We start from the raw sequence: 56605 nt of genomic DNA, 5'->3' as shown, positions 1-56605 counted from the left end.
AAAGTCGATCCCGCGCCGGGGTGCGAGGCTGCGCAGGCGGGCCTTTTCGCCCAAACCTGCGAGATCAGCCGTGTGCGCCGACCACAGCGAACCGGTGCGCGTGGTGCTTTCAGCCATCAGGCCGCGCAGCCTCCCGAGCAGCCTCCGACAGCCTTCATCGCTCTCATGGGTTCCTCGCCTTCCATCGGCTTCAGACCGAGGCGGGCGAACATCGCGGCATCCGCATCGTCGCCGGCATTGGCAGCGGTGAGCAGCTTGTCGCCGGTGAAGATCGAATTGGCGCCCGCCATGAAGCACAGCGCCTGCGTCGCATCCGACATCGCTTCACGCCCTGCCGACAGGCGCACCATCGACAGCGGCATGGTGATGCGCGCAACCGCCACGGTGCGGACGAACTCGATGTCGTCGATCTTGGCGAGTGGAGTATCCGCCAGCATGTCGCCGAGCACGGTGCCCTTGATCGGCACCAGCGCATTCACCGGCACGCTTTCCGGGTGCTGTTCGAGCGTGGCCAGCGCATGGACGAAGCCGACGCGATCGGCGCGAGTCTCACCCATGCCGACGATGCCGCCCGAGCAGACGTTGATGCCCGCGCTGCGCACGTTGTCGAGCGTCTGCAGGCGGTCGGCAAAGGTGCGGGTGGTGATGACTTCCTCGTAGCGTTCGGGCGAGGTGTCAATGTTGTGGTTGTAGTAATCGAGCCCCGCTTCGGCGAGCTGTGCGGCCTGGCCCGGCGTCAGCATGCCCAGCGTCATGCAGGTCTCCATGCCCATCTCGCGCACGCCCTTGATCATCGCGATGATCGCCGGCATGTCGCGCTCCTTGGGATTGCGCCATGCCGCGCCCATGCAGAAGCGCTTTGAGCCGTTGTCCTTGGCCTGCGCGGCGGACTGCAGCACCTTCTGCACTTCCATCAGCTTGGTCGCCTCGACGCCGCTATCGGCCTTCACCGACTGCGAGCAATAGCCGCAGTCCTCGGGGCAGCCGCCGGTCTTGATCGAGAGCAGCGTGCACAGCTGCACTTCGCCCGCGCGATGGTGCTGGCGATGCACCTCTGCGGCGCGGAACACCAGTTCGGTGAACGGCAGATCGAACAGCGCGGCGATCTCCTCGCGCGTCCAGTCGGTACGGACGGAACCGGCAGGTGCAGTCGTTTCGCGCTGGCGGATGAGGGTATCTTGCACGGCGGGAGTCCTTCGCAGTCTTCGAATTCTGCGGCCCATAGCGCAAATCCATGCCGCATGCTCAAGTGAATTAGCAAAGCTGCAAACCGGCAATTTGCATTTCACGGTGCGGAACGGGCCTTGCCGGCTCCCGTCAGGCCACGGCGCGGTTCGCCACGTCGAAGCCGGTGACCTTTTCCCGCATGGTGCGATTGCGACCCAGCCGCTTCGCTTCGTACAGGAGCTGGTCGCAGCGCGCATAGAGCGCGACGAAGTCTATCTGGAGATTGCCAGTGGTGTCGTGCTCCACCAGGCCCATGCTCGCCGTGACGATCCGGTCAAGGCCGGGCACTTCGGTGGAAACGCGCGTGGCGATGGCACGGCGGCAACGCTCGGCACGGGCTGCGGCATCCTGGCCACGCAGGAGCAGCAGGAATTCCTCACCCCCCATCCGGATCGCCTTGGTGTCCCGATCGTCAAGCAAGGCACCGGCAGCCGACCGCAATACGATATCGCCCATCGCATGGCCGTGCGTATCGTTCACGTCCTTGAAGTGATCGAGATCGATGACTGCCATGGTCCTGAAGCCACGGTCGAAAAGCTGTTCGAAGCGCTTTTCGATCGTGCGGCGATTCCTGAGGCCGGTCAGCGGATCGCGGTCGGCGACGCCTTCGAGTTCGATGGCGCGTGCGGTGGCACGGTCACGCTCCTGCCTGACATCGACGAAGCGGTTCACGATGCCCAGGGCCGTAACCAGCACCTCGAAGGCCAGGGCGAGCTGGTAAAGTTCGATGGCCTCGGTGGGATGAAGGCCGGGAAGAAGAAAAGCCGATATGCGCCAGGACCCGATCAGCAGAATCGGCGTCCAGGCTATGATCTGCAGGCGGACCGCTGTGCTGCCACGCCGATGTGCATCCCACAGCATGGCTGCCAGCACCATGATCGCCACACCCATCAACAGGTGCATTGCAGGCGATGAAAGGCTCCTCATTGCGTCGACGGGCAGGCAGGCGATGAGACCGCCGATGGCAATCGCGGGCGCCGTGCGCTGTCCCAGCCATCGCAGGCGCGGCGCCAGCTTGTCAGCCTCGATAAAGCTTGCGGCAAACAGCAGTGCGGCGCTCGCCATGGTAGAAAAGGCGATGTTCGAAACCTGCCATTCCCACACCGCGCCAACATCGACGAAGATATGCAGAAACCCGGTGGCGAATGCAGCCTGTACCAGCATGGCCGCCACCATCACCAGATGCCAGATCACGTAGCGCTCGGGCAGGACGGAGTAGAATGCGGTGTTGATCAGCAGGGGCACGAGCAGCATCCCGCAGATCGCCGCCATCACGATGATCCGGGGCAAGGGCCAGCCGCTCCCTTCGGGATAGGCATCGAGCCGCATCTCGCTCATGATGGTCTTGCCCCAGGGCTTCACCACCCTGACGGCAACGGCCCTCGTTTCCGAGGTCACCCCGGCCACCGGGATCACCATGTACGGCCCGGCGGCCAGATGGTGGACGTCTGCCGGCCAGAAGGAGGACCAGCGGATCGCGCCGTCCTGCCCGAGCAGGCCCACGTCCACCCGTTCGAAGTTGCCGGTATGCGTGACAAGGCTTTGCGGGAGAACGCGGCCATCCTCGTTGCCGAGATCGAAGCGGATCAGAACCTCTTCCGCCAAGGACCATCCGCTGTCATCGCAGCGCCAGCGCGACGGCATTGATGCAACCGTCTGCCAGGTTTCGCCGGTCGAGGCATCGGCATGGCAGGCAGACAGGGGGCGCACGGGTTCTGCCTGTCCTTCGGCGGACCAGAGACCGACGAAGACCACCAGCATCATGCACAGCCAGCGTCTGAACCCACCCAACATGGATGAAGCGCTACCTGAGCAAACTTAGAAGCTCGTTAATCCCTGACAAGAATTGCCCCGAAATCGGGGTTAAGTTCCGATGTCGGAATATTCATGAACTTGTGCATGGGATGCGGTCAGAGGACGTTGCCATCCTTGTCGCGGTAAATCTCGCGCCGGCCGACGTGGTTGGCGGGGCCGACGAGGCCATCGGCCTCCATGCGCTCGATCCACTTCGACGCGGTGTTGTACCCCACGCCCATCTGGCGCTGGATCCAGCTGGCCGAGGCTTTCTGGCTTTCGAACACGAGCTGGCAGACTTGGCGGTACTTGCGGTCTTCGGGGTTGTCCGAGGCGCTGTCGATGTCGTCGAAGCCGAAGCCGCCGTCTTCCGGCTCTTCCGTAACCGAATCAACGTATTCGGGACTGCCCTGACCACGCCAGTGATCGGCGACCTTCTCCACTTCCTCGTCCGAAACGAACGGGCCGTGGACGCGCTTTATCGGGTCGGTGTTGGGTTTGTAGAGCATGTCGCCCTTGCCCAGCAGCTGCTCGGCGCCCTGCTCGCCAAGGATAGTGCGGCTGTCGATGCGGCTGGTCACGGCAAAGCTGATGCGCGTCGGCAGGTTGGCCTTGATCACGCCGGTGATAACGTCGACCGAGGGGCGCTGCGTGGCCATGATCAGGTGGATGCCGGCGGCGCGGCTCTTTTGCGACAGGCGCTGGATCAGGACTTCGATCTCCTTGCCGACCGTGACCATGAGATCGGCCAGCTCGTCGACGATCACCACGATCTGCGGCAGCACTTCGTAATCGAGCTGCTGTTCCTCGAACAGTTCCTCGCCGGTATCGGGATCGAAGCCGACCTGGATGCGGCGGCCCAGCGGCTTGCCCTTGGCCAGCGAGGCGCGGACCTTGTCGTTGAATCCCGAGATGTTGCGCACGCCGATCGAGGACATCTGGCGATAGCGCCGCTCCATTTCCTCGACCGCCCACTTGAGTGCGCGCACCGCCTTGGCCGGCTCGGTCACCACGGGTGAGAGCAGGTGCGGGATGTCGTCGTAGGACTTGAGTTCGAGCACCTTGGGATCGACGAGGATCAGGCGGCACTGCGCGGGCGTCAGGCGATAGAGCAGCGAGAGCAGGATGCAATTGAGGCCTACCGACTTGCCCGAACCGGTGGTACCGGCAACGAGCAGGTGGGGCATCGTCGCAAGGTCGGCCACGATCGGTTCACCGGCAATGTCCTTGCCGAGGATGATCGGCAGCAAGGCCTTGGAACTGGCGAACTTTTCGCAGGCGATCAGTTCGCGGAAAGACACCATGTCGCGGATCGCGTTGGGCAATTCGATGCCCATGACGGTGCGCCCCGGAATGGCCGAGACACGCGCCGAGATCGCGCTCATGTTGCGGGCGATATCGTCTGCCAGGCCGATGACGCGGCTGGCCTTGATGCCGGGCGCCGGCTCCAGCTCGTACATGGTCACGACCGGGCCGGTACGCACCGCGGTGATCTCGCCCTTGACGTTGAAATCGTCGAGCACATTCTCGAGCAGGCGCGCGTTGCGTTCGAGCGCCAGCTTGTCGATCTTCTGGGTGGAGCCTGCGGGGGCTTCGACCAGCAGGTCGATCGAGGGCAGCTCGTACTTGTCGAACAGGTCGCCCTGCCGTGCCTTGGGCGGAGCAGCCGCAGGCGCAGGCGTGCGAGTGGGGTCGCTGATCTCGGTCGGTTTGCGCTGCGACAGCGCTTCCTCGACGTCGATGGCTTCGGCGGCCGCACGCGCTTCCTTCTCGCGGCGCTCCTTCTTTGGCGGACGGGCAGTGGCTTCGTCCTCTACGTCTCCGAGGTCAACCTGACGCGGCGAACGACGCAGGAACGACGGCAGGCTGAGCATCCCGGCCCAGTCGAACGCAAAGATCCGGCTGGCGATGGCGAGGCCTCCTGCAAGCGAGGCAAGGCCCAGCGGAACCGAAAACCACAGCGCGGAAACCTGCGGCACCAATCCGGCGAGCCCGTTCACCGCCGCTGCGCCAAGCAGGCCCGAAAGCCCACCCGGCCCGGCAGGCAGGCGGCTCGACGTGCTGCCACCCCAAAGCGAGAGCGCCGTGCCGATCAGCGCCATAGCAACCAGCAACAGCAGCGTAGGGCGCCACCAGCTGGGCGGCGGCGCTGCGTCCCCGTCCTCGTCCTCGTCCTCGTCAAGATCGATGAGATCGCTTTCCGAATCCCACAGGCGCCGCGAAAACACCCACAGGAGCGGAAGCAGCAGGGCGCCCGGCAGACCGAAGAACAGCAGCACGCGCTCCGATGCCCATGCGCCGGCAAGGCCCATCCAGTTCTCGACCGGGCTGCCCGAAGCCGTGCTTCCGGAGGGATCGGTCTGCGTATAGCTCAACAGCGCCAGCGCCAGAAACACCATCGCCGCGGCCAGGATGCCGCCACCGAGCAGTTCCAGACTGCGGCGCAGCGAGCGGCGCAGAACGGCGCGCCAATCTGCCCCCCGCAGGCCGGCACCGCGCCAATCGGCACCACGTTGGCCTCCTCGCGCGTTCGATCCGCGTGCCTGCGCGGTGGTTGCTGCCCGGCTTGCCATGAACTTGTGCCTATCCCTGCCCTTGCCCGCCCATCATGCGCCCGAAGGGGACTCACCGTCAAGAATCCCGACAGGAATTGCGACGAGTGAAGGGTTTAGGCCAGCCCGTCGATCGCCGCCCAACCATGGACCGGCAGCCGTGCGGCGCGCTGCCGGGTCATCCCGCCCAGCGCGATCACCGGCACTGGCGAATACCTCGCCAGCATCAGGAAGCGAACCGGCCCAAGCACCTTGCCACCCGGATGCGATCGCGTGCGGTAAACCGGCGAAAGCAGAATCGCATCGGCCCTGGCGCGTGCTGCTGCTGCGATTTCCCGGAGCGAATGGGCCGTGACCAGACGCAAGCCGGGGCTCCCCGCAACCTTTCCGGCTGCGCCATAGACGCCATCGACACGCCACATCCTCGGGACGCGGGCGCCGATGACCATGACGCCGCGGCGCGATGCCAGTCGGGCCAGCGTCGTGAAGCGGGCGCGCCGCGCGGCACGGACAAGGTGATAGTGCCTGAACACCAGCGCATCTCCCCGTCCCAGCCGCGCCAGCGCGCGCTCCAGCCCGGCATCGTTGCGCGCATCGCTCAACAGCACGCGTCGCGGCACCTGTTTCGCGATGGTCTGGCGCTTTTGCATCGTGGCGCTATAGCACCGCGCCATGGAACAGGCAGTCCCTTCATCGCCGCTCGAACAGGTCCGTTCGCGCATCGCCACCGCCGCGCGCATCGCCGGGCGCAAGGCCGATGAGGTGACGCTGATCGCAATCTCCAAGACCAAGCCCGCCGAGGCGATCCTCGATCTGATCGCGCAGGGCCAGCGCGCGTTCGGCGAGAACCGCGTCCAGGAATCGCAGGACAAGTGGCCCGCCATCCGCGCGGCCCATCCCGATGTCGAGCTTCACCTTGTCGGCCAGTTGCAGTCCAACAAGGCCGAAGACGCGATTGCCCTGTTCGATTGCATCCACTCGGTCGACCGCCCCAGCCTCGTCACCGCCTTGGGCAAGGCGCAGGACAAGCTTGGCCGCAAGGTGCCCTGCTTCGTCCAGGTCAACATCGGCAACGAGGAGCAGAAGGGCGGCTGCGCAGTGGCCGAATTGCCCGCTCTGCTGACGCAGACCCGCGAAGCCGGTCTGGACGTGATCGGCCTGATGTGCGTGCCGCCTGCCGGGATCGAGGCCGCGCCGTTCTTCGCCCTGCTCGACAAGCTGGCCGACGACAATAGCCTGAACCGCCTGTCGATGGGCATGAGCGATGATTTTGAAACGGCAGTGCAGCTGGGCGCGACCCACATCCGCATCGGCTCGGCGCTGTTCGGAGCGCGCTGAACCGGGCGACACGATGGTAAACCGCAAGTAGCGGTTGCAGCCGTTGACTTACGGCCCGCGGGTTAAACGCGTTCTTACCCCACTGCCCGGCATATCCCGATAATGGGAGGTTGCCTGACCTGTGGCAGATCGCGAAACATCGGATAAACGCCAGCTGACCGACGACGGGAAAGCGCTGGAGAAAGTGCATGTTGCGACTCTCGTCGCTCATGCGCTGGTGCTGTGCACGGTCGTCTTGCCGATGGTCGTTGCCGAAAAATACCACGACCTTCTCGCCATAGCGGCGGCCTGCTGCATGGTCGCACTCTTTGCGTTGCAGATCGTCCTGAAGCGCGCCGCCGAATCGGTGCGCAATCGAAACCTCGCAAACTTCCTCGTCACCCGCGATTCGCGTGAACAGATCCAAGAGCTGTTCGCGATGACCGACATGCTGCAGGCGGCAGAAACCTATGAGGACGCGGGCGCAGTCCTGATGGCAACGGCACGCCGGTTGCTGCCCGGTTATGGCGCGGCCTTGTTCGTGTTCAACAACTCGCGCGATCGCCTGGATCTGGCGCGGGCCTGGGACATGCCCGAGGGCTACCGGGTGCCCGAAATGCTCTCCCCTTCCAACTGCTGGGCATTGAAACGCGGCAAGCCGCATATCAATTCGCCAGCGGTGGGAACCCTGTGCTGTGCGCACCACCCTTCCGAGATCGCCACAGTGGAAATGCCGATGATGGCATGCGGACAATTGCACGGCCTGCTGATCATCGCCCATCCGGATACGCAGGACGCTTACGAGGACATTCTCGAAATCCGGCGCCTTGGCCGTGCCTTGGCCGATTCCATGTCGCTGGCCCTGTCCAACATTGCCCTGCGCGAGAAACTGCGCACCCAGTCGCTGCGCGATCCGCTCACCGGGCTTTATAATCGTCGTTACATGGAAGACGCGCTGGAGCGCTTCGTGTCGCTCGGTTCGCGCACCGGGGCAAGCACCGCCGTGGTCATGCTGGATCTCGACAACTTCAAGAAGCTCAACGACGAACACGGTCACGCCAAGGGCGATGCCGTCTTGCGCGATGTCGCGGCACAGATCGTCGGATGCCTCAGGCCGACCGATGTCGTTTGCCGTTATGGCGGTGAGGAACTCGTCGCGATCCTGCCCGACTGCTCGCTGGAAGACGCGATGGACAAGGCCGAAATACTGCGCCAGCGCATCGAATCGCTGAGCGCCAGCCACGAATGCGCGATCTCGGCCTCGCTCGGCATCGCGACCATTCCGGAAACGGCAACGTCGGCAACCGACATCGTGCCGATTGCCGACGCTGCGCTCTATGCTGCCAAGAAAGCCGGCAAGAACTGCGTAATCTCTGCCGAAAAGCGCGCTGGCCGCGAAGCGCCTAGGCTGGCAACGATCAAGTCACGCCAGAACTGAGCGCTGCGGAGCAGTACACCCCGCAGCGCCCACTGCCTCAGAAGTCGGCGTTCAGTTCCACGCCCAGCACGCGGCCGCGCACCAGCGGCGAGAACGTCCCGGCCTTGGGATTGTCGGCAAACGGCCGGTCGACGCCGGTCGAAAGCGGGCCACCGAACACCGGGATCTGCGCGGCGGTGCCCAGCTGGGTATCACCACCATGCTGGACCTGATCGAGCAGGTTGCGGCCATAGACCGTGAAGGTCAGCCCACCGGTCTTGTAGCTGATCGAGGCGTCGAGGTTGTCGGACGACGTGATCCAGCCAAAGTTGTTGTCGGTATAGGCAAACCGGTCGCGGTGCTGGAAGTTGGCGCGGGCGACGATGGCATTGCCCTCGCCCACCGGAAAATCACCCAGCACGCCAAAGCCATAGGTCCACTTCGGGGTGCGCGGCAGGTCGAGCGCCTTGTCGGCGTCGTTGACCACGCCGTCGCTCGAAATGTCGAACAGCACCTTGGTGTACTTGGCGTCGATGTAGCCGAAGTTCGCGGTGAGCAGGAAGTTCTTGCCCAGGGCGAAGCGACCTTCGCCTTCGATGCCGGTGATGCGGGCGTCGGCGGTGTTGAAGATCGACTGGGCAACACCGGCCGCAGACCCTTCGTTGACCTCGCGCTGCATGTTGCCAACTTCGGTGCGGAATGCCGCCAGGTTGAGCGTCAGCTTGCGGTCAGGCGTCTGGAACTTGGTGCCCAGTTCGAAGCTGTCGACCTGCTCTTCGTCAAACGACAAGCCGCGCGTTGCAGCGACGGCTTCGAACGCGCGGGCATTGGTGATGCGGAAGTTGTAGCCGCCCGAACGGAAACCGCGGGTCCAGTTGCCATAGACCTGCGCATCGTTGTTGAAGCGGTACTGGAAGCCGAGCTTCGGGCTCCAGTTTTCCCAGGTGCGCTTGTCTGTGAAACCGTTGTTCTCAGTCGGGATCAATGAATTACGGCCCGATGTCGGGCACGTACCGGCCACGACCGAACAGTTGGTGCGCGGCCGGATGTAGGTGACGGCCACGTCCTTGGTTTCCTTGGACCAGCGGATGCCGGCGGTCAGTGTCAGCTGGTCGGTCACGTCGAAGTCACCCGACGCGAACAGGCCGAGTACGTCGTGATCCTGGCGACCCCCGCCGATCTGGGTCAACGGGCTGATGAACGAGGGGAAGAAGCGCAGCTCGTCGTAGCGCAGGTCCTGCGTGAACCAGAAACCGCCGGCCGTGAAGTCCAGCGCACCGAAGCGGTTGTTGTAGCGGATTTCGTCCGAGTACTGGCGCTGCTTGAACAGGGTGTTCGAGTGGAAGACGAACACCGGCTTGGCGTCGATGTCGCCGCCAGTCGAGGCGTCATAGTCGCGGAAGCCGAAGATGTTGGTGATCTTGCCGTCGCCGACGTCGATCTCGGTCTTGTGCGTCGCGAACCAGGTGCGGTTCTTGTAGAAGCCGGGATTGTCGATCGCAAAGTCGAACGTGTCGCGCTTGTACAGGCCATGGTTCTGGCCGGCCGGACCATCGCCCTCGCTGTTGAAGTATTCGACCTTGGCCACCATGCGGATGGCCTCCGACGGCAGGAATTCCAGCGCACCGCGCACGATCTGGGTCTGCGCCTTGCCGAAGTCGCTGCCGTCGAACAGGTTCTTGAAATAGCCCTCGTCGTTGTTGACGTAGCCACCGATCTTGAAGTTCAGCACGTCCTTGATCAGCGGGCCGGAGACCACGGCCTGCGCTGCAAAGTTGCCCGATCCGCGCCCGGAATCGATCGGCCCTTCGTAGAACACGCGGAAGTTGGCGCGCAGATCCGGCGTCGGATCGCCGGTGTTGATCAGCACCGCGCCGCCGGTCGTGTTGCGACCATAGAGGATGCCCTGCGGTCCGCGCGCCACTTCGACCGAGCCGAGATCGAAAACGTCGAACACCAGGCCGTTGTTCACGCCGATGTAGACGCCATCGACGAAGACGCCGACGGTCGGGTCGATCGAGGGGATCGAGCTGTTCACGCCAAGCCCGCGGATCGAGAAGTTGGCGGTTCCGCGCGAGGTGCCGACCTGGTCGAGCGAGACGTTCGGCGCGCTGTAGGTCAGCGTCTGGATATCGCGCACCTGCAGCGCCTGCAGGCTTTGCGCGTTGAAAGCGGTGATCGCAACCGGCACGTCCTGGACGTTTTCGACGTCCTTCTTCTTCGTGGCCGTCACGATGATGTCGGCGTTGAGCACGTCGATCGCCGACTGCTCCTGATCCTGCGCAGTCTCTTGCGCCTGGGCGACACCCGCGCCCGTGGCGACGAGAGCGATCGCGCTCAAGCCGCCGGAAAATGCACGTACGACCCTGTTCCTTGTCTTCAGCATTCTCAGCTCCCGTTATATTTTGTGGAGCCGAAAATGCCCGCTGCGCGCCAGCGTTCAACCTGTTTTCAAGTGAGCAATTAAATCTTACACGCAGCGTTGCAGATTTACATCATTGTCAGCTGTGCTGATCCAGCTCGTTGCCGGTCAGCGTGACGACGTGCAGCAGGTTCGTGGCGCCCGGAGTGCCGAAGGGAACACCCGCCAGGGCTACCAGCCGCGATCCGGCCGTGCCGAAGCCATGGCGCAGCGCCATGCGCTTGCCCTTGGCGATCATTTCTTCGAAGCTGCCGATGTCCTTGGTGCTGACGGCATGTGCGCCCCACAGCAGGCCGACTTTGCGCGCGGTCTTCTGCGACGGCGTGAGCACCAGCATGGGCACGCCGGGCCGTTCGCGCGCCACGCGGCGGGCGGTCGAGCCCGACCCGGTGAAAACGATCACCCCGGCGATGGGCAGGGTGTTGGCGATGCTCGCCGCAGCCTGTGCCAGCGCGTCGGCGGTGGTCGGATCGGGCAGGGTCTCGATGAAGTGGACGCGCGCGCCATAGCCTGGATCGGCTTCGACCTGCGCGGCGATGCGGTGCATGATCGTCACCGCCTCTTCCGGCCAGGCCCCTGCGGCGGTTTCGGCCGAGAGCATGACCGCGTCGGCGCCGTCGTAGACCGCGTTGGCGACGTCGGACACTTCGGCGCGGGTCGGCGTCGGCGCCTCGATCATCGATTCCAGCATCTGCGTGGCGACGACCACCGGCTTGCCCTGGCGGCGTGCGCTTTCCACGATGCGCTTCTGCAGCGGCGGCACTTCCTCGGGGTTCAGTTCGACGCCGAGGTCCCCGCGCGCGACCATGATGCCATCGGAAAGCTCGATGATCTCCTCCAGCCGCGATATGGCGGCGGGCTTCTCGATCTTGGCCATCAGCGAACCGTAGCCCCCCATCAGGCGGCGCGCTTCGGCGACGTCCTCGGGCCGCTGCACGAACGACAGGGCGATCCAGTCCGCGCCATGCTCCACCGCGAATGAAAGGTCACGGCGGTCCTTGTCGGTCAGTGCCGGGACCGGCACCACGGCATCCGGCACGTTGACGCCCTTGCGATCGGAGATGACCCCACCAACCTCGGCAGAGCAGAGAATCTCGTTCTGATCGGCCCGGATCACGCGCAGGCGCAGCTTGCCGTCATCGATCAGCAGGCGCTGGCCCTTCTGCAGGATGCCGAACAGTTCGGGATGCGGCAGCTGCACGCGGGTTTCGTCGCCCGGCTCGGGATTGCGGTCGAGCGTGAAGTGTCCGGAGTGGCGGATCACCGCGCGGCCTTCCTTGAACTTGCCCACGCGCAGCTTCGGCCCCTGCAGGTCGCACAGGATCGTGATCGGGCGGTTCACCTTCTTCTCGAGCGCGCGGATATTGGCGATCGTCTCGGCATGGGTGGCGTGTTCGCCATGGCTCATGTTCACACGAAACGCATCGGCCCCAGCGCGGAAGAGCTTCTCCAGCATCTCCGGCTCGCGGCTGGCGGGACCTACCGTGGCGAGGATCTTCACTTTCCGTCCGCGAGGATCGAGCTTGGCCACGGCTTTGGTACTCCTTATGAATCTTCCGCGATGCGCTATGGCCCATGCCATTTCAAAACCCAAGGATGTTTACAGTGGATACGAATGCAATCGATGCCCTGCCCGATTCCGTAGCGGCCGCCGCCTTCCGCCGCCTGGTCAAGCACCTCCAGCATCGCCACGACGCCCAGAACATCGACCTGATGGGTCTTTCGGGCTTCTGCCGCAATTGCCTTGCCGACTGGATCATCGAAGGCGGTTTCGAAGGCGACAAGGCCGCAGCGCGCGAAGTGATTCACGGCCTGCCCGCTACAGAGTGGAAAGCCCGCTATCAGACTGAAGCGACGCCGGAGCAGCTCGCCCGGATGGAAGAAAGCCTGAAGAAGAACGCCGGATCTCACTAATCCCCGGACTATCCACAGCCCCGGTTTTGCCCGAATCCGGTGGCGCGTCTATCAGCCCCGCCACCTGATTCACCCGCATACCCGGAGACTTTCCCGATGGTCGAATTCGACGACGCCAAGACCGCAGACGATCGTCTGCGCCTCCTGATCGAGCGCATCGAGCGCCTGGAAGAGGAAAAGAAGGGCATCGGCGACGACATCAAGGATGTCTACAACGAAGCCAAGGCGACCGGCTACGACGCCAAGATCATGCGCCAGATCGTCCGCCTGCGGAAAATGAAGCCCGACGACCGCCGCGAGATGGAAGCCGTGCTCGAAACCTACAAGAACGCGCTCGGCATCGACTGATCGCGTTTCCCGGGCAGGAGCGGAACCACCACCCTGCCCGGCCATTGGCATCCTGTAGTTTCAGCAGGATAGCCCAATGACCCAGACCGCCACCGTCCGCCCACCGATCCACGAGGACGGCCTTCCCGGCAGCGAGGCGAACCTCGATCCCAAGCCCGAATGGCAGCCGCGCTATCCCGGCTCAGGGCGGCTCAAGGGCAAGGTGGCAATCGTCACCGGGGCCGACAGCGGTATCGGACGGGCCGTCGCGGTCTTGTTCGCGCGCGAAGGCGCAAAAGTCGCCATCGCCTATCTCAACGAAAGCGAGGACGCTGCCCGCACCCGCCAACTGTGCGAGGCCGAAGGCAGCGAAGCGCTGACCTTTGCCGGCGACCTCGGCGATCCGGAAGTGGCCCACGCCCTCGTCGATCTCGTCATCGGCGATTGGGGCCGCCTTGACGTCCTTATCAACAATGCGGGCGAGCAGCACCCTGACAAGGACATCCGCGACATCACCGCCGATCAGCTGCAGCGCACCTTCCAGACCAACATCTTCTCGATGTTCTATCTCGTTCAGGCTGCGCGCGAGCACCTCAAGCCCGGCGCCGCCATCGTCAACTGCACTTCGATCACCAGCCACAAGGGTGAACCCGAACTGCTCGACTATTCGAGCACCAAGGGCGCCATCACCGCCTTCACCCGGGCCCTGTCCGAACAGCTCGTCGGCCACGGTATCCGCGTCAACGCCGTAGCGCCCGGTCCGATCTGGACGCCGCTCAATCCATGCGGCGGGGCCACCGAGGAAAAGCTCGAGCACTTCGGCGAAAACACGCCGATGGGGCGCCCCGGCCAGCCCAACGAAGTCGCCCCGAGCTTCCTGTTCCTCGCCTGCGAGGATTCATCCTACATGTCGGGCCAGGTCCTGCACCCCAATGGCGGGACAGTCGTTAACGGCTAACCCCAGTTCAGCGCCACGGCCAGCACGATCGCGTTCGAGGCGATGTGGTTGAGGATCGAAGCCAGCAGACCCAGCCTCACCCGCATGTGCGCGAACATCAGGCCTGACCAGAACTGCGGCAGCACCATCGGTACGGCAGCCAGCGTAACGCTCGCGTAGTTCGCCAGATGCATCGCGGCGAACAGCGCGGTGGTGCCGTAGACCAGCAGGGCGAAGTGCCGGGAGAACCACGCGGGAACCGATCTGTCGCGTCGCTTGCGCCACCAGACAACACCGGTTGCAACAATCGTGATCAGCAGGATCCCGCCACCTGCCAGCGGCTTGCCCCGGCCGAATGCGATGAACAGCGTCAGCCCGACCAGCACCACGCCCATCAGCGCCAGCGCCCGCCGCGTTCCGCTCATCCAGCCCCGAAAGAACAGCTCTTCCAGCACCGGCGCCAGCAATACCGCTCCGCCCCACAGCGCCAGCGGCCCCAGTCCCTCGAAGGCATTGGGCGGGGATAGAGCAAAGGCCTTCTGCCACAGCGCAATCAGCGGCATCACCACCAGCCCCAGCACGCCGATCTGGAACGCCGCCAGCACCACCCAGCGCGACAGCGCGCCATCGTCATTCAGGCCGGATGCCTCCATCGGCACAGGGCGGCGCAGGAAGGCGATGAGTTCGGCAAGCGTGGTGCGGATCATCGCTGCCTCATGCCTGCAATTGCGCCAATGCGCCACACCGATTGCCGGATGCGCCCGCGTCGGCTAGGGGCGGTGCAGATTCCAAAACCTCGCAAGAAGCACGGACCATGGCAGGCCATTCCAAATTCAAGAACATCATGCACCGCAAGGGCGCGCAGGACAAAAAGCGCTCGGCGATGTTTTCCAAGCTCAGCCGCGAAATCACCGTGGCCGCCAAGATGGGCATGCCCGATCCGGACATGAACCCGCGCCTGCGCGCCGCGGTCAACGCCGCCAAGGCCCAGTCCATGCCCAAAGACAACATTGCCCGCGCCATCGACAAGGCGTCGAAGGGCGAAGGCGATAACTACGAGGAAGTGCGCTACGAAGGCTATGGCCCCGGCGGCGTCGCGATCATCGTCGAAGCGCTGACCGACAACCGCAACCGCACCGCCACCAACATCCGCACCGCTTTCTCCAAGAACGGCGGCAACCTTGGCGCATCGGGCGCGGTCAGCCACGGCTTCGAACGCCTCGGCCTGATCGAATACCCCGGCAAGGTCGGTGACGAGGAAAAGGTCCTCGAAGCCGCTATCGAAGCCGGTGCCGAAGACGTCGAATCCGACATGGGCGATGGCGACGAGAACCCCGGCAGCCACCAGATCTGGGTCGCCGTCGAATCGCTGCACGAAGTTGCGCGCGAACTCGAAAAGACCCTGGGCGAAGCCGAAGGCGTCAAGCTGGCATGGAAGCCGAGCATGAAGACCTCGGTCGATGCCGACAACGCCGCCACCCTGCTCAAGCTGATCGACGTGCTCGAGGACGATGACGACGTCCAGACCGTCTGGGGCAATTACGACATCCCCGACGACGTCATGGAAACGCTGGGCTGATCGGCATGTGGCAACTGGCCGCGAAGGCGCTGCTCTCGGGCGTGCTGATCGCGGCCATTGCGGAAATCGGCAAGCGCCTGCCCACCTTGGGCGCGTTGGTCGCCTCGCTCCCGCTCGTCTCGGTGCTTGGCATGGTGTTCCTGTGGAACGCCCGGCCAGATGCGGAGAACATGGCGATCCATGCCGAGGCCACCTTCTGGTACGTCCTGCCATCGCTGCCGATGTTCCTCGTCATCCCGGCGCTGCTGCGCCATGGGGTGTCGTTCTGGATTGCGCTGGTGGCCGGCTGTCTGCTCACGGTCCTGCTCTATCTCGCCATGATGCAACTGGCCCCGCGCTTCGGACTGAAACTGTAACATGATCATATTGGGCATCGACCCCGGCCTCACCGTCACCGGCTGGGGCGTCGTCGCCAAGTCGGGCAGCCGGTTGAGCCACGTCGCCAACGGCCAGATCCGCACCGACAACAAGGCCACCATGGCCGAACGCCTCGTCGAGCTCGATTCCGCCCTCGCCGCCGTGATCGACATCTACAAGCCCGACAGCGGCGCGGTCGAGGAGGTCTTCGTCAACGTCAACCCGCAGTCCACGCTCAAGCTGGGTCAGGCGCGCGGCGTTGCCATGGTCGCCGTTGCGCGCGCGGGGATCCCGGTGGCCGAATATCCCACCAAGGTCATCAAGAAGGCGCTGGTCGGCACCGGCGGCGCGGAAAAGCAGCAAATCCAGCACATGCTCAAGATCCTCCTGCCCGGCGTGCAGCTTGCCGGCGAGGACGCTTCCGACGCGCTGGCGGTGGCGATCACGCATGCCAACATGCTGGGCAGCCACCGCTAGGGCGGAACGACTGCGCACATCCGGCGTATGGATCGGATGGACGCACTGAATGACAGGCCGAGCGACGAAGACTGGATGGCCCGCGCAAGGGACCTTGCCGTCGCGCGCAAGGGCACCGATCCCGCCAACACCCCCATCGCCGCTATCATCGTGCGCGACGGGCAGCTCCTTTCCCACGGCGTGAACCGCACCGCCGAACACTGCGACGCCACTGCCCACGCCGAAGTCATGGCGATCCGCGCGGCGGGCAAGTCCTCCGGCGAAATGCGCTTTCCCGGCGCCACGCTCTATTCCACGCTCCAGCCCTGCGGCATGTGCACCATGGCCTCAATCTGGGCGGGCATCTCGCGCATCGTCTATGGTGCGGGCCGCGACGACGTCCACGAGATGTACTTTGAAGACCGCCACCTCTCGACGCTCGATTTCGTGGCGGACGCCTACAAGGACGACCTGACGCTGACCGGCGGCGTCCTCGCGCACGATTGCGCCGAACTCTACTACCGCCCGTGGGACAATGTACCCGAGGACCAGCAAGCCAACGATTGACGTCTCCCCTCCCGCAGGCGGGAGGGGCCGGGGGTGGGCAAGCAGCGCAAGTTATCGCAACCAGCCGCCCCCACTCCACACATTCGGCGCGCTTAGCCTCTGGCCACGGCAAAAAGTTCCTGCCATAGGAACAAACCATGATCGCCAAGCTCACCGGTATTCTTGACGACACCGGGCCCGACTGGGCCGTGATCGACGTGAACGGCGTCGGCTATCTCGTCCATTGTTCCGCCAAGACGCTCACCCATCTCGGCATCCGGGGCGACAAGGTCGTCATCCACACCGAGATGCAGGTGAGCGAGACAGACCAGCGCCTGATCGGCTTCACCAGCGCCGGAGAACGCGCCTGGTTCCGCCTGCTGACCGCCGTGCAGGGCGTCGGCAGCAAGGTTGCACTCGCCATCCTCTCGGCCCTCTCGATCGAGGAACTCCAACGCGCCTGCGCCCACGGCGACAGCGCCATGGTCGCCCGCGCCAACGGCGTCGGCCCCAAACTCGCCAGCCGCATCGTCAACGAGTTGAAGGACAAGGCCGGAGGCCTCGCAGGCTACACCTCGCCCGTCGGCATGGGCAGCGGCGAAATATTCACCCCACCCCCCGGCAACGCCAGCGCCGACGCCGTCTCGGCCCTGCAAAACCTCGGCTTCAAACCCGCCATTGCCAGCAGCGCCGTGGCCGCAGCGGTCAAGGAACTGGGCGAGGATGCGGGGCTCAACGATCTGGTGAGAGTGGCGCTGAAAAGGGCGGCGGGGTGAAGCGCGTGTTGCCACTTGGCTTACTTTTGGGTGGCCTGTCACTCGTTTGGCACTTTGGGTCCGCTGAAGTTGCTATCGACAGCTGCCTCGATGCCGGCGGGTCTTGGGATTACGCTGCACAGAATTGCCAGGACAAATGACCGATAACCCCCTCCTCTCCGCCGCCTCGCAGATCGAGGATCAGGACGCTGCCCTGCGGCCCAAGACGCTGGCCGAATTTGTCGGGCAGGCCGCTGCCAAGGACAACCTGCAGGTCTTCATCGAAAGCGCCAAGATGCGGCGCGAGGCGATGGATCACGTGCTATTCTTCGGCCCGCCGGGCCTCGGCAAGACCACGCTCGCCCAGATCATCGCGCGCGAATTGGGAGTCAATTTCCGCGCCACGTCCGGCCCGGTCATTGCCAAGGCGGGCGATCTTGCTGCGCTGCTGACCAATCTCGAACACGGCGACGTCCTGTTCATCGACGAGATCCACCGCCTCAACCCCGTGGTCGAGGAAGTGCTCTATCCGGCGATGGAAGACCGCGCGCTCGATCTGATGATCGGCGAAGGCCCCTCGGCCCGCTCGGTGCGGATCGACCTGCCCCCCTTCACCCTGATCGGCGCGACCACGCGGCAAGGCCTGCTCCAGACGCCGCTGCGCGATCGCTTCGGCATCCCGGTGCGGCTGCAGTTCTACTCGGTCGAGGAACTGGAGCGCGTCGTCGCGCGCGGCGCTTCGCTGATGGGGATCGGCATCGATAAGGGCGGCGCCACCGAGATCGCCCGCCGATCGCGCGGCACCCCCCGCGTCGCCGGCCGCCTCCTGCGCCGCGTCCGCGACTTCGCGCAGGTCGCAGGGGCCGAGAAGATCACCCAATCCATCGCCGACAATGCGCTGACCCGGCTCGAGGTCGACAAGATCGGCCTCGACCTGCAGGACCGCCGCTACCTGACGATGATCGCCGACATCTACAAGGGCGGCCCGGTCGGCGTCGAAACGCTCGCCGCAGGGCTTTCCGAACCGCGGGACACGATCGAGGAAGTGATCGAACCCTACCTGATCCAGCTTGGGCTGATCGCGCGCACGGCACGTGGACGGTGCCTCAACGATCGAGGATGGCAGCACCTCGGACTCACTCCGCCGACCGGCTCGACACCGTCTCTCTTCGATCAGGCAGACTAGCGCCCGAGTCTCCCCTCCGCTGACGAGAGTTGCAGGAGAGTCAGGGGGGAGTTGCCATGGAGTTGGATTCCAACCTTCACCCTCGCCGGCGGTTCGGTCCCATTCTGGCACAGAGTTAACCGTCCGCCCGCTTCGGTCCCGTTTTCGGGCAGATTCACCGGCAAGAAGAGGGTTAACGGCATTGCCCCCAAGCGCCCCATCTGCGTTCTTCGATCGGTAAGGAAGGGTCAGCAGAGCATTAACCCGCTTCTGATAGCCCCTTCCGCCGAGAACGAGAACGGAAGCAACGATCATGTCGGTTCGGATGGCATTGGCAAAACTGGCGGCGGCTGCAGCAGGCGGGGCGATGCTCGGCGGCGGCGCGGTGCACGTTTCTGAAGCGCCTTCGAAGGGCGAGATCCACCACGTCAAGCCGGTGAAGGTCAAGACGACCAAGCCCGCCAAGCGGATCGCGAAGCGCCCGGCCAAGCGCGAGATCCACCGCGCCCGCCGCATCGTGACCACGACGACCACCAGAACCTGCGAGCCCGCGCCGCAGATGGCAATGGTGCCGGTGCCCTACATGCCACCGATGCCGCCGCAGCCGACCGGGTCCAGCGGCGGCGGCGGCGTTCCGGTGGTGATCGGCGGCGGCGGCATCGGCGGCTTCGGGGGCGGCTTCTTCGGCGGCTTCTTTGGCGGCAGCAGCGGCGGCGGTGGTAGCGTCGTCGTCTCGTCCACCAGCACCGGTTCCACCTCCACCTCCGGCGGTTCCACGTCATCGTCAACCTCGGGCGGATCGACCTCGACCTCCTCGGGCGGCATCACCAGTTCAACCACCACCGGCGGCGTCTCGACCTCGACCGGCGGCGTTTCCACCTCGACCTCGACGTCGTCCGGCAATGTCAGCACTTCGAGCGGATCGGTCAGCACGAGTTCGGGCAACGTCAGCACCAGCAGCGGCAACGTCTCGACCTCGAGCGGGAATGTCAGCACCTCGTCCGGCAACGTGAGCACCAGTTCGTCGACCTCGAGCTCCTCGGGCAACGTCTCCTCGAGCTCGTCGACCTCGTCGTCCACATCGAGTTCGACCTCAAGCTCCACGTCTTCGTCGACGTCGTCCTCGACATCGTCGTCGACCTCGTCGTCGACGTCTTCTTCCAGTTCGAACGGCGGCACCACGACCACCTCGTCGACCAGCAGCGGCACGGAAGTGCCCGAACCTTCGATGGTGATCCTGTTCGGCGCAGCAGCCGCCGGCCTGGTTGCCCGCCGTCGCTATGGCAAGCCGAAGAAGGCCTGAGCGAACCGGCGAACGATCCAGCCCGCCTTGCGGGTTACGGGAAGGGCGGCGTCCGGGGGGAAGCCGCCCTTTTTCCTATGCGCTATTCGCGTGGACTAATCGCAGCCGCCGTCGCCGCAATCGCCGCTGCCGGCGTCGGTTGCCCACCACATGCCGCCCGACCTGTCGCCGGATTCCCGGCGCCGCTCGGACGCATCGGCCTGCGGCTTGAGAGCAACGAGCGCCAGCCCCAGCACAAGGATCACGATTGCGACAAATCCCCAGAACAATGCCGGCATGGCTCAACCCTCCGTCCGGGCAGAGAGTGCGCGCTTCGCGCAGCGCCGTCAAACGGCGATTGCCTCAAACCTGAACCATGCCGCCCGCATACCATCCCGCCGCGCCGCCAAGGGCCACGATCTGCAGGAATGCAATGGTCCGGAGCCGACCGACAAAAGGCTGCTTGCGCGTCTTGTGCCGGAAGACCCGCCGCGCCAGGAACGCGCCGGGCGTGCCACCAAGCAGCGCCCCCATCAGCAGGGTTGCTTCGGACGTACGCCAGTGCCCGCGCAGCGCGGCACGCTTGTCAAACCAGAAGGCGGTGAAGGTGTGAAGGTTGGCCAGCGCCAGCCACGCCAGCGCCATCTTCAGCAGCGGCAGTTCAGCCAGCGTTTCCGGCACCGCTTACATCCTGGGCCCTGGCGACCATGTCCATGAAATTGCGCGCCGCCTCGCGGTCGTCAGCGTCCTTGAACGCCACGTCGAGATCGGGCGCAGACCCAAGCATGTGCAGCAGGGACCACAGCCCGAACCGGCGGGCGCGGTCCTTCTCCAGCCCGAAATCGACCAGCATCTTCTCGATCCCCGCCGCAAAGGCATCGGGGGTGACGGCGGTCAGATCATCGGTGCCGAAATAGCGGCGAAGCTGGTCATCGAGTTGCATGGGGGTGCTATGTCAGAGAAGCGCCACGCCGTCACGGTCGATGATCGCGGCGAATTCCGGCGAGACGCTGCGGCAATCGACGAGGTCGACCTTCCACGGCAGCGCCGATTCATCGAATGCTTCCCGCAATGCGGCCATCACTGACAACGGCAGTGCGTCAACCGCAAGAAGCGCCAGATCGAGATCGGACCATGGCTTGGGCTTGCCGCCTGCCCTGCTGCCGAAAACGCGGACGGTTGCACCGTCAGGCAGCCACTGCTGCAGTATTGCGCGGACCTCGGCCAGTTCCTCATCCGAAAGATGCAAACCGGCTGTCACGCCCGCGCCCACAAACGGTCCAGCAGGGCGCGCGCCTCGGCAAGAAACGCCGGGATCGCGGCGACAACCTGCACCGCCTTGGCCTCGTCATAGGTATGCGAGGTGATGTTGCGCATCTCGCGGAACGTGCGCCATTCAGCCCACTGCCCGGCGACAAGCCCCTGCTCCACCCCGGTGCGAATGAGATCAGGAAAGGTCAGCCGGTCAATCTCCTCCGGATTGGCTGCACCCGCCTCCAGCGCGCGGCGGAGCATCTTGTGGGCAAGGTCATATGTGAATTCGAACCGCTGGATTAGCCCATCGCGAATCTGCGCATCGCTTTCATCAGCGCGGAAACGGGTCAGCCCCTCGTCGAGACGAGCGACGGCGTTTGCGAGTGGGGAGAAATCGAGAGGCATGATGACCATGTGGCACCATTGGCAGGCTGGGAGCAAGAGTTCGCCGACTTCGTGTGCCGGGAACTGATGATCGTGGTGGAACTCGACGGGTACAGCCACGACCTGCGCCTCGCCCTCCGCTGAGATCAGCAATGCGCTGCTTGATGGGCCGACGGCTCGTGCCGCCGGCCACCAGTTCAGGTCAGTTGTCGTTTGCTGTTTCGCACTCAGTGCGACGCTGCTTGCTGATCGGAATGCGGAATGCCTGCCCCTTGGGCTTGCAGATCCTCTGTCCGTTGCGCAGCGTAATACACTGGCGGAAGATGAAGCCTGCATCATTCTGCATGGCTCACTCCTTCGCTTTTGTGTTGACCAAAGCGTCAGGAATTGCAAAATCTTGGTTCTCGAAGCCGTGATCTTGCGTTTCCTGACGCGCGATAACGCCGAAGGGGCTGGCCTTTGGTCAGCCCTTTTTGCGTTCGATAACGTTAGCGGATTTCGATAGGCATCTCCTCTGTATGGGCTACGAATGCCTGGAAATGATTTCCGGACGAAATGGAATGCTGGAAGTTAGAGGTCATAATGATCCTCACATAAGCTTTTCCAGTACCTGCCATTGTCGCTCTCAACGGTCCACGCCTTCCCTTCCCACGTGAACTTTTGGCGTCGATCCTTCATACGCCATAACGTCGTTCTCAGCACATCCAGCGTTACGCTGTCGCTTGGATGGGCAAGCAAGAAATGCTCGTGAAGGGCTTTTGGTTCAATGCCTTCGCTATCGACTTTCGGCAGCAAGCTTATGATGTTCGCTTGTCGTTCCGAGACAGTTTCCGTCTGCGATGCCCTTGGGGCAATCGAACTTTGGCCGGTCATGTCAGACAGAACACGAATCGCTGCCTCGACATCGGCCAATTCAGCGACCGCTGTATCCAGTGCCTTCTGGGACTTCTCGACGCGCGCACGGGCCTTAGAAAGGCGCTCCTGCAACATGTCCAAGATATCGTTCATGGGCGATACATAGCATACAGATCCGTTCGGCAAAAGCCCTTTCTGTATGTATTCCCTAAATTCTGGGATTTTTTGGAGAAATTCTGGATACGGCGTGCATACACGCTAGTTCTGGGAGCGCGAGGGGCTGAGCCCCTCGCATCAATCCCTTCTTACTTTTTCAACTCCGCCGAACTCACTCCGCCGCAATCCCCGCAGCGCCGAACATATCGATATCCACCTCAACCGGCGCTTCCACATTCGCCGCCGACTTCGCGCTGCGGCGCTTGTCGAAGCTCGACCATACCGTATTCCAGTCACCCTTCGTCGCCGCCTTCGAGTATTCCGTCGCGCGGGTTTCGAAGAAGTTGGCGTGTTCGACGCCGTTGAGCAGCGGGGCGAGCCAGGGGAGCGGGTGGTCCTCGATCATGTAGATCGCGGGCAGGCCGAGCTGCGAAAGGCGCCAGTCGGCGATGTAGCGGATGTAGCGCTTGATTTCCTTGGCGCTCATGCCCGGGACCGGGCCCTGTTCGAAGGCGAGGTCGATGAAGGCGTCTTCGAGGCGCACCGTCTTCTGGCAGCAGTCGATGATGTCTTCCTTCACCGCCTTGGTCAGGCAGCCGCGCTCTTTCACAAAGGCGTGGAACAGGCGGGTGATGCCTTCGCAGTGGAGCGATTCATCGCGGACCGACCACGAGACGATCTGGCCCATGCCCTTCATCTTGTTGAAGCGCGGGAAGTTCATCAGCATGGCGAACGAGGCGAAGAGCTGCAGCCCTTCGGTGAAGCCGCCGAACATGGCGAGCGTGCGGGCGATGTCCTCGTCGTTGTCGACGCCGAAAGTCTGCAGGTAATCGTGCTTGGCCTTCAGCTCCTCGTACTCGAGGAACATGCCGTATTCGCTTTCGGGCATGCCGATGGTGTCAAGCAGATGAGAATAGGCGGCGATGTGCACCGTCTCCATGTTGGAGAAGGCGGCGAGCATCATCTTGATCTCGGTCGGCTTGAACACGCGGCCGTACTGTTCGTGGTAGCAGTTCTGCACTTCCACGTCGGCCTGGGTGAAGAAGCGGAAGATCTGCGTCAGCAGGTTGCGCTCATGCTCGGAAATCTTCTGAGCCCAATCGCGGCAATCCTCGCCCAGCGGCACTTCTTCGGGCATCCAGTGGATCTGCTGCTGGCGCTTCCAGAATTCGTAGGCCCAGGGATATTCGAAGGGCTTGTAGGTCGGGCGGGCTTCAAGAAGGGGCATGGCGGTGTCCTGTGCTGATTCTTTGAATGTAAGGTCTGATGCGGTCAGGCAAAAGCGCGGGGGCGGCCTTTGCGGGGGATAGTGGCGGGGTTTTCCACGCGATTGAATCGTGCCCTTTGGGGCAGGAACCCTCGGCCCGGCGACAGGGGCCATCGGACTGGCGCGGCGCCCGGTTTCAGGGCGGAACAGCGAGCGCAAGGCTTGGTTAATGGGGCATGGACGCGCGGATCGCGGTGTCCTTTCAAAACCTCTGGATTCGCAGGAGAATTGCCATGGGCGAATATGAACCCAACGACTCGCGCAACGTCACCGGTGCCAACGCTGGCGAGCGGCAGCAGCAGCAGATGAACCAGTCGTCCGACAGCGGCATGCGCAGCCCCGGCGGCGCCGAGCAGCAGGACGGTGGCCAGCGCTGGAACGAAGGATCGAGCGGCCAGCAGTCGCAATTCGACCAGCAGCAGGGCCAGATAGGCGGCGGAGAGCGCAGCGGCGAGCAGATGGGCTACGGCAACAGCTCTGAAGGCTCGTCCGGCATCCGTGAACACATGGAAGTGATTGGCGCGGATGGCGTGCACATCGGCACCGTCGATGGCGTCGAGGGTGACCGGATCAAGCTGACCAAGAAGGATTCGGGCGCAGGGTACGAAGGTGGAACCCATTCGGGCCACCATCATTACCTTTCCACCGGGCTCGTTGCCGAAATCGAGAGCGACAAGGTGCGCCTCTCGGCCAACGGCGACGTGGCCTGGGGCATGCTCGAGGAAGAATAAGTCCGGAAAGGCAGCGAGGCCTTCCCGCTGTCCTGTCCCGGCGGATCGCCCGGTGCCGGACCGCAAGAACGTCCCGCCCCCTTCGGGACCAGGTCGTGCCACGCGACCGGAGAGCGCTCCGCCGAAAGGCGGGGCGTTTTTCTTTCTCTGTGGGTTGCGCTTGCGCGCATGCCCACCCCCGGCCCCTCCCGCCTGCGGGAGGGGAGATGAGAGCGCCGTGCCAAGCCCTCCCGCAAGCGGGAGGGCCGCGAGACTTGGCGAGCCGCAGGCGAGCCTAGTCGCAGCGGGGTGGGCAAGCCTCTTGCACTTTACTTCCAGAACCAGCCGGGCTTGAGGCTGCGGTCCTTGCGATTCTTCCACATCGAGAAATACATCCACAGGCCCGAGATGCTGAAGAACAGCAGCGCAAAGCCCGTCATCAGCGAGATCGCCGTGCCGACGGGCCCGAATTCCTCGCCCGAGTGGAGATGGTGGAAGAACCCGACCAGCGACTTCATGCCGCCCGGAGGTGCCTTGGGCCGGCACATCATGGTTTCGGGGCAGACGAAGCCCTGCGGAACGGGTGGAGGCCCGGCCTGCTCGCCCGCTGGCCAGAGCGCGGTCACGTGGCTGGCGACGCCGGTGAAGGCCATCCAGATCATGAAGACCCCGAAGAACACCGTGATCCAGCGGTGCCACTTGCGCATGAAACGAACCCCTTTGATAATGCGAATTGATCGCAACATTAGACATGACCGCCTTAGCGGGCCTGACTGGGATCGTGCAAGCACAAGTCTTGTCGCGGATTGTCGCACAGGTGCGCCAGCCGCAAAGTGTCGCGGGGTGTAACGGGGATGCGCTCCCCGGCAGCCAGGCTGACGTCCGATGACGTGCAAGAGCTGCCGGAGAAAGCACGAGTTGGCTCAGGCCAAGGGAATTGCCGGCGCGGCCATCACTGGCAGGCCAGGCATTCCTCATAGTCGGTCGGGCCGGCCGACAGTTCGATCTTCGGGGCCTCGGCGGTGTTGTCCGCTTCGACGCCGCCGGCAAAGCCCGCGCGCTGGACCGACTTGGAGCGGAGGTAGTAGAGGCTCTTGATGCCCTTCTCCCATGCCTGGAAGTGGAGCATCATCAGGTCCCATTTGTCGACGTCGGCCGGGATGTAGAGGTTCAGCGACTGGGCCTGGTCGATGTAGGGCGTGCGGTCGGCCGCGAATTCGAGCAGCCAGCGCTGGTCGATCTCGAAGCTGGTCTTGAACACGGCCTTTTCTTCCGGGCTCAGGAAATCGAGGTGCTGGACCGAGCCGCCCTGCTCGAGGATCGAATTCCAGACGTTGGTGGAGTCCTTGCTCTTCGCCGCGAGCAGCTTCTTGAGGTACGGGTTCTCGACCACGAACGAGCCGGACAGGGTCTTGTGCGTGTAGATATTGGCCGGGATCGGCTCGATGCAGGCAGACGTACCGCCGCAGATGATCGAGATCGATGCGGTGGGGGCAATTGCCATCTTGCAGGAAAAGCGCTGCATCACGCCCATTTCCGCAGCATCCGGGCACGCGCCGCGTTCCTGCGCGAGCAGGATCGAAGCCTCGTCCGCCTTGGCCGCGATGTGCTTGAACATCTTGAGGTTCCACGCCTTGGCCATCGCGCTTTCAAAGGCAATGCCCTTGAGCTGGAGGAAGGAGTGGAAGCCCATCACGCCCATGCCGACCGAGCGTTCGCGCGCGGCGGAATACTTGGCGCGGGCCATCTCGTTCGGGGCGCGGTCGATGTAGTCCTGCAGCACGTTGTCGAGGAAGCGCAGCACGTCCTCGATGAAGCGCTTGTCGCCGTTCCACTCGTCCCAGGTCTCAAGGTTCAAGGAGGACAGGCAGCACACCGCCGTGCGATCGTTGCCGAGGTGATCGCGACCGGTCGGCAGGGTGATTTCCGAGCAGAGGTTCGAGGTCGAGACCTTGAGGCCCAGATCGCGGTGATGCTTGGGCATCATGCGGTTCACCGTGTCGTTGAACACGATGTAGGGCTCACCCGTGGCAAGGCGGGTTTCGACCAGTTTCTGGAACAGCGAACGCGCATCGACCGTGCTGCGGACCGAGCCGTCCTTGGGGCTGCGCAGGTGGAATTCGGCGCCATCGCGCACGGCTTCCATGAACTCGTCGGTCAGCAGCACGCCGTGGTGCAGGTTCAATGCCTTGCGGTTGAAGTCACCGCTCGGCTTGCGGATCTCGAGGAACTCCTCGATCTCGGGGTGCGAGACGTCGAGATAGCAGGCGGCCGAACCGCGACGCAGGGAACCCTGGGAAATCGCCAGCGTCAGCGAATCCATCACGCGCACGAACGGGATGATGCCGCTGGTCTTGCCGTTGAGGCCGACGCTCTCACCGATGCCGCGGACCTTGCCCCAATAAGTGCCGATGCCGCCGCCGCGCGAGGCGAGCCAGACGTTCTCGTTCCAGGTGGCGACGATGCCTTCGAGGCTGTCATCCACAGAGTTCAGGTAGCACGAGATCGGCAAGCCGCGCCCGGTGCCGCCGTTCGACAGAACCGGCGTTGCCGGCATGAACCACAGCTTGGAGATGTAGTCGTAGAGGCGCTGGGCGTGCTCCTGATCGTCGGCATAGGCATCTGCCACGCGCGCGAACAGGTCCTGATACTTCTCGCCGGGGAGCAGATATCGGTCGTCCAGGGTGTCCTTGCCGAAATCGGTCAGGCGCGCATCGCGGCTGTCGTCCGTCACGATGGAGAAGCGACGCGGATTGACCTTCTTGGAATCGCTGACCGGCGCGGCGGCCACGGCAGCGGCCGCAACCGTTGCCGCCATGCCGGCGACAAGCGCTTCGCTGCCTGCGTCCTTGGCGTCCATATCCATCGCCTTTGCTTCACCGGCCGCAGCCGGAGCGCTTGCCAGCGCCAGTTCGTCCTGCGCAACCACGGAGCCGTCTCCAGTTCTGAAATCCACGTTCAACCCCCGTTCGCACCCCGCGGCCAAGGCCCGGGCGATCAATCGACACTCGAATCGGGCGAGTGGCCCAATCCTACAGGAGACGGAACGAAAGTGGAACAAGTTGTTCCGCAGGCGCTCGGCTCCGAAATACCCTGGTCACGGCCCCGATGCCGCGCGCGCAGGCAAAGCGTTGCCATTGCGCGCAAAACACGCCCAAGCGCTCTAAACTAGGTTTAGAGGTCCCCCTGAAGCCCGACCACAACCCATAGTGCCTCAACGGGATTCAGACACAAGAGGGTAAACATCCGCAGGCAGACTCGATTCGTCGCACGTGCGATTCGCTTCGTCGCCGGGCGCATCATTGTGCAGTGCAGCGACGCGTGGACTTTCCTGCACTTCAAGGGCGAAACGACGCCGGTCGAAATATTTTTGCCGCCCGTCACCAACTTGTGGACAAGAACCCGTCAACCGGCACCATATGTGGTGTCCACAGGAACGGAGTGCAGGTGTGCTGAATCTGATCTCGATTGTCTTCACCGGTCTGGTGGTCGGCGTGCTGGCGCGGTTCTTCTATCCCGGCGATGTCGACATAGGGTTTCTCAAGACCGTGCTGCTGGGCATAGGTGGCGCGCTTGTGGCAGGCCTGTTCGCCAGCTGGCGCAGCGGCGGGCCATTCGGCGAAGGCGTGAACCGCGCCGGCTGCCTGGCCTCGGTGATCGGGGCGATGCTGCTGATCTTTCTGGGGCGGAATCTGTAAACCTCAAGCCCGAGGCGCAATGCGGCGATAGCTGAGCGCCTCGGCAACATGGATGCGGCCCACGGTGTCGGCGCCTGCCAGATCGGCGATCGTGCGCGCCACGCGCAACATGCGGGTATAGCCCCGCGCGGAGAGGCGCATGGCTTCGGCGGCCTGTGCGAGCAACTTGCGCCCGGGTTCGTCCGGTGTGGCGTGGGTGTCCAGCAGATCGCCGTTCAGCTCGGCGTTGCTGCGGGCGCTGGTCCCCTCGAGCCGGGCGACCTGCACGGCCCTGGCCCGAGCCACCCGCGCCGCCACCTGATCGGAACCTTCCGCCGGAGGCGGGAGCGCCAGATCGGCAGCGGAGACGGGATCGACTTCGACATGCAGGTCTATGCGATCGAGCAGCGGGCCTGACACCTTGGACTGGTAGTCTCCTGCACAGCGCGGCGCGCGGCTGCACCCCAGCGCCGGATCGCCCAGATGTCCGCAGCGGCACGGGTTCATCGCCGCGATCAGTTGCACGCGCGCCGGGAAGGTCACGTGCGCGTTGGCGCGGGCAACGGTGACCTCGCCCGTTTCCAGCGGCTGGCGCAGGGAATCGAGCACGGCGCGCTGAAATTCGGGCAGTTCGTCGAGAAACAATACGCCGAGGTGCGCGAGGCTGACCTCTCCCGGCCGCACCTTGAGACCACCGCCCGTGAGCGCTGCCATCGATGCCGAGTGATGCGGGCTGCGGAATGGCCGGGCGCGGCTGATGCGGCCATCCTCCAGCGTACCTGCGACCGATGCCACCATCGACACCTCCAGCGCCTCGGACGGGGTCAGCTCCGGCAGGATGCCGGGCAGGCATGAGGCCATCAGCGACTTGCCCGCGCCCGGCGGCCCGATCATCAGGAGATTGTGCCCACCGGCAGCGGCGATCTCCAGCGCGCGCTTGGCGGTTTCCTGGCCCTTGACCTGCTTGAGGTCGGCCATGCGGCGCAGAGGCTCTGCCACGCCCTGCGAAGGCTGCGGCAGGCGGTGCTGCCCTTTCAGATGATTGAGCAGGCCGATAAGGTCCGGCGCGGCAATCACGTCAATCCCGCTCGCCCAGCGCGCCTCAGGCCCTTGCGCGGCGGGACAGATCAGGCCCTTGTCCTCGCCACTGGCATGGAGCGCGGCGAGCAGGACGCCCGGTGACGGCAGTACGCGGCCGTCCAACGCCAGCTCTCCCACTGCCACATAGTCGGCGATCTGTTCGAGATCGACCACGCCCATCGCGGCCAGCAAGGCGAGCGCGATCGGCAGATCGTAGTGCGAGCCCTCCTTGGGCAGATCGGCTGGTGACAGGTTCACCGTGATCCGCTTGGGCGGCAGGGCGAGACCGAGTGCGGAAAGCGCCGAGGAAACCCGCTCCCGGCTTTCGCCAACGGCCTTGTCAGGCAGGCCGACCAGCCGGAACGCGGGCAAACCGGGCGCCACCTGGCACTGCACTTCCACCGCGCGCGCCTCGAGCCCGAGATAGGCCACCGTCGACACCAGCGCGACCATCGGTCCTCCACTCCATCCGCAATGCTACGTAGCCTAGCAGGGCCATCGGCTTAGCGGCGGCGGGATGCGGCCATTTTCGAGGCATCCGCAGCCGGTCGCGGGACATGGTGAAGCGATCTTAACCGCGTCCCTTGGCAATTCGGCAATCCGCGCGCGCGGAAAAGGCTGATCATGTTCCGCCGCGCCCTTCTCCCCGCGATACTCGCCATGCTTGCATGCCAGCCGGTGCTGGCGCGCGAGGTGACGACGCGCGAGGTAACGACACGGGCGTGGGTGGAAAACGGCGTCACTTGGACCGAAACGACGGTCGTCGAGGTCGAGGAGCCGGGCTCCGAACGCATTGCCGGACTGCCCCGCGCCGACGTGAAAGGCGTGGCCAGTTTCGGACCGTTCGAAGTGCTGGACGGCAGCCGGGCGGCGCTGGTAGCCGAAACCGACAGCTATTCGCCTGCGGACTTCCAGAAGATGCTCCGCGTCTTCCCCGGCATTCGCATGCTCGAAATGCCGGACTGCCCCGGCACGGTCGACGATCACGCCAACCTTCGCCTTGGCCGGATGATCCGCGCGGCAGGCATCACCACGCTGGTGCCCGAACATGGCTCGGTCCGCTCCGGCGCGGTCGAGCTGTTCCTTGCCGGCGCAAGCCGCAGCGCCGCTCCTGATGCCGAATTCGTCGTCCATTCGTGGATCGACGACGACGGCCACGAGCCCGACGATTTCGCCGCATCCGACCCGGTCAACCGCGCCTATCTCGACTACTACCGCGAGATGGGCCTCGGGCCCGACAAGGCCTCGGCGTTCTACGCGCTGACCAACTCGGTGCCGAACGATCAGGTCCTGACGCTCGGCACCGCCGATCTGGCGCAATACGCGGCGCTGAACTGACCGTCAGTGCGCTGCGCCCCATGACAAGCCAGTGCCGATCTCCACGCCAAGCGGAACGCTGAGCTTCACCGCAGGCTCGGCCGCCGTCGCCATGACCCGCTCGATCACCGGCTTGGCCTTTTCCACATCGCCTTCCGGCAGTTCGAACACGAGTTCGTCGTGGACCTGCAGGAGCATCTTCACGTTGGGCAAGCCTGCTTCGGCCAGAGCCGGCATCATCCGGGCCATCGCCCGCTTGATGATGTCGGCACTGGTGCCCTGGATCGGCGCGTTGATCGCTGCGCGTTCGCTGCCTTGGCGTTCGGCCTGATTCTTCGAGCCGATGCGCGGGAACCACGTCTTGCGCCCGAACAGCGTTTGCGAATAGCCGCATTCGCGCACGCTCTCCAACGTCTCGTGGATATAGCGCTGGATGCCGGGGAAGCGTTCGAAGTAGCGGTCGATCATAGCCTGCGCCTCGTCCGCGCTGACGCCGAGACGCCCGCCAAGGCCCCAGCGGCTGATGCCGTAGAGGATGGCGAAGTTGATCGTCTTGGCCCGCCCGCGCGTATCGCGGTCGACCGTGCCGAACATCTCCATCGCGGTGCGCGCGTGAATGTCCTCGCCAGCAGCGAAGGCTTCCTTCAGCGCGGGCACGTCGGCCATGTGCGCGGCGAGGCGCAGTTCGATCTGGCTGTAGTCCGCGGCCAGCAGCACATTGCCCGGCTCTGCCACGAAGGCATCGCGGATCTGGCGGCCGATCTCGGTGCGAATCGGGATGTTCTGCAGGTTGGGCTCGTTCGACGAGAGGCGTCCGGTCTGCGCACCGACGAGACTGTAGCTGGTGTGCACGCGCCCGGTCTCGGGATTGATCGCGGCTTGCAAAGCATCGGTATATGTGGACTTGAGCTTCGACAACTGGCGCCATTCCAATACCAGAGTCGCCACTTCCGCGCCTTGTGCGGCCAGCCCTTCAAGCACTGACTGGTCGGTGGAGTATTGCCCGGTCTTGCCCTTCTTGCCGCCCTTGTAGCCGAGCTTGTCGAACAGGATCTCGCCCAGTTGCTTGGGACTGCCGATGGTGAAGCTTTGTCCGCACTTTTCGAAGATCACGCCTTCGAGGCGGGCGATCTGCGCGGCAAACTCGGTGGAGAGGCCGGACAACCGCTCACGATCCACCTTGATGCCATTGCGCTCCATCATCGCGACGACCGGCACCAGCGGGCGATCGACCTTCTGGTAGATCCGCATCCCCGCCTCATCGACCAGCCTTGGCTGGAACAGGCGATGCAAACGCCACGTCACGTCGGCGTCCTCTGCGGCATAGCGGGTGGCGTCGGCCAGCGGCACTTCGGCGAAGGAGATCGCCTTCTTGCCGGTGCCGCACAGGTCCTTGAACTTCATCGTCGTGTGCAGCAGGTGCCGCTCGGACAGCTCGTCCATGCCATGCCCGGCAAGCCCGGTCTCGCTGCGCCCGGCATCGAGGCAGAAGCTCATCACCATCGTATCGTCGATCGGCGCGACGTGGACGCCGTGGCGCGCCAGGATGTTGAGGTCATACTTGATGTTCTGGCCGATCTTCAGCACCGCATCGCTTTCCAGCAGCGGCTTCAAGGCTGCGATCGCCTCGGCACGATCAATCTGCACCGGTTTTTCGGCGAACATGTCCGCCCCGCCATGGCCGAGCGGGATGTAGCAAGCGTCGTTCGGCCCCAGCGCAAGGCTTACACCGACCAGGCTGGCGCGCATCGCATCGAGCGCGCTGGTTTCGGTATCGATCGCCACCACGCGCGCTTCGAACGCCCGCGCGATCCACTGCTGCAGCTCGCCCATCGACTGGATGCAGGCATAGGCGCCAAGATCAACCGCAGGCCATGACGGGAGCGACTGCCGGTTGCCCGCAGGTGCCGCCGGGGCGGCCTTGTTCTCGGGCTTGGCAGGGTTGAGCTGCGTCTTCGGACCGGGGCTGCCCTTGCCATCGTCGAGACGGCGCAGCAGGCTGGTGAAGCCGTGTTCCTCCAGAAACGCCGCCAGCGGATCGCGCGGGATCTGGCCCAGGGCAAAGTCCTCGATCGGGATCGGCAGCGGGCAGTCTTCCTTGAGCTGCACCAGCACGCGTGAAAGGCGGGCCATCTCGGCCTGCTCGATCAGGCTCTCGCGCAGCTTGCTGGCCTTCATTGCAGGCGCGGCGGCCAGCGCCGATTCGAGATCGCCGTACTCCTGGATCAGCTTGGTGGCAGTCTTCGGACCGATGCCGCGAATGCCCGGCACGTTGTCGACCGAATCGCCCATCAGCGCCAGCACATCGCCGACTTTCTCGGGCGGCACGCCGAACTTCTCGACCACCTCGGGAATGTCGATGCGCTGGTTCTTCATCGTGTCCAGCATGTCGATGCAGCCCCCGCCCGTGGCGCACTTGCCCACCAGCTGCATCAGATCCTTGTCGGATGAGACGATCGTCACGTCCCAACCGCGCAATGTCGCCGCACGGGCATAGGAAGCGATCAGGTCGTCCGCCTCGAGCGCGTCCTCCTCGATGCATGCCAAGCTGAACGCGCGGGTGGCGTCGCGGATCAGGGGGAACTGCGGGACGAGGTCTTCCGGCGGCGGCGGGCGATTGGCCTTGTACTGGTCATAAAGGTCGTTGCGGAACGAGGTGCCGGCCTTGTCGAGAATGACGGCAAGGTGCGTCGGGCCATCGGCCTTGTGCAGGTCCTCGGCCAGTTTCCACAGCATCGTGGTGTAACCATAGACCGCGCCGACCGGCGTCCCTTGCGGATTCGTCAGCGGCGGCAGGCGGTGATAGGCGCGGAAGATATAGGCCGAACCGTCGACCAGATAGAGATGCTGCTTTTCGTTCATCGGGGAGTGTTAGCAGGGCGGGATGCCTGCGTCATCGCCTTGCGACAGGGTTGGCGACACTCAATCCAGCGCAAGCAGGCCTCGGCTCAACGCACGGAAATCGGGCAAAAAAAAGGCGGTTCGGCCCAAACCCGGGCTAAACTGTGACACAATGCATACGTCTTGTGCTTGCAACGCGATGAATTGCCGATTAATTGGGTCGCGAAGTCTACCGCTTGAGTAGGCTTTGCGGCGGGCTGCTTGCCCGGCGCTGGTCACTTCAATCCAGGGATTGTAACGCATGCGCAAGCTCATCCTCGCCGCTGTCGCCGGCACCGCCTTCGCTCTCGCTGGCTGCTCGGAAAAGCCGGCTGCTGAAGCCACCGAAACCGCTGCTGCTTCGGAAGCTGCTTCGGAAATGGCTGCTGACGCTTCGGCTCCTGCTGCCGACGCTTCGGCTGAAGCGAGCGAAGCTGCTTCGATGTAATCCGCGCCCGCAAGGGCAGGTTACATGAGATAGAAGGGGCGTGGTCTTCGGACCGCGCCCCTTTCTCTTTGCCGCGCGCCAGCAGGTGACGCGCAATAAAACGGGGGCGGCAAGATCACCTTGCCGCCCCCCCCCGTTTACGTGTGAGGTAAGGTCGTCCGGCCTCAGCGGCGGCGTACGAGGTCCTGCGTGCTTTTGGCCATCGGCGTGCTGTAGCCGTCATAGATCGTGCGCATCATCCGCGCGATCAGGCCGGCGTGAGCCGTGTGGCCTTCCGGGCCGGTCACGAAGAATACAACAGCAAGGTGCCGGCCATCAGGCAGTCGCACGATGCCGACATCGTCCGTCACTCCAAACAGCGTGCCGGTCTTGTGGGCAACAAGCGTCCCCACTGGCAAGCCTGCGCGAATCCGGTTCTTGCCCGTGCTCGTCCGCGTCATCGTATCGAGCAGCACGGCACGGCTTTCAGGGCTCAGGGCGTCGCCGCGATCGATGGCGGCAAGCAGCGCCAGCATGGCGCGCGGCGTGCTGGACGTGCGCACATCGATCACCCGCGCGGCGTCGACCTTGCCGTCATCGCGAACGAGGGTTGCCATCGTATGGTCAAGTCGCTGACCGGTAATACCCTTGGACGTGAGCCAGCGATTGACCTTGTCATAACCGCCCACCGCCTGGATCAAGCCGTCGGTAGCTTCGTTATGGCTGCGCGTGATGGAAAGCTCCATCAGGCTCTGCGCGGTCATGATCTGGCCTGAGCGGAGTGGCGCTTCGGCACTGCGTGCTCCGGTTTCGCGCACCGGCATCATCATCGGGAACTGCTGGTCGAGCCGTGCCGCCCCCTTCTCCACCAGATCGAGGAAGGTTGCCGCAACCGCGATCTTTGCAGTGCTGGCCATCGGGAACGGCATGTCGGCGTTGACGAAAATCTGGCCGCCACCGTCAAGGTCCATCGCGGCAACGCCAATGCGTCCACGCCCTTCTGCAGCTATCGCGGCGACCTGCTGCTGGATCGCCTGATCGCGCTGATCCTGCAGCGAAACCGTGGCGCGGCTCTGCACCGCGGGCACCGTGGCAACCAGCGCAGGGGCTGCGACCATCAATGCGGCGATGATTCGTGCGGTGCGGAACTTCATGCCTTGTTGTACCCCGACCCCGGTTTATCCGTCTTTAACATAAGTGTCGCGTTGTGATTCTAAGGCAAAGTGCCTTTCGGACCATCTCGGCGCATCCCTCGTGCGGATGGGCGCATCATGCGGGAACCAATTGCACGCACTGATTCGCGCTGGACTTTAACCGATCGGTTAAGGATAGTGCCTCCAACCGGCAGGCAAAGCCGGAAGTGGAGAGGCAATGGAAACGCTGCTCGAAGCGGTCATGGCAAGGGCTGGCCATGCTGGCGATATTTCCGGCCTGCAGCGCCTGTCCGGCGGTGCGAACATGGAATCCTGGGCGTTTGCCTGCGGGGATGACCGGTTCGTATTGCGCCGGGCGCCCTCTGCAGAATGGATCGCGGCGCGTTCGCTGGGGATGGATGGCGAAGCCGAACTGATCAGGCAGGCTCACGCCTCCGGTGTCAAAGCGCCGGAAGTCCTTGCCGAACTCACAAGCGCTGACGGCCTTGGCATCGGCTTCATCATGCGCTGCCTTCCGGGCACGGCCGACCCCGAGCATGCGCTTTCGTCTCCACCGGAACTTGCTTCTGATCTTGCAGCGGCCATGGCAGGCATTCACGCGCTTTCGCCCGAAGACCTGCCTTTCCTTCCGGTGCTGGACCCTGCCGAAGGCGTGGAGGGGCTCGTCCGTCAGTTCGAAGATGCTGGTGGCGACCGTCCGGTCATTGCGCTGGGCCTCGCTTGGCTTCGCAGCAACCTGCCTGCGCCGACATCCCCAGTCGTCGTCCATGGCGATTTCCGCATCGGCAACCTCATGGTTGACGCAGGCCGCCTGTCCGGCGTGCTCGACTGGGAACTGGCCCACATCGGCGATGGGCATGAGGACCTGGCCTACGGCTGCATGACGGTGTGGCGGTTCGGCAGGCTCGACAAGCAAGGGTTCGGCCTGACCGATGTGGCCACGCTGGCCCGCGCTTACGAGGACGCCGGCGGTGAGCCGTTCGATCCGGCCCGCTTCCGCTTCTGGCTGGTCTATCGGACAGTGTGGTGGGCACTTGGCTGCCTGTCGATGGGGCAATCATGGCGATCCGGCACAGATCGATCGCTGGAACGGGTCGTCGTCGCCCGCCGCTGCGCGGAACAGGAGCTAGACCTGCTCTTGCTGCTCGAAAGCGAAGCCCCGGAGGCAGAACGCGAGCGCCTCCTCCCCGCCGCGCCGCTGCCGGCACCCGAAAGCCGGGGCGAGCCAACGGCAACGGAAGTCCTGACCGCCGTTTCCGAATGGCTCGCCGCCACGGTCAAGGGCAAGCTCGAGGGGCGCGAGCGTTGGGAACTGGCCGTCGCCCAGAATGCGCTCGGCATCGTCCGCCGCGAACTGGCCGGGCGTGCCGACCCCGCGGACAAGCGCCTTGCCGAGGACATTCTCGCCGGGCGCCAGTCGCTCGCAACGGCAGGACTTCTTGCCACGCTCCGTTCTCGCACCCTGTCCACCCTTTCCGCCGACATGCCCAAGTACCCCGCGCTCGCGCCCGCCCGCGCCCTCTGGAGCCAAGCCTGATGGACTTCGACTTACCCCAGGACCTCGTTGCCTATATCGCCGAACTCGACGCCTTCATCGATGCCGAGATCAAGCCGCTCGAACAGGCGGACGACAACATCCGCTTCTTCGATCACCGCCGCGAATGGGCCCGCACCGATTTCGAAAGCGGCGGTCTGCCGCGGCATGAATGGGAAGAACTGCTGGTGGAGGCCACCCGCCGTGCCGATGCAGCCGGGCATTGGCGGTTCTCCGCGCCGAAGAAGTACGGCGGCAAGGACGGCAAGAACCTGTGGATGGCGGTGATCCGCGACCACTTCGCCGCCAAGGGTCTGGGGCTGCACAACGACCTGCAGAACGAACACTCGATCGTCGGCAACTTCCCGTTCGTGAACATGTTCGAACACTTTGGCACGCCCGAACAGCAGCAAGAGTTCATCAATGGCGGCTTTGCCCGCACCCGCCGCACCGCCTTCGGCCTCACCGAGCCCAACCATGGCTCCGACGCCACGCACATGGAAACCCGCGCCGTGCCGGAAACGCGCGATGGGGTGCCGGGCTGGCGCATCGATGGCGAGAAGATGTGGACCACGGGCATGCATGTCGCCACCCACTGCGCCACTTTCGCCCGCACCAGTGGCGAGCACGGCGATGCGCGCGGCATCACCTGCTTTCTCGTGCCCAACCCCACCGAAGGCCTCGTGATCGAGGAGTACCTGTGGACCTTCAACATGCCGACCGACCACCCGCGCGTGTCGTTCACCAACGTCTGGGTGCCGGACAGCGCGATCCTCGGCCCCATCGGCGGCGGGCTCGCCATTGCGCAGAGCTTCGTTCACCAGAACCGCATCCGCCAGGCGGCATCATCGCTTGGCGCCGCGACGTTCTGCGTCGAGGAATCGGTGCGCTATGCGCGCGAACGCAAGCCCTTCGGCGAGGAACTTGCCCGCAATCAGGCCATCCAGTTCCCACTGGTGGAACTTGCCACGCAGTGCGAGATGCTGCGCCTGCTGATCCGGAAGACGGCATGGGAAATGGACCGCCTCGAGGCCGAAGAGGGCGGCCACAAGCGCATCGAGCGTGAACTGTCCGACAAGGTATCGATGTGCAATTACTGGGCGAACCGGCTGGTCTGCGAAGCTGCCGACCGTGCCATGCAGGTCCACGGCGGCATCGGCTATTCGCGCCACAAGCCGTTCGAACACATCTTCCGGCATCATCGCCGCTACCGCATCACCGAAGGTGCGGAAGAAATCCAGATGCGGAAAGTCGGCGCCTTCCTGTTCGGCTATCTCGGGCCGAGGAAGGGCCGGCTCTGACAGGCGGGGGAGTCGTCATCGGCTCCCCCGACCAGCAATTCAGGCCAGCGCCGCCTTGAGATCGTGGACGAGGTCGGTGCGCTCCCACGGGAAGAAGTCGCCCTCGGCCTTGCGCCCGAAGTGACCATAGGCCGCGGTCGGCTGGTAGATCGGCTTGTTGAGGCCCAGGTGCGTGCGGATCGAACGCGGGGTGAGGCCGCCAAGCTTGGCAATGCCGAGGATGGCCTGCTCGATCTTGTCGTCGCCGACGGTGCCGGTGTCATGCGTGTCGACATAGAGCGACAGCGGCTTCGACACGCCGATGGCATAGGCGATCTGGATCGTGCAGCGCGTGGCGAGCCCTGCTGCGACCACGTTCTTGGCAAGGTAGCGGGTGATGTAGGCGGCCGAACGATCAACCTTGGTCGGGTCCTTGCCCGAGAACGCGCCGCCGCCGTGGGGAGCCGCACCGCCATAGGTGTCGACGATGATCTTGCGGCCGGTCAGGCCAGCGTCGCCGTCGGGGCCGCCGATCTCGAAGCTGCCGGTCGGGTTGATGAAGTATTCGGTCTCGCGCAGCAGCACCGGCGGGATCACGTCGGCAATCACGCCTTTCACATAGGCTGCGAGCTCGGCCTGCTTGGCCGGGTCGTTCTCGTCGTAACCCGCCTTGTGCTGGGTCGAGACGACGATCGCCGTGGCCGCAACCGGCAGCGAACCTTCATAGCGCAACGTGACCTGGCTCTTGGCATCGGGTTCGAGGAACGGCGCAGCGCCCGAGTGGCGATCGGCGGCCATGCGCTCGAGAATCTTGTGGCTGTAGTAGAGCGTGGCGGGCATCAGGCCGGGCGTCTCGTCGGTGGCATAGCCGAACATGATGCCCTGGTCACCGGCGCCTTCGTCCTTGTTCTCGCCAGCATCGACGCCCTGCGCGATGTGCGCCGACTGGCCGTGCAGGCGGTTGATGAGCTCGAACTTCTTCCAATGGAAGCCGTCCTGCGCATAACCGATGCGCTTCACCGTCTCGCGCACGGTCCGCTCGATCTCATCCTGCGCGCCCGGTGCCCATTCACCGTTCTCGTACACGCCCTTGCAGCGGATTTCACCGGCAAGCACGACAAGCTGCGTGGTCGTCAGTGTTTCGCAGGCGATGCGCGCTTCGGGGTCTTTCGACAGGAACAAGTCGACGATCGCGTCGCTGATCTGATCGGAAACCTTGTCCGGATGGCCTTCGGATACGGATTCGGAAGTGAACAGGTAATCGGTGCGCATCGAGAGTCCTATGCCAAAAGGGCCTGTGCTGTTAGGCAAGCAATATAAAGAAAGCTTTATGTCCCAGACCGCTTAGCGTTTCCGCGTGGCGCTTGCAACAAGCGCAACGAAAAGAAGCGCTACTGCCCACAAAAGGCCGAGCATGTTCCCGGTGCGCGCAAACAGCGTCGGCGCGTGGGGTGGCGGCACCTTGCCGTCGAGGCGCCCGGCGCGATGCTGCGGCACGAACTGCCGGACAACGCCATCGGCATCCACCACCGCCGAGATGCCCGTCGTCGTGGCTCTCAAGACCGGCAAGCCCTCTTCGATTGCCCGCATCCGCGCCTGCGCCAGATGCTGCGGTGGCCCCCAGGCGCCGAACCAGCCGTCATTGGACGGATTGAACAGGTAATCCGGCCGATGCCCGCGATCCACCACCTGCCCGGAAAAGATGATCTCATAGCAGATCTGCACCCCGGCCTTGCCGTAAGCGCCAAGATCGAGCGTGCGCGCCCCCGGCCCTGCAAAGAAGTCGAGGCTGCCCGCCACCAGCCGTGAAAGGCCGATAGGTTCGAGGACAGAGCGCATCGGCAGGTACTCGCCATAGGGCACCAGGTGCGCCTTGGCATAGGACCCTCGGATCGCTCCGGCCGAATCCACCGCGGTCACCACATTCCAGGCACCCGCGACCTTGCGCCCCTCCATGGCAAGATCGGTCGTTCCGGTCAGCAGCAAGCCCCCTTTGCCGGCGACCCGACCGAGCCGTTCGCGCGCAAGCAGCGGATCACCGGCATAGGTCGTCTCGTCGTACCAGAACTGCGCATAGCCCTCGCGCAGGAAGTCAGGCACGCCGCTCTCCGGCCAGAGCAACAAGCGGTTCTCGCCGGGCTTGCGGGCCAGCGACAGCGCCGCCGTCTTCTGGAACTGGTTCTCGAAATTGGCGGGATCGTTGAGCAGGTCCTGCCGCACGTCCGGCTGGACCAGCGTGAACGGCAATGTCCCTTCCAGCCGCTCGCCATGCAAAGGCAGAACCATCAACAGCGCCGGCCCGAGGGCATAGGCCCCTGCTGCCCATTTCTGCCCCTGCCGCCACGCGCGCAGGGCGAACAGCCACCACCCCGCCAGCAGCACGACGAGGCCCGAAAGCGCATATGTCCCGGTCCACTGTGCCGCCAGCGCCAGGCCGGGACGATCGAAACCGCCCAGCGTCACCATCGCCAGCGGATTCCACGCAAACCCTGTGAACATCCACGAGCGCAGCCATTCAGACACGATCCACGCCGCGGCAAAGGCTGGCAGGAGCATGGCCCGCCGCGTGTGCGCCAGCCACCAGCCGCCCCATGTCGCCAAGGCCGGAAATACCGCGAGATAGAGCGCGAGCAGGACCACCGCGATCCAGCCAAGCCAGGTCGGCATTTCCGCCTGATAGGTGAAAGCCGTTGCAATCCAGCCATTGCCGACAGTGAAGTGCCCGACGCCGAACAGCCATCCGGTGAGCAGCGCCTGCCGCCAGGTCTTCACCACGTGCAGGCGATGGATCAGGAATGCAAAGGCGGCCAGCGTCAGCGGCCACAGGCCCAAAGGCTGAAAGCCGCAGGCAGCAAGGCCACCAGCGGCAATGGTCAGCAAGCTGTCACGCGAAGGAAGGCGAGAGGAAAAGCGGGAAGCTGTCATGCCTCCCTGCTATGGGGTGCGCCGGGAGAGACCGCAAGCGGCCCGTCCCGGCATCACCAATCAGCCCTCTGCAGGCTCGGTCGCTTCGGCGACCGGAGTCTTGCGCGGGCGGCCGCGCTTCTTGGGTGCAGGAGCAGCAACTTCTTCGACAACCACCTCTGCCGCCGGTGCTGCAGCAGGAGCAGGCTCGGCCTCGACCTTGGCGCTGATCGACGGCGGCAGGAACGAGGCATCCAGCGTCGCCGGTGCTTCGTCAGCCGCAGCCTTGGCGCCGCGCGGACGACGCTCGGTGCGCGGGCGAAGCCCACGTGTAGCGCGCGTCACGAACGGATTGTCGTTGGCGTCGGCAATCGGCTCGCCTTCGATGGCGGGAACACCCTCGCCGGGCAGAGCCTCGGCAGGTGCCGCCTCAGCTTCGGCATCGCGGCTGCGATTGCGCTCGAACCGGCGCGTGCCCTCACGACGGGCGCCACGCTCTTCGGAACCACGATCATCGCGCTGCCGATCTTCACGCTGCCGATCATCACGCGGGCGGTCGTCACGCGGGCGGTCGTCACGCGGGCGGTCGTCACGTTGGCGATCCTCGCGATCACGGCGACCTTCATAACGGTCACCGCGATCCTGGCGTTCACCACGATCCTGGCGTTCGCCGCGATCCTGGCGGTCTTCGCGGTCCTCACGCTCGCGCCGGGTCGAGACCGGGCGGTCGAACGCGGGGAAATCACCCTCGACGCTGAATTCGTCCGCACCTTCCTCGGCGTCCTGCTCCTGCCAGCGCTCACCGCCGTTCTGGCGGGCACGCTGCTCTTCCTGGCGGACGCGGGTGTCGGCGATCACGCGGAAATAGTGGTCGGCAAACTGCAGGTAGTATTCGGCCTGCACGCGGTCGCCATTCAGATGGGCGTCCTGCGCGAGCTTGCGATACTTCTCCAGCATCTGGGGCGCATTGCCCCGCGCGCGGCTGTCGATCCGGTTGAGCTGCTGACCACCGTTCTGGGGGCGACCGTTGTTGCCCCGGCCGCGACGGCGGTTGTTACCACGATTGTTATTCAACTCAGGCACTTCCTTAAATGGGGCGGCCTCTCGTAAAGCTTGAGCAACCCGTAATGCCGCGCAACCCTCCGCCACCGGTTCGCGTCATGCGAATCGGGGTTCCCAGCATCTGCTTTCGTCCCGACCCCTTTGGCCGATATTCCCTGCAAATGGTGGATTTGGCCGGGACGGGAAGCCTTCGTCCGTCCCCTGCCTAAAAACACAATTAGTGCCCCGCAGGTCCCTTGCCAAGAGGAATATTGGCAGAAACCGCCATTTCGACCGCCCTTTTTCGCCCCCCCAGATCGCAATGGACCCGCGTGGACATTCCGGCAGCGCGCGCAATGCCTGAAACGGCGTCGGCCTGCGTCCAGCCGATCTCGACGATGGCGATGCCCCGTTCGGTCAGCAACTCCGGAAGCTGCGGCACCAGAATCCGGTAATCATCCAGTCCGTCAGGGCCAGAAAACAGCGCAGAGGCGGGTTCGTGCTGGCGAACCGACGCATCGAGTTCTGCCTCGTCCTCGACATAAGGCGGGTTCGAAAGGACCAGGTCGAACTTTCCCAGCCCTTGCGCCCAATCCGTCTGCGTCCAGTCGCCCTCCAGAACGCGCGCAGACGGCGCATGGCGTTCGGCATTGGCCTTGGCCACGGCTAGGGCTTCGGGAGAGCGCTCGATCGCGATGCCTTCAGCCTGCGGCCATAGCGACAGCGCCGCCAGCAGCAGCGCTCCCGAGCCCGTCCCGAGATCGAGGATCCGCACAGGTGGCGCCGTGCCGGAAAAGGCTTCGCGCGCCGCCTCCACCAGCGTTTCGGTATCGCCGCGCGGGATCAGCACCGCCGGACTGACCGCCAGTTCCAGCCCATAGAATTCGGCGCTGCCGGTAATGTAGGCAACCGGTTCATGCCACATTCGTCGCTCGACCAGAGCAGCGAAGCCATCGGGCACGGCGCCCGCCATGTGCCGCAGCAACAGGTCCGTCCGCGAGCACCCCAGCGCATGCGCCATCAGCACTTCGGCATCGAGCCGCGCGGTGTCCGACGTGGCGGAAAGCTGGTCGGCGGCAGCGCGCAGGGCCTCGGCAACCTTCACTTGGCGCTGCTACCCATCCAGCGCCGCCAGCCGCTTTGACTGGTCCTCGGCGATCAGCGCGTCGATCAGTTCCGCAAGGCCCGGTCCTTCGAGAATTTCGGGCAGACGGTGCAGCGTCAGGTTGATGCGGTGGTCGGTCACCCGGCCTTGCGGAAAATTGTAGGTGCGGATGCGCTCGGAGCGGTCGCCCGATCCAACCATGGCCTTGCGCGCTTCGGCCTCTTCGCCCTGGGCGGCATCGCGCTGCGCCTCGAACAGGCGGGCGCGCAGCACCTGCATCGCCTTGTCCTTGTTCTTGTGCTGGCTGCGCCCGTCCTGGCAGGTGACGACCGTGCCGGTCGGCAGGTGGGTAATGCGCACGGCGGAATCGGTCGTATTCACATGCTGCCCGCCCGCGCCGCTGGCCCGGTAGACGTCGATCTTGAGGTCCTTGTCCTCGATCCGCACATCAACTTCGTCGGGCTCGGGCAGCACGGCAACCGTCGCCGCGGAAGTGTGGATGCGCCCGCCGCTCTCCGTAACCGGCACGCGCTGCACGCGGTGGACGCCGCTTTCGAACTTGAGCTTGGCGAAGACGCCGCTGCCGGTGACGTTGGCGACCACTTCCTTGTACCCGCCCAGGTCGTTGGCGTTGACCGACACGACCTCGACCCGCCAGCCCTGCTCGGCGGCATAGCGCTCGTACATGCGGTACAGGTCCGCCGCGAACAGCGCCGCCTCGTCGCCCCCGGTGCCGGCGCGGATTTCGAGCATCGCGGGGCGGCTGTCCGCAGCATCACGCGGCAGCATGGCCACGGCGAGGCGGTGCTCGGCCTCCGGAAGTTCGGCATTGATCCGCCGCAGTTCCTCGTCCGCCAGTTCGCGCATGTCGGGATCGTCCAGCGTAGCAAGGCTGACCAGTTCAGCGCGCATGTCCGCAATCTCGCGGGCCACGCGGGCGACCGGTTCCAGCTCGGCATAGTCCCGGCTGGCGGCAATGAACTCCGCCCCCTCCAGCGTACCCGAAGCCAGCCGCGCCTCAAGCTCGGCAAAGCGATTGGCGATCTGGGCAAGGCGGGCTTCGGAAACGCTCATGCGCCCACCCTCACGTCGTCATGCTGAACTCGTTTCAGCATCCAACCCTCCGCAAACACCGTCCGTGGATGGGTAGAGATTGACCCAGAAACAGGTTCAGGGTGACGGAGTTTGCGCAGCGCAGACACAGCCAGCAACTAGGACCGTGCCTGATAGCTTTGAACGGTTGCTTCAAGCGCCATGCCGAACACCTCGTTACCCCGGTTCTTGGTTCGGCGCTCAATCTTTCCGTCCTGCACAACCAAGGAAATGATGCTCTTGGGATCGGACTTTACCGCTTTGTCGTAGCGCTTACGGGGCGAACCCGTTGCCACCAGTTCAGTTGCGAAGCCTCCCCTACGCAAGAACGCGCAGATTGCATGTCCATCCAAGAGTGCTTTGTCGTCCTCGACCACGACAATGACGTCGGCCTTGGCCTCGCCCTTATCCCCCACCAGCATCGCCAGCCGCTCGATCCCGGCCGCCCAGCCCACCGCCGGTGTCGCCGCGCCGCCCAGCGCTTCCATCAAGCCATCATAGCGGCCGCCGCCGAGCACGGTGCCCTGCGCGCCCAGCCGGTCGGTCACGAACTCGAACGCGGTGTGGCGGTAATAGTCCAACCCGCGCACCAGAGTCGGCGCGCGGGTCCAGCTGACACCGGCCGCGTCAAGGCCCGAGGTGACCTTCGCGAAGAAGTCCTGCGCTTCGCTCGAAAGGTAGTCGTCGATCTTGGGCGCGTCGGCGGTGAAGACCTTGTCGCGGGGGTCCTTGCTGTCGAGAATCCGCAGCGGATTCTTGGCCAGCCGCTCCTGAGAGTCCTCGGAGAGTTGGTCCTTTGCCCCCATGAAGTATGCCACGAGTTGGGAACGCCACTTCTCGCGGCTTTCGGCATCGCCCAGCGTGTTGAGCTGTAGCGTCACGCCGTCCGCGATGCCCAGCTCTTTCAGCAATTGGTCAGCCATTACAAGCAGTTCGACATCCGCCTGCGGCTCGCCCGCGCCGATGATCTCGGCGTCGATCTGGTGGAACTGGCGGTAGCGGCCCTTTTGCGGACGCTCGTAGCGGAACAGCGGCCCATGCGTCGCAACCTTCAGGGGCGCATACTGCTGCCAGCCATCGGTGATGAAGGCGCGCGCGATTCCGGCGGTGAATTCGGGCCGCAGCGTCAGCGATTCCCCGCCGCGATCCTCGAAAGAGTACATTTCCTTCGACACGACGTCGGTGGTCTCGCCCAAGGACCGGCTGAAAACCGCCGTCTTTTCAAACACCGGCATTTCCACGCGGCGGAAGCGGTAGAGCTTGCGCACGCGCTCGAACGTCTCGACGACGAAGGCAAAAGCCTCGGCATCGGGGCCGAAGATGTCCTGGGTGCCACGAATAGGCTGCGGTGTCTGCGTGCTCATGGGCGCGCGATTAGCCCGAAAGCGGCAAAACGGGAAGGCCTGCGAAAAAGGCGCTGCGTAATGGTTGCGGATGCGACTTCTTCGGGCCATGAACGTGTGCCATGAAGACAAAGCTCGCGGTCGCCCCGCTCCTCCTCGCCCTTTCCGTGTCAACTCAGGCGCTTGCCGCCAACTCCGCGCCGATGGCGGTGCCGATCCAGCAGACCGTGCCGGACGCGCAGGACATCGCCTATCCAGGCGTCATGACGCTCGATATCGACGCGACCGACGTGGCGCGCGGCGATTACAAGGTGACGCAGACGATCCCGGTCGCCTCGGGTGCCAAGGAACTGATCCTGCTCTACCCGCAGTGGCTGCCCGGCAACCATGGACCGCGCGGGCCGCTTTCCGAACTCGTCGGCGTGCAGTTCTTCGTCGATGGCAAGCCGGTGGAATGGAAGCGTGACCGGGTCGAGGTCTATGCCTTCCACGTGATGCTGCCCGCAGGCGCAAAGGAAGTCGTCGCCAAGCTGATCCACACCTCGCCGCTGCAGAGCGCCGAAGGGCGCATCACGATGACGCCGGAAATGCTCAACCTGCAGTGGGAAAAGATGAGCCTCTATCCTGCGGGCCACTACGTCCGCCGCATCCGCGTGAAGCCGACCGTCACGCTGCCGCAGGGCTGGACGCCCGCCACTGCGCTCGACGGCATGAGCATGGCCGGCAACCGCGTGACCTGGGCCGAGACCGACTACGAAACGCTGGTCGATTCGCCGATCTTCGCCGGCAAGTATTTCAGGAAGTGGGACCTTGGGCAGAACGTCACGCTCAACGTCGTCGCCGACAAGGCGGAACAGCTCGAAGCCAAGCCCGAGCATATCGCCGCCCACAGCGCGCTGGTGCAAGAAGCGAAGCTGGCGTTCGGCGCCAACCACTTCGATCACTACGATTTCCTGCTCGCCCTGTCGGACAAGATCGGGGGAATCGGCCTTGAGCATCATCGTTCGAGCGAGAACCAGCTTGAGCCGGAGGCCTTTACCCAGTGGGACAAGCAGGAGTGGGACCGCAACCTGCTTCCGCATGAATATGCGCACTCATGGTCGGGCAAGTTCCGCCGCCCGGCGCGCCTGTGGACGCCCGATTATCGCCAGCCGATGCAGGGCGACCTGCTGTGGACCTACGAAGGCCAGGACCAGTTCTGGGGCGCAGTCCTCGCCGCGCGTTCGGGCATGCAGGGCAAGGACACCGTGCTGGGCATGCTGGCGGCATGGGCGGGTGGCTTCACGCAGCAACCGGGCCGCGACTGGCGCTCGGTCGAGGATACAGGCTTCGATCCGGTCTTCGCCTCGCGCAAGCCGAAGCCCTATTCCTCGCTCGCCCGCAACGAGGACTACTACACCGAAGGCGCGCTGGTCTGGCTCGAGATCGACCAGATCCTGCGTGAAGGCACCGGCGGCAAGAAGTCGATCGACGATTTCGCCAAGGCCTTCTTCGGCATGAACCCGGGCGACTACGGCCAGATCCCGTTCGAGGTGGACGAGATCGTGACCAAGCTCAACGCGCTCTACCCCTATGACTGGGCCAAGCTGATCGACACCCGCATCAACCAGCCGGGCCAGCCCGCGCCGCTGAACGGCATCGAAAAGGGCGGCTACAAGCTGGTCTGGAAGGAAGAGCCCAATCCCTACATGAAGGCCGCGATGGACTTCGGCAAGGGCCTGAGCCTTGCCAACTCGGTCGGCATCTCGCTCGACAAGGATGGCAAGGTCACCGGCACCCGCTGGGACAGCCCGGCCTTCAACGCCGGCATCGTCACGGGCACGCAGATCATGGCAATCAATGGCACGGCCTACAGCGCCGATGACATGAAGAAGGCGATCACCGCGGCCAAGGGCGAAAAGGGCGCGCCACTGGAACTGCTGGTCAAGCGCGGCAGCCGGTTCGAGACGATCAAGCTCGATTACAAGGACGGCCTGCGTTACCCGTGGCTCGAGCGTGTTGCCCCGGGCAAGGCGCCGACCGGGCTCGATCTGCTGCTGACGCCGAAGCGTCCGGGCGCGGCTGCGGCGAAGAAGAAGTAAGCCTGTGAAACGTGGCGGCGTCACGCTGGGGAACCGGCTGGCGCCGCCGCGCTTCGTCCTGTTTCTCGTGCTGCTACTGGCCGCTTTCTTCGGCTACTGGCAAATCCCTGGCGCAAACCGGACCGCCGATGCCGCAGCATTGAGCTTCGACCTGGCAGCGGCTGTCTTCCTGCTTTCCCTGCTACCGCTGTTGCGGGACAGCGACGTGACGCAAATGCGCGCCCATGCAGCCGCGAACGACGCCAATCGCGTGCTGGTGCTGGCGATCACCACGATCGTGACCATGGTCGTCCTTGCCGCAATTTCCGGCGAGCTGCCCGGTGCCTCGGGCGGCGACAGGGTGGCGATGGTCAAACTGGTCGGCACGCTGCTGCTGACCTGGCTGTTCGCCAACTCGGTCTATGCCCTGCACTACGCACACTTGTTCTACACCAGCCGCGATGGCAAGGATGCCGGCGGGATCGACTTTCCGGGCACGAAAACGCCCGACTATCTGGACTTTGCCTACTTCAGCTTCACGCTGGGCATGACCTTCCAGACATCGGACACCGAGATCACCAGCAAGACGGTGCGCCGCATCGCCACCCTGCATTCCTTCGCGGCGTTCGTGTTCAACATCGGCGTGATTGCGTTCACGATAAACGCCCTCGGCTAAGCGTTACTCCATAAGTCTTGTTGCGGTGCAAAAGCGGCTTCGCTAGGGGCGGCGCATCCTCTCCACCCAACGAACAGGGCCAAAGATGCGCATCGACATGATTCCCACCGGTGACAATCCGCCGGAAAGCCTCAACGTCATCATCGAGGTTCCGGTCGGCGGCGAGCCGGTCAAGTACGAATTCGACAAGGCATCGGGCGCGCTGTTCGTTGACCGTATCCTGCACACGCCGATGCGCTACCCCGCCAACTACGGCTTCGTGCCGCACACCCTCTCACCCGACGGTGACCCGCTCGACGCGCTGGTGATCGCGCGCTCGCCCTTTCTTGCAGGCTCGGTCGTCCGCGCCCGTCCCATCGCCGTGCTCAACCTTGAGGACGAACACGGCGGAGACGAGAAGCTGGTCTGCGTGCCGGTCGATTCGACCTTCCCGTACTATTCGGACGTGAAGGAACGCGACGATCTACCGGAAATCGTGATGCAGCAGATCGAACACTTCTTCACCCACTACAAGGACCTGGAAAAGGACAAGTGGGTGCGCGTTGGCACCTGGGGCGGCGCTGACGACGCCAGGCGCATCACGATCGAAGCGATCGAACGCGCAAAGTCAGCCAAGGGCTGAACTTTCGCCTCTGCGAATGAATGAGGGCGCGGGGTCGGCGGACCTTGCGCCCTCTTTCGTTTCAATCGCCCGCAACGCTCATGCCGTCGACCCGCAGGGTGGGCGTATCGATACCGCGATAGACGTCGAGATCGTTCGCCGCAGTCAATGCCGCGAACATGTCGATGAGGCTTCCCGCCACGGTGAATTCCGCAATCGGTCCGGCCAGCTCACCGTTCACGATGCGGAAGCCGGAAGCCCCGCGGCTGTAGTCGCCGGTCACGCCGTTGACGCCCTGCCCGATCAGTTCGGTGACATAGACGCCATCGGCGATGTCGGCCATCAGCTGGGCAGGCGTAATGGTGCCGGCTTCGAGCACGACATTGCTGGACGTCACGTGTGGCGCACCCGAAGATCCACGCGAGGCATGGCCGGTCGGCATTGCCCCCAGCTGGCGCGCGGCGGCCGAATCCATGAGCCAGCCGGTCAACTGCCCGGCATCGATCAGCTTGCGCGGCGCGGTTGGCAGCCCTTCTCCGTCAAACGGGCGCGAGCGCATGCCGCGTAGCGCCAGCGGATTGTCGGAGATGGTGATTGCACTGTCGAACAGCTTCTGGCCGTCGCGATCGAGCAGGAAGCTGGCGCGACGGGCAATCGAGGCCCCGCTCATCGCTCCCAGCAGGTGGCCGACCAGAGTATTGGCGACGCGCGGGTCGAACACGACCGGCATCGGGCCGGATTTGACCCGTCCCGGGTTCAGGCGACGTACGGCTCGCTCGCCGGCTTCGCGGCCGATCTCGGCAGGGCCTTTGAGGTCAGCGGCATGGCGGGTGCTGCGCCAGGAGTAATCGCGCTGCATGTTGCCGCCCTCGCCCGCGACGACGCTTGCCGAGATGCTGTGGCTGGATGCAGCGTAGGCACCGGAGAAGCCGTGGCTGGTGGCGAGCGCGAACAGCCCTCGCCCAGCGCTGGCCCCGCCGCCCTCGCTGTTGGTCACGCCGGGGATGGCACGGGCGGCTTCTTCGGCTTCCTCCGCCAGACGGCGAAGGTCTGCCGGGCTGCGCTCGGTCCCGTCATCAAGATCGAGGTCGGGCGCAAGGCCCTGGAGCAGCAGCTCTTCGGGGGCGAGCCCTGCGAACTTGTCGGCCGGGGCGAGCCGGGCCATGGCAACGGCGCGGCTGGCGAGCTCATCGAGCGCAGTGTCGCCAAGATCGGTCGAGCCGATCGAAGCAGATGCCCCCCCGACAAAGACGCGCAGGCCGATGTTCTCGGATTCGGACCGCTCGACGTCCTCGAGCGCACCAAGCCGCACCGAGACCGATTCAGAAGCGTTGCCGAGATAGACTGCATCGCCTGCATCGGCCCCCGCACGGCGCGCGCGCGCGATCAGCGCTTCGCAGCGCTCCTGGGCTTCGGCGGGTGACAGCATGAACAGACCTTTTCGCAAGCGGGAAGGCTGCGGGGTCTAGCGCCCTCAACGGGCGGGGGCAATCGATAGGTCAGGAAGCCGGCTTCGGTTCAGAAGACTGCGGCGAGCGCCTTGAAGATGCCGGTAATCAGGAAGGGCAACAGCGCCGCAAGCGCCCAGACCTTGACCTGGTCCCGCTTGAAAGCGGCGGCAAAGGCCATGTCATGTGCCTGTTCGTCGCTCAGATGTTCCCAGCGACGCTCAAAATGACGGAATAGCGGAATGATGGCCGCAACCAGCACGACCAGCACGAAGACCGGGAGGATCGAGGCGCTCTGGTCCTGCAGCTCGTGCATGGTCACGAAGATCTGCAACGCCGTGTAGACCAGCAGCCCATAGGCGACGTTGTTGCTCATCTTCTTGCGCCAGTCGACCGCTGCGGACTTTGCCGCCTGCGAATGGAGGGCCTTGTTCATGGCTCCGATCCTTGTGCTACCCTGCTCCGAAAGCAGTAGATCATGCGGCACGCGAACCTGCAAGATCAATTCCAATTCGGAGTGTTTCGCCCAAGGACAAGTCGCTCATTCACGTTTGGCAAAGCAGGGCCATGCATAAATCCTGCCAAATCCGCGGCGCGGGGTTTGCCGCGTCGCGATGTGGCGTTATTGGAAGGGCCAAGCGCCTGAAACTGCAGAGCTGAAGCGATGACCGTGATCGAAAAGACTGCCGCCCCTGCGAATGCTGCCCCGCCGATCCCGCAGGGCGGGCTCGAAGTCGTGTCGATCGCCAAGTCCTATGATAAGCGTGCGGTTCTCACCGACATCTCCCTGTCCGTGGGCAAAGGCGAGGTGCTGGGCCTGCTGGGGCCGAACGGCGCGGGAAAGACGACGTGCTTCTACTCGATCATGGGCCTGGTACGCCCCGATTCGGGCCGCATCCTGCTTGATGGCGTCGATATCACAAAGCTGCCGATGTACCGGCGCTCGATCCTCGGCCTCGGGTATCTGCCGCAGGAAACCTCGATCTTCCGCGGCATGACGGTCGAGCAGAACATTTCAACCGTGCTCGAACTGATCGAGCCGGACAAGGCTACCCGCGAAGCCGAGCTTGAACGCCTGCTCGACGAATTCGGCCTGACGCGGCTGCGCTCCAGCCCGGCCATGGCGCTTTCGGGCGGCGAACGCAGGCGCTGCGAGATTGCCCGCGCTCTGGCGGCGCGCCCGTCGATCATCCTGCTCGACGAGCCCTTTGCCGGGATCGACCCGCTTTCGATCAGCGACATCCGCCATCTGGTGAAGGACCTCAAAGGGCGCGGCATCGGCGTGCTGATCACCGACCACAACGTGCGCGAAACACTCGATATCGTCGATCGCGCCTGCATCATCTATGGCGGGCAGGTCCTGTTTGCCGGCAGCCCCGAAGCGCTGGTTGCCGATGCCAACGTCCGCAGGCTCTATCTTGGCGAAGGCTTCACCCTGTGAGGCAGGGCGGCAACTGATGCTGGACTCGGGGGGAGTCTGAAGGATGGCTCTCGGGCCTCGGTTGGACATCCGGCAGACCCAGTCGCTGGTGATGACGCCGCAACTCCAGCAGGCGATCAAGCTGCTGGCGTTGTCGAACCTCGAGGTGGAAACCTTCATCGGCGAGGCGCTCGAAGCCAATCCTCTGCTGGAAATCGGTGAAGCTTCTCAGTCCGAGCCCATGGAGGTCCTGCCCGAGGAACTGCGGCGGACACATCTCGAATCCTCGCCTGTCGACCAGCTGGTTTCCGAAGGTCGGGTGGAGGAAGATCGACCGCTCGACATCGATGTCTCCGCGCTGGACCGCGACCGTGATACCGGCGATGCGGGCGCATTCGAGCTTTCCGCCTCGCGCGACCTTGCCGCAGGCGGCGAAGGCCCGGATATCGACGAGCATGGCCGCTTCGAGCAGACGCTGGCCGAGCATCTCCACGCCCAGATCGGCGCAAGCACTTCGGACCCGCAGATGCTGTTCGTCGCCCGCTGGCTGATCGATCAGCTGGACGAGGCAGGCTATATCGGCATTCCGCTCGGCGAGATTGCCGACGCACTCGGGCTATCGCTTGTCGTCGTCGAACGCGCATTGGCGCTGGTCCAGACGCTCGACCCCACTGGCGTCGGCGCGCGCAATCTTGCCGAATGCATCGCGCTGCAGGCGAAGGAGGCCGATCGCTACGATCCCTGCATGGCCCGGCTGATAGACAACCTGGACCTCGTCGCGCGCGGGGAAATCGCGCGGCTCAAGCGGCTGTGCCAGGTCGATGACGAAGATTTCGCCGACATGCTGGCCGAGTTGCGCAGCTACGATCCCCGTCCCGGCCTGCGCTTTGGTGGTGGTGCTGCAGAAGCTGTCGTGCCCGACATCCTGGTACGCGCCACAAGGGACGGGTGGAACATCGCGCTCAACCAGGCGACTTTACCGCGCCTGGTCGTCAACCGCAGCTACTATGTCGAAATGCGCGGCGCCTGTATCAGCAAGGACGCCAAGGCCTGGCTGGGCGACAAGCTGGCCGATGCCAACTGGCTGCTGAAGGCGCTCGACCAGCGGCAGAAGACGATTCTCAAGGTGGCATCTGAACTGGTGAAGCAACAGGACGGCTTCTTCCGGCACGGCGTGGCGCACTTGCGCCCGCTCACGCTCAAGACCGTGGCCGAAGCGATCTCGATGCATGAATCGACCGTCAGCCGGGTCACCTCGAACAAGTACCTGCATTGCGAGCGGGGCACGTTCGAGCTGAAGTATTTCTTCACATCCGGCGTGGGCTCGTCGGACGGCGAAGGCGCTTCTGCCGAAGCGGTCAAGGCCGCGATTCGGCAACTGATCGATGCCGAAGACCCCAAGGCGATCCTTTCGGACGATGCCCTTGTCGATCTCTTGAAAGCCAAGGGCTTCGACCTCGCCCGGCGCACGGTGGCGAAGTATCGCGAGGCAATCGGGCTCGGCAGTTCGGTACAACGGCGGCGCCAGAAGGCGCTGGCGGCGGTCCGCTAGAGCACTTTAGGCGCTCAAGCGCCGGGACGCTCGGCCAGCATGTGCTGGATCATGCCCTGCAAGTTGGCATCGTACCTTGCAAGAACCTGATGGTCCTCTGCCGTGTCCCAGTGCGTCACGAGTTCACGGCCGTTGAACCAGTGCAGCGCGTAACCCGGCGGGTCGGCAATGATCAGGTTCCGCTCGTCAGGGCGGTCCGGGTCGATCGGCCGCAGATCCAGCGCGACTTGCGGCGCCGTCGACGGGCAGGTGGCGACAACCGTGCCTTCCCACGCTGTGCTTATGGCGCGATGGATATGGCCACAGACCACGCCGACGATGTTGCTTCTGCCGCGCAAACATGCAGCCAGCCGTTCGACCCATGGTTCGGCCGGATCGGTGTTCATCCACGGAATGCCGACCTCTACCGGAGGATGGTGCTGGACGATCAGCGTGCGCACATCCGGCGCTTCGTCGAGCCGCGCCCTGAGCCAATCGGCCCGAGCCTCGCAGAAGGCGCCGCCGTGGCGACCTTCCTCGAGCGTATCGAGTACGATCAGGCGCAGCGGGCCGGTTTCGACGACATACTGCAGAAAGCCCCCGTCGAAGGCGATCTCGGGAAAAACCTCGCGGAAAGTGGCACGTTCGTCATGGTTGCCGAGCGCATAGTGCACCGGGAACGGCAGGCCTGAAAAAGCCTCGCGCAGGCGCTCGTAGCTGGCCCTATCGCCGCGGTCGATCAGGTCACCGGTCGCCAGCAGCAAATCCGGGCGCGGCTGCATCGCAGCCAGTTCCCCCAGCACGCGGTCAAGCCGCTGCCGGTTGAATTCACCGGGCGAATCAGGTTCGAACCCGAGGTGAATATCGGTGACCTGCGCGATCAGCATCGTCCCCCCGTCCCGGCGCTTTATCGCAGCTTGACCGGGAAACGGGGCCTTTCAGCCACGGCCACGGTTTGCGCCACGTCCTTCTTCCGGTCCTTCTTGGGCGCCCAGGGAGCGCCCGCGTCCATGTGGTAGGAGTGGCACATCGCGCAGGAGGAATCGACCGGGTCTTTCACGGATACGGATGCAAGCTTTGCCCCCTCACCGCCGACATGGCAGGAACGGCAGCCGCCCTTGCCGTCAATGCCGGGCACCAGCAGGTCGCTCGCCTTGTTCGAAGTGGCGGCATTGACGTGGCAATCGGCGCAATCGCTCTTGTTGTGCGGCTTATGATCGAACCAGCCCTTGTGGTAATAGCGATCGTTCTGTGCGACCGGCTGCACGGTGAATCCCGCGCTGGCCATCGATCCACCCCGGCCCACGGTATGGCAATCGTAGCACATTCCGCCATTTGAGAAGACTTGCGCCACCGCCTGTTCGGCGCGCGTCGGGTAGAACCTCACCGCGCGGGCATAGTCGGCCGCAGTGGAACGCAACGCGGCGTCACCCGGCACGCGGCGAGCGAGGCCCGACAGGTTCGCCGGACGCGCCGGAGCGCCGCCACGATAGAATGCGCGCAGATCGGCAACCACCAGTTCAGGCTCGCCATGGCGCAAGGTGCGGAAGGTGCCACCGACCTGGTCGAAGCTCAGCGAATGGCAGGACTGGCAGGAATCTTCCATCACTACCGGTTTGAAGCGAGTGCCGGTGGCATCGGCCTTGTGGCAATCCTTGCACTGCAGGGCATCGCCGGCGGCAAAGCGCCCGGGCATGCGGCGGACCATCTGGGCAATGCCGTTGGTCTTGGACAGATGCTGGCCATGGGTGAACTTGAGGCCGTTGTTCTCGGTCAACCCCGGCGTCCAGCTGGCGCGCTGGAACAGGGGCTTCTTGCCGTTCATGCCGCTGATGATCATCGGCTTGAACTGGGGATGGGCCGTTCCGAAATCGGCGGCATCGGCGATCTTCGTGTCTGGCAAGCGATCCTTCATACCGTTGTGGCAGTCCGCGCAGAATTTCTGCTGAGTGGCTGGCATAGCACCCGCCCCCTCATGCTCGGTGTGACAATCTACACACCTGCCCGCCGGGCGATTGAAGGCACTGGCCACCGCACGCTGGAGTGCGGCCATGCCGGTCGGCTCGCCGCGCGCCTTGAGCAGCCGCCCCTTGTCCGCGATGTGATCGTGCGCGTCCTTGGTGTGGCACGTCAGGCAGGCGTTGTCGGTCACCGCGACAAAAGCCTGCGTGTGGCAGGCCTGGCAATCGCCACCCAGATTCTTGTGGGCAAGGCTCAACGGCCCCGAGGACCATGTCTGGTCGGCATGGAAGCCGTCAGGCCGGCGCGCCTTCTCCTGCAGCGCCAGCGGCTTGTAGGTCATGTAGCTGTAGATCGGGAAGGCGAGGAACGATACCAGCACGAGTATGGCAAAGGTCCACGCCGACATCCGCTTGCCGGGCAGCAGGCCCTTGAGCGTGTAGACGGTGGTGATGTCCTTGTCCTCGGCCGAATCCGATACGGCCTCGACACGGCGGACAGTGAAGGTTTCGGCGCCGCTTTCGGCATCGACCGCAACCGAGATGCGATGTCCGCCGAAAGTCAGCTCTGCTCCCGCCACCGGATCGAGCGGGCTTTGCGTCGTGCTGCGGCCGTTGACCTCGAACGGCTGCGCGCCAATCGAGGCAATGACGAGGCTGCCGTCCGCAGCGCGAGTGACTTGCGCATGGCGTGGGTCGACGGCGAGGTCGGGCAGGTGGATATCACATGCGGCATCACGCCCGATGGTCAAGACATCGCCTTCGACCGTGGACGGCCGGACGATCTCCTCGCCACTGGACTTGAGCGCGATCTGGCGGACTAGGAAGCTCATCTCTTGCTCACCAGTAGAAGAAGACGCTGACGATATGGGCGGAAAGCGCCGCGATCAGCGCAAATGTCACGGGCACGTGAACATAGAGCCATGCCTGCAACCATGATTTGAGCTTCAAGTGCCGTCGCATTCTGCCCAGCATCGCCTCCTTGCGCGTGAGCAGGGCATCGACCTTGTCGAGCGGATCATTGGCAATGCGCGGGCGATAGGCCCGCAGTCGGCGCAGTTCCGCTGCTGTGCTCCGCGTCGCGCATCTGGGGTATTTGCCGGTGATGCGGTTCCAGAAGCTGCCAGCGAAGGGATCTTCATCGAGGCTCTTACCCACCAGCGTCGCCGTTTCAGGGTCGAGCGGCTGCGCAGCATCGTGGATCTGGCGATCAAGCGAACGCAGCGCTTCGATCATCTGCTTTTCGGTGATCGCACCTTCTTCATCATAGCGGTTGGCTGACAGCGCCTGCGGCATCGTGGCATAAACCCAGATGCCGAAGATCCCCGAACCTATGACGATCAGCATCAGCGCCCAGGCCAGCGTATGCACGTTCCAGCCAAGGTGGAAACCCGAATGCAACGT

57 protein-coding genes (2 of these 57 running past the window's edge) are annotated in these 56605 nt (G+C 64.4%); 23 read left to right on the top strand and 34 right to left on the bottom strand.

The genetic code is table 11. The annotated features are described in order from the left end of the window. The 5 genes from HGI46_RS17780 to HGI46_RS17760 form a co-directional block, all read right to left on the bottom strand. Nucleotides 1-117: the 5' portion of an 8-amino-7-oxononanoate synthase gene (locus HGI46_RS17780; protein WP_168905318.1), read on the bottom strand. The gene continues 1032 nt to the left of window position 1, outside the view; the window shows 117 of its 1149 coding nt (coding positions 1-117); its start codon is at nt 115-117; its stop codon lies off the left edge, out of view. Next, the gene (bioB, locus tag HGI46_RS17775; protein ID WP_346766769.1) at nt 117-1184 is read right to left on the bottom strand and encodes a biotin synthase BioB; all 1068 of its coding nucleotides are present in this window, start codon (nt 1182-1184) and stop codon (nt 117-119) included. The genes HGI46_RS17780 and bioB overlap by 1 nt, the downstream gene beginning before the upstream one ends. Before the next feature lie 133 nt (nt 1185-1317). Continuing rightward, nucleotides 1318-3018, bottom strand: a complete 1701-nt coding sequence (locus HGI46_RS22385; protein WP_277346379.1) for a diguanylate cyclase — start codon at nt 3016-3018, stop codon at nt 1318-1320. Between the two features lie 119 nt (nt 3019-3137). Further along, on the bottom strand, nt 3138-5594 hold the full coding sequence (locus HGI46_RS17765) for a DNA translocase FtsK 4TM domain-containing protein (RefSeq protein WP_240946861.1): 2457 nt from the start codon (nt 5592-5594) through the stop codon (nt 3138-3140). 95 nt (nt 5595-5689) lie between these two features. Beyond that, on the bottom strand, nt 5690-6223 hold the full coding sequence (locus tag HGI46_RS17760; protein ID WP_240344870.1) for a thiamine phosphate synthase: 534 nt from the start codon (nt 6221-6223) through the stop codon (nt 5690-5692). A gap of 22 nt (nt 6224-6245) precedes the next feature. On the opposite strand from HGI46_RS17760, the gene HGI46_RS17755 reads away from it, so the two are divergent. Further along, nucleotides 6246-6911, top strand: coding sequence for a YggS family pyridoxal phosphate-dependent enzyme (locus tag HGI46_RS17755; protein ID WP_168905315.1), 666 nt, complete (start codon nt 6246-6248; stop codon nt 6909-6911). 121 nt (nt 6912-7032) lie between these two features. Then, on the top strand, nt 7033-8328 hold the full coding sequence (locus HGI46_RS22460) for a GGDEF domain-containing protein (protein ID WP_168905314.1): 1296 nt from the start codon (nt 7033-7035) through the stop codon (nt 8326-8328). A 37-nt stretch (nt 8329-8365) separates the two neighbouring features. Here the strand turns inward: HGI46_RS22460 and HGI46_RS17745 are convergent, their stop codons facing one another. Both HGI46_RS17745 and pyk read right to left on the bottom strand, forming a co-directional pair. Further along, the gene (locus HGI46_RS17745; RefSeq protein ID WP_168905313.1) at nt 8366-10693 is read right to left on the bottom strand and encodes a TonB-dependent receptor; all 2328 of its coding nucleotides are present in this window, start codon (nt 10691-10693) and stop codon (nt 8366-8368) included. 115 nt (nt 10694-10808) lie between these two features. Next, nucleotides 10809-12260, bottom strand: coding sequence for a pyruvate kinase (pyk, locus tag HGI46_RS17740; protein ID WP_205525268.1), 1452 nt, complete (start codon nt 12258-12260; stop codon nt 10809-10811). Between the two features lie 74 nt (nt 12261-12334). Between pyk and HGI46_RS17735 the strand changes: the two genes are divergently transcribed. The 3 genes from HGI46_RS17735 to HGI46_RS17725 all read left to right on the top strand — a co-directional run bounded on the left by HGI46_RS17735 (nt 12335) and on the right by HGI46_RS17725 (nt 13928). After that, a complete protein-coding gene (locus tag HGI46_RS17735) occupies nt 12335-12643 on the top strand; it encodes a DUF1244 domain-containing protein (RefSeq protein ID WP_240344869.1) in 309 nt (102 codons plus the stop codon). Nucleotides 12644-12739: 96 nt separating this feature from the next. After that, on the top strand, nt 12740-12991 hold the full coding sequence (locus HGI46_RS17730) for a DUF2312 domain-containing protein (protein ID WP_039333612.1): 252 nt from the start codon (nt 12740-12742) through the stop codon (nt 12989-12991). Between the two features lie 76 nt (nt 12992-13067). Continuing rightward, nucleotides 13068-13928, top strand: a complete 861-nt coding sequence (locus HGI46_RS17725; protein ID WP_168905312.1) for an SDR family oxidoreductase — start codon at nt 13068-13070, stop codon at nt 13926-13928. Here the strand turns inward: HGI46_RS17725 and HGI46_RS17720 are convergent. After that, nucleotides 13925-14614, bottom strand: coding sequence for a CPBP family glutamic-type intramembrane protease (locus HGI46_RS17720; protein ID WP_168905311.1), 690 nt, complete (start codon nt 14612-14614; stop codon nt 13925-13927). The genes HGI46_RS17725 and HGI46_RS17720 overlap by 4 nt on opposite strands. Before the next feature lie 107 nt (nt 14615-14721). Here HGI46_RS17720 and HGI46_RS17715 point away from each other — a divergent pair, with 107 nt between their 5' ends. From HGI46_RS17715 to ruvB, 6 genes are all read left to right on the top strand, one after another. Continuing rightward, a complete protein-coding gene (locus HGI46_RS17715) occupies nt 14722-15486 on the top strand; it encodes a YebC/PmpR family DNA-binding transcriptional regulator (RefSeq protein WP_039333607.1) in 765 nt (254 codons plus the stop codon). Nucleotides 15487-15491: 5 nt separating this feature from the next. Beyond that, entirely contained in the window at nt 15492-15842 is a 351-nt protein-coding gene (locus HGI46_RS17710) for a DUF3147 family protein (RefSeq protein WP_168905310.1), read from the top strand. 1 nt (nt 15843) lies between these two features. Further along, entirely contained in the window at nt 15844-16320 is a 477-nt protein-coding gene (ruvC, locus tag HGI46_RS17705; RefSeq protein ID WP_118072991.1) for a crossover junction endodeoxyribonuclease RuvC, read from the top strand. A 36-nt stretch (nt 16321-16356) separates the two neighbouring features. Continuing rightward, nucleotides 16357-16866 carry a nucleoside deaminase gene (locus tag HGI46_RS17700; RefSeq protein WP_240946860.1) on the top strand — a complete coding sequence of 170 codons (510 nt, stop codon included), beginning with the start codon at nt 16357-16359 and terminating at the stop codon, nt 16864-16866. A gap of 137 nt (nt 16867-17003) precedes the next feature. Beyond that, nucleotides 17004-17621 carry a Holliday junction branch migration protein RuvA gene (gene ruvA / locus HGI46_RS17695; RefSeq protein WP_168905309.1) on the top strand — a complete coding sequence of 206 codons (618 nt, stop codon included), beginning with the start codon at nt 17004-17006 and terminating at the stop codon, nt 17619-17621. Nucleotides 17622-17757: 136 nt separating this feature from the next. After that, on the top strand, nt 17758-18786 hold the full coding sequence (gene ruvB / locus HGI46_RS17690; protein ID WP_168905308.1) for a Holliday junction branch migration DNA helicase RuvB: 1029 nt from the start codon (nt 17758-17760) through the stop codon (nt 18784-18786). A gap of 558 nt (nt 18787-19344) precedes the next feature. Here the strand turns inward: ruvB and HGI46_RS22205 are convergent. Then, complete coding sequence (locus HGI46_RS22205) at nt 19345-19974, bottom strand: hypothetical protein (RefSeq protein ID WP_240946859.1); 630 nt, start codon at nt 19972-19974, stop codon at nt 19345-19347. A 4-nt stretch (nt 19975-19978) separates the two neighbouring features. On the opposite strand from HGI46_RS22205, the gene HGI46_RS22200 reads away from it, so the two are divergent. Beyond that, the gene (locus HGI46_RS22200; protein WP_230487715.1) at nt 19979-20068 is read left to right on the top strand and encodes a PEP-CTERM sorting domain-containing protein; all 90 of its coding nucleotides are present in this window, start codon (nt 19979-19981) and stop codon (nt 20066-20068) included. A 95-nt stretch (nt 20069-20163) separates the two neighbouring features. On the opposite strand, the gene HGI46_RS17680 is transcribed toward HGI46_RS22200, so the two are convergent. From HGI46_RS17680 to HGI46_RS17645, 8 genes are all read right to left on the bottom strand, one after another. Next, complete coding sequence (locus tag HGI46_RS17680) at nt 20164-20346, bottom strand: hypothetical protein (RefSeq protein ID WP_118072988.1); 183 nt, start codon at nt 20344-20346, stop codon at nt 20164-20166. A 64-nt stretch (nt 20347-20410) separates the two neighbouring features. Then, nucleotides 20411-20728 carry a DUF1294 domain-containing protein gene (locus HGI46_RS17675; RefSeq protein WP_346766768.1) on the bottom strand — a complete coding sequence of 106 codons (318 nt, stop codon included), beginning with the start codon at nt 20726-20728 and terminating at the stop codon, nt 20411-20413. Then, on the bottom strand, nt 20709-20990 hold the full coding sequence (locus HGI46_RS17670; RefSeq protein WP_168905306.1) for a hypothetical protein: 282 nt from the start codon (nt 20988-20990) through the stop codon (nt 20709-20711). The genes HGI46_RS17675 and HGI46_RS17670 overlap by 20 nt, the downstream gene beginning before the upstream one ends. A gap of 12 nt (nt 20991-21002) precedes the next feature. Continuing rightward, on the bottom strand, nt 21003-21308 hold the full coding sequence (locus HGI46_RS17665; protein WP_168905305.1) for a nucleotidyltransferase domain-containing protein: 306 nt from the start codon (nt 21306-21308) through the stop codon (nt 21003-21005). Next, complete coding sequence (locus tag HGI46_RS17660; RefSeq protein ID WP_346766767.1) at nt 21305-21805, bottom strand: nucleotidyltransferase substrate binding protein; 501 nt, start codon at nt 21803-21805, stop codon at nt 21305-21307. The genes HGI46_RS17665 and HGI46_RS17660 overlap by 4 nt, the downstream gene beginning before the upstream one ends. Before the next feature lie 82 nt (nt 21806-21887). Next, nucleotides 21888-22031 carry a hypothetical protein gene (locus HGI46_RS17655; RefSeq protein WP_168905304.1) on the bottom strand — a complete coding sequence of 48 codons (144 nt, stop codon included), beginning with the start codon at nt 22029-22031 and terminating at the stop codon, nt 21888-21890. Between the two features lie 224 nt (nt 22032-22255). Next, nucleotides 22256-22693: a hypothetical protein gene (locus HGI46_RS17650; RefSeq protein ID WP_168905303.1), complete on the bottom strand. Its 438-nt coding sequence runs from the start codon at nt 22691-22693 to the stop codon at nt 22256-22258. Nucleotides 22694-22868: 175 nt separating this feature from the next. Continuing rightward, the gene (locus HGI46_RS17645; RefSeq protein ID WP_168905302.1) at nt 22869-23924 is read right to left on the bottom strand and encodes a ribonucleotide-diphosphate reductase subunit beta; all 1056 of its coding nucleotides are present in this window, start codon (nt 23922-23924) and stop codon (nt 22869-22871) included. 497 nt (nt 23925-24421) lie between these two features. On the opposite strand from HGI46_RS17645, the gene HGI46_RS17640 reads away from it, so the two are divergent. After that, nucleotides 24422-24694 carry a DUF2171 domain-containing protein gene (locus HGI46_RS17640; RefSeq protein WP_168905349.1) on the top strand — a complete coding sequence of 91 codons (273 nt, stop codon included), beginning with the start codon at nt 24422-24424 and terminating at the stop codon, nt 24692-24694. 308 nt (nt 24695-25002) lie between these two features. Here HGI46_RS17640 and HGI46_RS17635 read toward each other — a convergent pair whose 3' ends face one another. Both HGI46_RS17635 and HGI46_RS17630 read right to left on the bottom strand, forming a co-directional pair. Further along, a complete protein-coding gene (locus tag HGI46_RS17635; protein ID WP_277346378.1) occupies nt 25003-25419 on the bottom strand; it encodes a PepSY domain-containing protein in 417 nt (138 codons plus the stop codon). A 206-nt stretch (nt 25420-25625) separates the two neighbouring features. Then, nucleotides 25626-27602 (bottom strand): ribonucleoside-diphosphate reductase subunit alpha, encoded by a 1977-nt coding sequence (locus HGI46_RS17630; protein ID WP_346766771.1) that lies wholly within the window; start codon nt 27600-27602, stop codon nt 25626-25628. A gap of 520 nt (nt 27603-28122) precedes the next feature. On the opposite strand from HGI46_RS17630, the gene HGI46_RS17625 reads away from it, so the two are divergent. Beyond that, nucleotides 28123-28371: a GlsB/YeaQ/YmgE family stress response membrane protein gene (locus HGI46_RS17625; RefSeq protein ID WP_168905299.1), complete on the top strand. Its 249-nt coding sequence runs from the start codon at nt 28123-28125 to the stop codon at nt 28369-28371. A gap of 3 nt (nt 28372-28374) precedes the next feature. Here HGI46_RS17625 and HGI46_RS17620 read toward each other — a convergent pair whose 3' ends face one another. After that, nucleotides 28375-29883 (bottom strand): YifB family Mg chelatase-like AAA ATPase, encoded by a 1509-nt coding sequence (locus HGI46_RS17620; RefSeq protein WP_168905298.1) that lies wholly within the window; start codon nt 29881-29883, stop codon nt 28375-28377. Nucleotides 29884-30054: 171 nt separating this feature from the next. Here HGI46_RS17620 and HGI46_RS17615 point away from each other — a divergent pair, with 171 nt between their 5' ends. Then, nucleotides 30055-30768, top strand: coding sequence for a hypothetical protein (locus HGI46_RS17615; protein ID WP_168905297.1), 714 nt, complete (start codon nt 30055-30057; stop codon nt 30766-30768). A 3-nt stretch (nt 30769-30771) separates the two neighbouring features. Here the strand turns inward: HGI46_RS17615 and polA are convergent, their stop codons facing one another. Together polA and HGI46_RS17605 are read right to left on the bottom strand one after the other, a co-directional pair. Continuing rightward, the gene (gene polA, locus HGI46_RS17610; RefSeq protein WP_168905296.1) at nt 30772-33609 is read right to left on the bottom strand and encodes a DNA polymerase I; all 2838 of its coding nucleotides are present in this window, start codon (nt 33607-33609) and stop codon (nt 30772-30774) included. 60 nt (nt 33610-33669) lie between these two features. Beyond that, nucleotides 33670-33891, bottom strand: a complete 222-nt coding sequence (locus tag HGI46_RS17605) for a hypothetical protein (protein WP_168905295.1) — start codon at nt 33889-33891, stop codon at nt 33670-33672. Between HGI46_RS17605 and HGI46_RS17600 the strand changes: the two genes are divergently transcribed. Further along, the gene (locus HGI46_RS17600) at nt 33890-34075 is read left to right on the top strand and encodes a hypothetical protein (protein WP_168905294.1); all 186 of its coding nucleotides are present in this window, start codon (nt 33890-33892) and stop codon (nt 34073-34075) included. The two genes, HGI46_RS17605 and HGI46_RS17600, sit on opposite strands and share 2 nt — an antisense overlap. Before the next feature lie 164 nt (nt 34076-34239). Here HGI46_RS17600 and HGI46_RS17595 read toward each other — a convergent pair whose 3' ends face one another. Then, complete coding sequence (locus HGI46_RS17595; RefSeq protein ID WP_118072978.1) at nt 34240-35208, bottom strand: serine hydrolase; 969 nt, start codon at nt 35206-35208, stop codon at nt 34240-34242. Nucleotides 35209-35425: 217 nt separating this feature from the next. Between HGI46_RS17595 and HGI46_RS17590 the strand changes: the two genes are divergently transcribed. Further along, nucleotides 35426-36745 (top strand): phosphotransferase, encoded by a 1320-nt coding sequence (locus HGI46_RS17590; RefSeq protein WP_168905293.1) that lies wholly within the window; start codon nt 35426-35428, stop codon nt 36743-36745. After that, on the top strand, nt 36745-38043 hold the full coding sequence (locus HGI46_RS17585; RefSeq protein ID WP_168905292.1) for an acyl-CoA dehydrogenase: 1299 nt from the start codon (nt 36745-36747) through the stop codon (nt 38041-38043). The genes HGI46_RS17590 and HGI46_RS17585 overlap by 1 nt, the downstream gene beginning before the upstream one ends. Before the next feature lie 39 nt (nt 38044-38082). On the opposite strand, the gene metK is transcribed toward HGI46_RS17585, so the two are convergent. From metK to hisS, 6 genes are all read right to left on the bottom strand, one after another. After that, the gene (gene metK / locus HGI46_RS17580; protein ID WP_168905291.1) at nt 38083-39294 is read right to left on the bottom strand and encodes a methionine adenosyltransferase; all 1212 of its coding nucleotides are present in this window, start codon (nt 39292-39294) and stop codon (nt 38083-38085) included. 72 nt (nt 39295-39366) lie between these two features. Then, on the bottom strand, nt 39367-40947 hold the full coding sequence (lnt, locus tag HGI46_RS17575; RefSeq protein WP_168905290.1) for an apolipoprotein N-acyltransferase: 1581 nt from the start codon (nt 40945-40947) through the stop codon (nt 39367-39369). A 60-nt stretch (nt 40948-41007) separates the two neighbouring features. Further along, on the bottom strand, nt 41008-42000 hold the full coding sequence (locus HGI46_RS17570) for a DUF4167 domain-containing protein (RefSeq protein ID WP_168905289.1): 993 nt from the start codon (nt 41998-42000) through the stop codon (nt 41008-41010). Between the two features lie 205 nt (nt 42001-42205). Beyond that, entirely contained in the window at nt 42206-43072 is an 867-nt protein-coding gene (gene prmC / locus HGI46_RS17565) for a peptide chain release factor N(5)-glutamine methyltransferase (protein WP_168905288.1), read from the bottom strand. Nucleotides 43073-43081: 9 nt separating this feature from the next. Continuing rightward, complete coding sequence (gene prfA / locus HGI46_RS17560) at nt 43082-44146, bottom strand: peptide chain release factor 1 (protein ID WP_168905287.1); 1065 nt, start codon at nt 44144-44146, stop codon at nt 43082-43084. 137 nt (nt 44147-44283) lie between these two features. Beyond that, complete coding sequence (gene hisS / locus HGI46_RS17555; protein WP_168905286.1) at nt 44284-45528, bottom strand: histidine--tRNA ligase; 1245 nt, start codon at nt 45526-45528, stop codon at nt 44284-44286. 101 nt (nt 45529-45629) lie between these two features. Here hisS and HGI46_RS17550 point away from each other — a divergent pair, with 101 nt between their 5' ends. The 3 genes from HGI46_RS17550 to ppa all read left to right on the top strand — a co-directional run bounded on the left by HGI46_RS17550 (nt 45630) and on the right by ppa (nt 48865). Next, nucleotides 45630-47588, top strand: coding sequence for a M61 family metallopeptidase (locus HGI46_RS17550; protein ID WP_168905285.1), 1959 nt, complete (start codon nt 45630-45632; stop codon nt 47586-47588). Between the two features lie 4 nt (nt 47589-47592). Beyond that, nucleotides 47593-48243, top strand: a complete 651-nt coding sequence (locus HGI46_RS17545; protein ID WP_118072970.1) for a DUF1345 domain-containing protein — start codon at nt 47593-47595, stop codon at nt 48241-48243. An 85-nt stretch (nt 48244-48328) separates the two neighbouring features. Further along, nucleotides 48329-48865, top strand: coding sequence for an inorganic diphosphatase (ppa, locus tag HGI46_RS17540; RefSeq protein ID WP_118072969.1), 537 nt, complete (start codon nt 48329-48331; stop codon nt 48863-48865). A 61-nt stretch (nt 48866-48926) separates the two neighbouring features. Here the strand turns inward: ppa and HGI46_RS17535 are convergent, their stop codons facing one another. Next, nucleotides 48927-50273: a TldD/PmbA family protein gene (locus HGI46_RS17535; RefSeq protein ID WP_118072968.1), complete on the bottom strand. Its 1347-nt coding sequence runs from the start codon at nt 50271-50273 to the stop codon at nt 48927-48929. Between the two features lie 89 nt (nt 50274-50362). Next, a complete protein-coding gene (locus tag HGI46_RS17530) occupies nt 50363-50728 on the bottom strand; it encodes a hypothetical protein (RefSeq protein WP_168905284.1) in 366 nt (121 codons plus the stop codon). A 228-nt stretch (nt 50729-50956) separates the two neighbouring features. On the opposite strand from HGI46_RS17530, the gene lptB reads away from it, so the two are divergent. Continuing rightward, on the top strand, nt 50957-51733 hold the full coding sequence (lptB, locus tag HGI46_RS17525) for an LPS export ABC transporter ATP-binding protein (RefSeq protein WP_118072966.1): 777 nt from the start codon (nt 50957-50959) through the stop codon (nt 51731-51733). A gap of 43 nt (nt 51734-51776) precedes the next feature. Next, nucleotides 51777-53264 carry an RNA polymerase factor sigma-54 gene (gene rpoN / locus HGI46_RS17520; RefSeq protein ID WP_168905283.1) on the top strand — a complete coding sequence of 496 codons (1488 nt, stop codon included), beginning with the start codon at nt 51777-51779 and terminating at the stop codon, nt 53262-53264. Between the two features lie 14 nt (nt 53265-53278). On the opposite strand, the gene HGI46_RS17515 is transcribed toward rpoN, so the two are convergent. The 3 genes in view from HGI46_RS17515 to HGI46_RS17505 are tightly spaced (at most 20 nt apart) and all read right to left on the bottom strand, a layout consistent with a single transcriptional unit that may run on beyond the window. After that, on the bottom strand, nt 53279-54130 hold the full coding sequence (locus tag HGI46_RS17515) for a phosphodiesterase (RefSeq protein ID WP_168905282.1): 852 nt from the start codon (nt 54128-54130) through the stop codon (nt 53279-53281). A gap of 20 nt (nt 54131-54150) precedes the next feature. After that, nucleotides 54151-56034 (bottom strand): cytochrome c3 family protein, encoded by a 1884-nt coding sequence (locus HGI46_RS17510; protein WP_168905281.1) that lies wholly within the window; start codon nt 56032-56034, stop codon nt 54151-54153. A 7-nt stretch (nt 56035-56041) separates the two neighbouring features. Continuing rightward, nucleotides 56042-56605, bottom strand: the 3' portion of a protein-coding gene (locus tag HGI46_RS17505) for a hypothetical protein (protein ID WP_118072963.1). It continues 333 nt past the right edge of the window; only the last 564 of its 897 coding nucleotides appear in the window; its start codon lies beyond the right edge, outside the window — the gene reads right to left on this strand; the stop codon is at nt 56042-56044.

The organism is Novosphingobium sp. ERW19 (assembly GCF_012641315.1).
Lineage (GTDB): Bacteria > Pseudomonadota > Alphaproteobacteria > Sphingomonadales > Sphingomonadaceae > Novosphingobium.
Note: the sequence above shows the minus strand (reverse complement) of the source record. Positions and strands in the feature narration are given on the sequence as shown.

Bases quoted from the DNA above. Each gene is read 5' to 3' on its own strand.
- HGI46_RS17765 (WP_240946861.1), bottom strand. From the start codon at position 5,594: ATGGCAAGCCGGGCAGCAACCACCGCGCAGGCACGCGGATCGAACGCG.
- HGI46_RS17760 (WP_240344870.1), bottom strand. From the start codon at position 6,223: ATGCAAAAGCGCCAGACCATCGCGAAACAGGTGCCGCGACGCGTGCTG.
- HGI46_RS17755 (WP_168905315.1), top strand. From the start codon at position 6,246: ATGGAACAGGCAGTCCCTTCATCGCCGCTCGAACAGGTCCGTTCGCGC.
- HGI46_RS17745 (WP_168905313.1), bottom strand. From the start codon at position 10,693: ATGCTGAAGACAAGGAACAGGGTCGTACGTGCATTTTCCGGCGGCTTG.
- HGI46_RS17730 (WP_039333612.1), top strand. From the start codon at position 12,740: ATGGTCGAATTCGACGACGCCAAGACCGCAGACGATCGTCTGCGCCTC.
- HGI46_RS17725 (WP_168905312.1), top strand. From the start codon at position 13,068: ATGACCCAGACCGCCACCGTCCGCCCACCGATCCACGAGGACGGCCTT.
- HGI46_RS17720 (WP_168905311.1), bottom strand. From the start codon at position 14,614: ATGATCCGCACCACGCTTGCCGAACTCATCGCCTTCCTGCGCCGCCCT.
- HGI46_RS17715 (WP_039333607.1), top strand. From the start codon at position 14,722: ATGGCAGGCCATTCCAAATTCAAGAACATCATGCACCGCAAGGGCGCG.
- HGI46_RS17710 (WP_168905310.1), top strand. From the start codon at position 15,492: ATGTGGCAACTGGCCGCGAAGGCGCTGCTCTCGGGCGTGCTGATCGCG.
- ruvC (WP_118072991.1), top strand. From the start codon at position 15,844: ATGATCATATTGGGCATCGACCCCGGCCTCACCGTCACCGGCTGGGGC.
- HGI46_RS17700 (WP_240946860.1), top strand. From the start codon at position 16,357: ATGGACGCACTGAATGACAGGCCGAGCGACGAAGACTGGATGGCCCGC.
- ruvA (WP_168905309.1), top strand. From the start codon at position 17,004: ATGATCGCCAAGCTCACCGGTATTCTTGACGACACCGGGCCCGACTGG.
- ruvB (WP_168905308.1), top strand. From the start codon at position 17,758: ATGACCGATAACCCCCTCCTCTCCGCCGCCTCGCAGATCGAGGATCAG.
- HGI46_RS17680 (WP_118072988.1), bottom strand. From the start codon at position 20,346: ATGCCGGCATTGTTCTGGGGATTTGTCGCAATCGTGATCCTTGTGCTG.
- HGI46_RS17670 (WP_168905306.1), bottom strand. From the start codon at position 20,990: ATGCAACTCGATGACCAGCTTCGCCGCTATTTCGGCACCGATGATCTG.
- HGI46_RS17655 (WP_168905304.1), bottom strand. From the start codon at position 22,031: ATGCAGAATGATGCAGGCTTCATCTTCCGCCAGTGTATTACGCTGCGC.
- HGI46_RS17650 (WP_168905303.1), bottom strand. From the start codon at position 22,693: ATGAACGATATCTTGGACATGTTGCAGGAGCGCCTTTCTAAGGCCCGT.
- HGI46_RS17645 (WP_168905302.1), bottom strand. From the start codon at position 23,924: ATGCCCCTTCTTGAAGCCCGCCCGACCTACAAGCCCTTCGAATATCCC.
- HGI46_RS17640 (WP_168905349.1), top strand. From the start codon at position 24,422: ATGGGCTACGGCAACAGCTCTGAAGGCTCGTCCGGCATCCGTGAACAC.
- HGI46_RS17635 (WP_277346378.1), bottom strand. From the start codon at position 25,419: ATGTTGCGATCAATTCGCATTATCAAAGGGGTTCGTTTCATGCGCAAG.
- HGI46_RS17620 (WP_168905298.1), bottom strand. From the start codon at position 29,883: ATGGTCGCGCTGGTGTCGACGGTGGCCTATCTCGGGCTCGAGGCGCGC.
- HGI46_RS17615 (WP_168905297.1), top strand. From the start codon at position 30,055: ATGTTCCGCCGCGCCCTTCTCCCCGCGATACTCGCCATGCTTGCATGC.
- polA (WP_168905296.1), bottom strand. From the start codon at position 33,609: ATGAACGAAAAGCAGCATCTCTATCTGGTCGACGGTTCGGCCTATATC.
- HGI46_RS17600 (WP_168905294.1), top strand. From the start codon at position 33,890: ATGCGCAAGCTCATCCTCGCCGCTGTCGCCGGCACCGCCTTCGCTCTC.
- HGI46_RS17605 (WP_168905295.1), bottom strand. From the start codon at position 33,891: ATGCGTTACAATCCCTGGATTGAAGTGACCAGCGCCGGGCAAGCAGCC.
- HGI46_RS17595 (WP_118072978.1), bottom strand. From the start codon at position 35,208: ATGAAGTTCCGCACCGCACGAATCATCGCCGCATTGATGGTCGCAGCC.
- HGI46_RS17590 (WP_168905293.1), top strand. From the start codon at position 35,426: ATGGAAACGCTGCTCGAAGCGGTCATGGCAAGGGCTGGCCATGCTGGC.
- HGI46_RS17585 (WP_168905292.1), top strand. From the start codon at position 36,745: ATGGACTTCGACTTACCCCAGGACCTCGTTGCCTATATCGCCGAACTC.
- metK (WP_168905291.1), bottom strand. From the start codon at position 39,294: ATGCGCACCGATTACCTGTTCACTTCCGAATCCGTATCCGAAGGCCAT.
- lnt (WP_168905290.1), bottom strand. From the start codon at position 40,947: ATGACAGCTTCCCGCTTTTCCTCTCGCCTTCCTTCGCGTGACAGCTTG.
- prfA (WP_168905287.1), bottom strand. From the start codon at position 44,146: ATGAGCGTTTCCGAAGCCCGCCTTGCCCAGATCGCCAATCGCTTTGCC.
- hisS (WP_168905286.1), bottom strand. From the start codon at position 45,528: ATGAGCACGCAGACACCGCAGCCTATTCGTGGCACCCAGGACATCTTC.
- HGI46_RS17550 (WP_168905285.1), top strand. From the start codon at position 45,630: ATGAAGACAAAGCTCGCGGTCGCCCCGCTCCTCCTCGCCCTTTCCGTG.
- ppa (WP_118072969.1), top strand. From the start codon at position 48,329: ATGCGCATCGACATGATTCCCACCGGTGACAATCCGCCGGAAAGCCTC.
- HGI46_RS17535 (WP_118072968.1), bottom strand. From the start codon at position 50,273: ATGCTGTCACCCGCCGAAGCCCAGGAGCGCTGCGAAGCGCTGATCGCG.
- HGI46_RS17530 (WP_168905284.1), bottom strand. From the start codon at position 50,728: ATGAACAAGGCCCTCCATTCGCAGGCGGCAAAGTCCGCAGCGGTCGAC.
- lptB (WP_118072966.1), top strand. From the start codon at position 50,957: ATGACCGTGATCGAAAAGACTGCCGCCCCTGCGAATGCTGCCCCGCCG.
- rpoN (WP_168905283.1), top strand. From the start codon at position 51,777: ATGGCTCTCGGGCCTCGGTTGGACATCCGGCAGACCCAGTCGCTGGTG.
- HGI46_RS17515 (WP_168905282.1), bottom strand. From the start codon at position 54,130: ATGCTGATCGCGCAGGTCACCGATATTCACCTCGGGTTCGAACCTGAT.
- HGI46_RS17510 (WP_168905281.1), bottom strand. From the start codon at position 56,034: ATGAGCTTCCTAGTCCGCCAGATCGCGCTCAAGTCCAGTGGCGAGGAG.